Genomic DNA, 56,379 nt, shown 5'->3' with positions numbered 1-56,379 from the left:
TCTTGGTGCGTTTCAGGGCGTAGACGGGGATCGCGTGATGGCAGGCGGGATTACACGCCAGCGGCCCAACTAAAAAACCCCGCACAGTGGCGGGGCTTTTATCATGCTGTTCTGATCTGGATCAGACGATCCGCTCGACCATTTTTTCCTTGATATGCGCGATTGCCTTGGCTGGGTTCAGACCTTTCGGGCAAGTCTTTGCACAGTTCATAATCGTGTGGCAGCGGTACAGCTTGAACGGATCTTCCAGATCATCAAGACGCTCGCCCGTTGCCTCATCGCGGCTGTCGATGATCCAGCGGTAGGCGTGCAGCAACGCAGCTGGCCCAAGATACCGATCACCGTTCCACCAATAGGACGGGCAGGATGTTGAACAGCACGCGCACATCACGCACTCATACAGACCATCCAGCTTTTCGCGATCCTCGACAGACTGCTTCCACTCTTTCGTGGGCGTGTTCGTCTTGGTCTCAAGCCACGGCATGATGCTGGCGTGCTGCGCGTAGAAGTGGGTTAGGTCGGGGATCAGGTCCTTGACCACCGGCATGTGCGGCAGCGGGTAGATTTTGATGTCGCCCTGCACCTCTTCGACGCCGTAAATACAGGCCAGCGTGTTAATCCCGTCGATGTTCATCGCACATGACCCGCAAATACCTTCGCGGCAGGACCGGCGGAAGGTCAGCGTCGGATCAATCTCGTTCTTGATTTTGATCAGCGCGTCCAGAACCATCGGGCCGCAAGTGTCCATATCGACAAAATATGTGTCCAACGACGGGTTTTTGCCGTCATCAGGGTTCCAGCGATAGACCTGCACCTTGCGCAGGTTCGTCGCACCCTCGGGCTTGGGCCATGTTTTGCCCGTTGTCATACGAGAGTTCTTGGGGAGTGTTAGTTGGACCATGTTCTTTCCTTCTCAGGGTCTTGGCAGAACCAAGGGAATGGTTGGCAGTTCGCCCGTGCGGTTGAACCAGCAGCGGTCATAAACGGTTTCCGGGGCCAGTCCGCGAATGAAATCGCTTGAAATCCCGATCTCGGCGCGGCTGAACGGGCCAGAATTACTGTTGGCGCCTAGTGTCACGCTTCCTGTCGGACCAAGGGCTGCACGCGCCTGTTCAGCGCACTGGGTCGCTAGCAGTTGAGGGCTAACAGGGATGTCAGTGCATCCCGCCAGCGCGATCAACAAAACTACGCCACGCCGGATCATGCGGACACCTTGTCAAATGCGCAGAACCGCAGGTCAAAGGGGCTTGGCACGTTTTCGGCAAGGATCACCTGACGCCGCTGGGCATCGGAGCGTGCTGCCACAAGGGCCGCGATCCCTTCATCCGACATCCTCTCTTCCGCGCAAGCGGCGGTTGCGGCGCGTGTTTCAGGCGTATCGCTGGTGCCGTCGAGGTTGGCCAAGAGCAGGGCGCGGGCCTGCGCGCGTGCGTCGCCAGCAACCGGAACCGCACATGCGGCCAGAAGTGGCATTGCAAAAAGGCCCGCGCTTAGCCGCATTTAGTAGACCCGCTTTTTAGGTGCGATCTTCTTCATGTCGATCCCGCCCTCATCTTGCTTGGTCAAAGGATCAAGATGCACAGGGCGCGTGGTCAGCGTCGTTTTCGCACCATCAACAACAGCAAGCGAGTGAACGCGCCAGTTCTTGTCGTCACGATCAGGGTAATCCTCGTGCGCGTGGGCACCACGGCTTTCCTTGCGGGCTTCTGCTGCAACGATTGTGGCGAGCGCGTTGGGCATCAGGTTCGTCAGCTCAAGCGTTTCCATCAGGTCAGAGTTCCAGACCAGCGACCGGTCGGTCACTTTGATATCGTCCATCTTACCGGCGATACCTTCCATTTCCTTCACACCCTCGGCCAGCGTCTTGTCCGTGCGGAACACGGCGGCGTCTTTTTGCATCGCGCGCTGCATTTCCAGACGCAGCTCGGCGGTGCCGGTGCCACCATCGGCGTGGCGCAACCCGTCGAAACGGTCAAAGCACTGGTCAACAGAGGCTTGGTTCAGCGTGCCGTTCTTGGCTTCTGCATCCACAACTTCACCCGCTTTGATCGCGGCAGCGCGGCCGAAGACGACCAAGTCAATCAGCGAGTTCGAACCGAGACGGTTCGCACCATGCACAGAGGCACAGCCCGCCTCGCCAACAGCCATCAGGCCCGGCACGATCGCGTCAGGATTATCCGCAGTCGGGTTCAGCACCTCACCCCAATAGTTCGTCGGGATACCGCCCATGTTGTAATGAACGGTTGGCAGCACGGGGATCGGCTCTTTCGTTAGGTCCACGCCCGCAAAGATACGCGCGCTTTCCGAGATACCCGGCAAACGCAGATCAAGCGTTTCCTTAGGCAAGTGGTTGAGGTGTAGGTGAATGTGATCACCATCCGCGCCCACGCCGCGTCCTTCGCGGATTTCCATTGTCATGCAACGGGAAACCACGTCTCGCGACGCGAGGTCTTTATAGGTCGGTGCATAACGCTCCATAAATCGCTCGCCTTCGGAGTTGGTGAGATAACCACCCTCCCCGCGCGCGCCCTCGGTGATCAGGCAGCCAGCACCGTAGATACCGGTCGGGTGGAACTGCACGAATTCCATGTCCTGCAATGGCAGACCCTGACGCGCGACCATGCCGCCACCATCGCCAGTGCAGGTGTGAGCAGACGTGGCCGAGAAGTAGGCCCGACCATAACCGCCCGTCGCCAGAACAACGGTCTTGGCGTTGAAGACGTGCATCGTGCCGTCGTCCAGCTTCCACGCGATGACACCCTGACAGACGCCGTCCTCGGACATGATCAGATCAAGCGCGAAGTATTCGATGTAGAACTCGGCCTGCTGTTTCAGCGACTGACCATAAAGCGTGTGCAGGATCGCGTGACCGGTCCGGTCAGCGGCTGCACAAGTGCGCTGCACGGGCGGGCCTTCGCCGAACTCTGTGGTGTGACCGCCGAACGGGCGCTGGTAGATGTTACCCTCTTCGGTGCGCGAGAACGGCACGCCATAGTGCTCCAGCTCGTAAACCGCCTTGGGCGCTTCACGGGCGAGGTATTCCATCGCGTCGGTATCACCCAGCCAGTCGGACCCTTTCACGGTGTCATACATATGCCACTGCCAGCTATCCGGCCCCATGTTGCCCAACGATGCAGCAATGCCACCCTGTGCGGCAACTGTGTGCGAGCGTGTCGGGAACACCTTGGAAATACAGGCCGTTTTCAGACCCTGTTCAGCCAGACCCAGAGTCGCGCGCAGACCGGCACCACCGGCACCAACCACAATCGCGTCATAGACATGGGTTTCGTATTCGTAAGCAGCCATCAAAAATCTCCGATTAGGATGAGGGCAGAATTAAAAAGCGAGCCGCAGCACGGACAGCACGCCAAGGGCGGCAGCACCGTAGGACAGACAGATCATCGCGATGATCAGACCCTTGCGGGCGACACCGTGGACATAGTCCTCGATCAGGGTCTGCACACCTTTGCGGAAGTGGAAGAAGCCGACCATGAAGGTCAGCGCGGCAATCGCGGCAGGCATGGGGCGCTGGTAGTAGGCCAGCACCTCTTCATACGGGCTGCCAAGGATCGCGCCGAAGGTGAAAACAAAGCACGGAATCAGGATCAGCAGCGCAAAAGAGGTGACCATCATCATCCAGTGATGCTCGGTCCCCGATTTGGCGGAACCCATGCCAGCGGCGCGTTTGCGGTCGGTCAGAAAAGCCATATCTGCGATCCCTTATGTGACGATGATAGTGAAAATGGTCAGCAGGACAGAGGCGATGATCATGATGTAGCCCATCGTTTCGGCCTGATCGACCTCGAGGCCATAGCCCATGTCCCAGATCAGGTGCCGCACGCCACCCAGCGTGTGATACCAAAGCGACGCAACCGACCCGAACAGGATCAAATCGCCAAACCAGCTGGTGATGAAGCCGTTGGCGGTGGCGAATGCATCCGGCCCCGCAGCGGCGGCGACAAACCACCAGACGATTAGCAAGGCACCAACGATCAGCGCGTTGCCCGTGATCCGCACAAAGATCGACGTCATCGACGTCATCTGCGGGCGATAGATGGAAAGGTGCGGCGACAGCGGGCGATTGCCACGATTAACATCGGCCATGAGAGGTCCCTTTGTTGCGATGCCCCGACGGCGAAATCGGCGCGTTGCTAGCTTTATGTCTGATATAGAGAGCAGAGTCACGCAGACCAGCGTTGAAAAGACGTGAATATTTGTCGCGGGGCGTGGGGTTTTTTGCAGTTGTGATCACAGAGTTTTGTGGTGTGATCACACAGATGCACCAAGGTCTAATGCTACCCTCCCATCCGGGGCACGCAAAAATAACTGACTTGTCCTCCAATCCCGTCGACTCACGATGGCTGCTTTGCGGGACAAAGCCGACCTTCGCTCAAGCTGTCTCCACCTTCCTATGGTTCCTACAACTTTAAGGAATTTCAGGTATCGCCCCCTCCATCAAAACGACTGGAAATAACACCGCAACTCCCATTGGGATATCAATTAGGTCCAACTTCTTAAGGCCCATACGGGCGTAAAAACCTTCCGCGTTAAGGCTGGATAGCGCTTGAAAATTCACAGCGCCTTTCATCACAGCGCTCTTTGCGCATTCGGAAAATATCGCGCGGCCTACACCGCGTCTTCCGTGCTCAGGATCAACCGCAAAGTGACGGATGTGTGCTAAACCACTGGTTGTTACCCCTGATCCCGGTGCGTCCAAGCTCCAGCCGCCACATCCAATGATCGTTCCCGCATCCTCTACTGCAAAGAAATTTTCCGACGCGATTAGCGCAGGGTTTGCTCGTATCATGGCTGGCAGGGCTATTGCTAAAAGCTCGGAAGAATAGGCTTGAGCCATTAAAACCGAGTATGATCGATGAAACAGTGCTTCGATGTTCGAAACGTCATCAGTCTTAGCAACGCGAACTTGCATATCATGTTTTCCAAAGATTGCTTCGAGTTGATGATATTATAGGCAACGCGGAAGTTGTAGTGCGTCTGCTCTGGGCTCAAAGCGGCCATTGCCTTCAAACCGGCATCAAAGCCCAGTAATCCAGATCAAGCAGCACTTCCGGCAGATACTTCCCGTCGTCTCCGCGCAAAGCCCCTGCCTCGCCCTTCGTCGCCACCAGTCGCAGCCTGATCGCGCCAACACCGGGCGCAGCGACCTCGGCCACATCCAGCACCTCGGACCACGCGCGCACGGTATCACCTGCAAAACAGGGATTTGCATGCGCGCCACCGTTCAGCGCCACGATCATCTGCGCGTTGGCCAGTCCGTTAAACGACAGTGCGCGGGCCAGTGAAATCACGTGACCACCATAGATCAGCCGCTTCCCGTCGGGCCGGTTCGTCGCGTCAAAATGCACCTTGGCCGTGTTCTGCCACAGGCGCGTGGCCAGCATGTGTTCGGCCTCTTCCACCGTAACACCGTCCACATGGTCGATCACCTCGCCCACGGCGTAATCACCCAAGCGATGCGGTTCGCCAGCCAGTGCAAAATCGTAATCGGTGAAATCAAGTCCGCGCGGAATCACCAGATCACTCGCCGCGACAGCATCCGGCAGATCGGGGATCACCGTCTCAGGTGCTGCCCCTTCACCACGCTTGCGCACCATGACCCAGCGCACATATTCCAGCAGCACTTCGCCGTGCTGGTTGCGCCCCGTTGTGCGGACCCAGACAACGCCGCTTTTCCCATTGGAGTTCTGTTTGACCCCAATGACTTCGGACGTCGCGGTGATCGTATCACCCGGCCAAAGCGGCGTGATCCAGCGCCCCTGCGCATAGCCCAGATTGGCCACCGCATTCAGCGACACATCCGGCACAGTCTTGCCGAAGACAGTGTGGAACGTCACAAGATCATCAAGCGGCGAAAACGGCAGCCCGCAACTTTGCGCAAACATGTCCGACGAATGTAGCGCGTGACGCGCAGCGTAAAGTGCGTGGTAAAGCGCCCTTTCCCCCATCTTGATCGTGCGCGGCACAGCGTGTGTGATCACATCGCCAACGGCGTAATCTTCGAAAAACCGACCCGCGTTTGTCTTGCTCATTGCTGGCCCAGTTTCATGTCACTGGAATAGGGTTTGTCGATGTCCTTGGTCACCGCCTGCCCGCAGCGCATCACACCGTTGGCGTGGTCAAACGCGTAGGTCGGGGTGCCATAAAGCTCCCAACCTTTTGATAGCGCTTCGGACACTTTGTGGCAGAAGGCCGAGGTGTCATCTTCGGTAAGTAAACGATAGATTTTCATGTCTTATCCAAACAGGTTGTAGCCAAGCCAGCTGTGAATGACCGACACCACAGCAAACACCACGATCGTTGCCACAACAGCCGTCACTTCTTTCTTGATCGGCGGCGCATGATAGGCCCCGCGTGGCCCTTCGGCACGGTTGATCAAAACCATTTCGACCAGCGCCCACACCGCCAGCCCGCCAAACAGCACCACGGAGCGGCTATCTCCGTTCACAAGCAGATGCGCCACAGCCCAAAGGACCACGGCAGTCAGTTGCGGATGCCGGATATAGCGTGTGACGGCGACCTTCCCGCCGGATGCTGCAAACAGGTAGACCGCTAGCACCATCAGAAGGTTATTGATCCCCGTCAGGGCCGACGTCCGGCCCCAGTAGAATGCACCGTCCGCCATGCCGTAGCCGAAAACCATCAGCACGATGGCCACGACCGATCCCGCAGCGACAAGACCTTTACCCTTGTCGCCAAATTGTGTGCGATGCGCAGGCGCAAGCCGCTTCCAAAGATGCACGCCCGACCACAAGGCCAGACCGAGAATAAGTAATATCATGATGCCTCCAACGCCGCGATTGCCTTTGCTTTCGCCAGCGTGGCCCGCGCTGTCGCCACATGCAAGTTTTCGACGATCTTTCCGTCAACGACGGCAACGCCCTTCCCCTCGGATTGGGCCGCATCAAAGGCCGCGATCTGACGTTCCGCCAGCGCGATCTCCTCGGGGCTTGGCCCGAAAGTGGCGTTACAAATTGCGACCTGTGCGGGATGGATCAACGTTTTGCCGTCAAAGCCCATCGCGCGCCCTTCGTCACATTCGGTGCGCAGCCCCTCCTCGTCCTTGAACGCGTTGTACACGCCATCCAGCGCCACAATGCCGTGCGCCCGCGCCGCCAGCAGGCAAAGCTGTAGGGACGTCGTCATCGCGGCCCGTCCGTTTGATCCGATATCCATGGCCAGATCATTTGTACCCATGACAAATCCGGCCACCTTGGGATGCGCAGCAATGGCAGCGGCGTTCAGAATACCCAAGGGGGTCTCCATCATCGCCCAGATCGGCTTGTCCGGCACCAAGGCCGCCAAGGCATCCACATCCTCGGGTCCATTTACCTTTGGCAGAAGCACAGCGTCGCATGCCATGTCTGCCGCCGCTTTTGCATCATCTGCGCCCCATTGGGTGTCCAGCCCGTTGATCCGCACGATGGTCTGACGTGCACCGTAGCCACCTTCCGCGAGGCAGCCTGTCAGGGCTGATCGAGCATCCTCCTTGGCATCCGGTGTGACCGCGTCCTCGAGATCGAACAGGATAATATCAACCGGCAGACTGCGCGCCTTATCGAGCGCCCGCGCGGACGATCCGGGGATATAAAGCGCCGATCTGGCAGGGCGATCTGACATAGCGATATCCTTTGCGTAAGATTGTTGCGCGAAACATGGACCAGTCTTGCGAAAAACTTCAAGCCCAAATGCGCCGCAGCGCAGCAATTCGTGTAAAGCACTAGTACCCCTGTGCGGTCGATTAACCAATTTATCACCACGACCGCGACACCCTGATGATCTGCTCAGCTATACCTCAACACGGGATTTTTCAGATGAAACGTACTTTCTTTCTGCTCTCACTCGGCATCGGCGCGATGCTGCTGGCGACCCAATCCGCCTATGCCCAAGGCCGCAACTGCGCCGATCATGCAACCGTTGTCGCTCGCCTTGCCGAAGGCTACGGCGAAAGTCGACAGGCGATGGGTCTGACTAACGCCAATACGATTCTTGAGGTTTTTGCCTCGTCCGAGACCGGCTCGTGGACCATTACCATCACCGCACCGGGTGGCCCGACCTGTCTTGTTTCGGCCGGTCAAGGTTTTCAACTCCTTGATGAAAGCGGGTCAAATGATGAAGGCGCCTAGCGCTGTCACCCCATCCCAGATCAGCTTGAGCGACAGGCCCAAAAGCGCCCACAGGATTACTTGGAAGAACAGTTTTTCGGGGATGATGCGCACAAGATAAACGCCCGCTACCACACCAAAGCCCGCCGGGATCATCATGATCGCGGCGGTCTTCAGATTCTCCGTCCCAAGCTGGCCCAGCGCATAATAGGGGATCAGTTTGACCACGTTGATATAGGCAAATGCGACGGTCATCGTCCCTGCAAAAGTGATTTTATCCATCCGCAAGGGAAGCGTGAACACCTGATACGGGGTCGCGCCCGAATGGCTTACAAAGCTGGTGAATCCTGTGATCGTGCCCCAAAAAATGCCCTTGTTCCACCGTGGCGCCACCGCAGGTCCTTCAACCGGACGGCGGGTCAGCGTGACCACAGCAAAGCTCGCTCCGATCACCCCGATCAGCAACGTCACCGCGGCCTCCGGCACGTAGGCGGACGTGGCCCAGCCAATGAAAACGCCGATGGGCATCACCACCATCAGAATGCGCAGCACATCGCGGTTGAACGTTTTGCGATAGGCGTAAAGCCCACCAGCGTCTGCCGCCAAAAACACCGGCAAAAGCAACCCAGCCGCCAGAATCGGTGAGATCACCAGCGACATCAGCGGCACCGCCAGCGCCGTGATAACAGGCACACCGCCCTTGCCAAGACCGACACAAAATGCGGCAAAAACCGCCAATGCCCAGAATGTTAACCCGTCCACGTCCCACCTCTCTGATGCGCAGATTGCGGCGCACACTTGCACCACGCTTGGCAAAAGACTAGGCACAGGCGCAACTTCAAACCCTCAAAAGGATTGCTCTCATGGCTAGACCCAAGATTGCCCTTATCGGCGCCGGACAGATCGGCGGCACACTTGCCCACCTCGCAGCGGTCAAAGAATTGGGCGACGTCGTCCTGTTCGACATCGCCGAAGGCGCTCCACAGGGCAAAGCGCTTGATATCTCCGAATCCGGCCCCGCCGGCAAGTTCGACGGCAGCTTCAAGGGCTCCAACGATTACGCCGATATCGCTGGCGCGGATGTCTGCATCGTCACCGCCGGTGTCGCCCGCAAGCCGGGCATGTCCCGCGACGACCTGCTGGGTATCAACCTCAAGGTGATGAAATCCGTGGGCGAAGGCATTGCCGCCAATGCGCCGGACGCATTTGTCATATGTATCACCAACCCGCTTGACGCGATGGTCTGGGCGCTGCGCGAATTTTCCGGCCTGCCACACCACATGGTCTGCGGCATGGCGGGCGTGCTGGACTCGGCGCGCTTCCGTCACTTCCTTGCTGACGAATTCGACGTCTCCATGCGCGACGTGACAGCTTTCGTTCTGGGTGGCCACGGCGACACAATGGTTCCGCTGACACGCTATTCCACCGTTGCAGGCATCCCGTTGCCCGATCTGGTCGACATGGGCTGGACCACGCAGGAAAAGCTGGACGCGATCGTACAGCGCACCCGTGATGGTGGCGCCGAAATCGTTGGTTTGCTCAAGACAGGTTCCGCCTTCTACGCACCTGCCACATCCGGCATTGAGATGGCCGAGGCCTACCTCAAGGATCAAAAGCGTTTGCTGCCATGCGCGGCTTACGTTGACGGCGCATATGGCCTGAACGGCACCTACGTGGGCGTGCCCACCGTGATCGGTGCTGGCGGTATCGAACGTGTCGTCGAGATCAAGATGAACAAGGGCGAGCAGGCGATGTTCGACAAATCCGTCGACGCCGTCAAAGGCCTTGTGGATGCATGCAAAGGCATCGACGACAGCCTGAGCTAAACCGGATCTCAGTCCAGAAATATCAAAGGGCGTCCTTTCACAGGGCGCCCTTTTTGCTATCGTGGCCAGATGGATAACTGGTTTACGCGCCTTACCGGCCTGCCTGACGATCGGCCAAAGACTGCGCGCGACGGCATTGCCTGGGACGGCACCGATCTGATCTGCCCGAACGGGCGCGTGATGTCAGCCGGATCGCTGAGTATCCCGTCCCTTGCCGAGCTGCGTGAACTCGCGGCGCCGGTGCCTAGCAACGGGGCAACGACCGTGAGAGAGGTCGTGGCCGATGTGCAGGCTTTGCACCATGATCCAGCCAACGCGGGCGCGATGTTTCAGGTCGCGTCGCAATTCAATCTGCTTGAAATGATCGGACCCTCTGTCAGCCCTGATGACGGCATCGCCCGTTATAGCACCGACAAAACCCAAGGTCCTGCCTGCGCCATCGCTTGTGCGGCTGGCACAATCTATCGCAACTATTTTGTGCCAACCGATGGGCAGACCGGCCAGTCCGCCACCAAGCAAATCGACACATTGACCGACCTCGGCAAGGCGCTTGGCAATCACGACCATGCACTTTGGGACATGCGCAATGGCTATGCGCTGCCACGCGCGGACGGAATTGAAACGCTTAATCGCAAGATTGCCGGTGATGACCACGATCACCTGCGCGACCTGATCCGCATCGGCGTGCAAGCCGACACCGAGGTCACGCTTGACGATGCCGGACACCGCGTCACCCAAGTCTATTGCAGCGCGCTACCCATCGCCTATTCGGATCTCATGCCGTGGCACCTTGCGCCCTTCGGCAACCTGATCCTTGAAGCCGCGTATGAGGCCACTTTGCTGGCCGCACTTCAGCATGCAAAGCGCACCGGGAATAAGCGCGTTTATCTGACCCGCCTTGGCGGTGGCGCGTTCGGGAACGCCGCGGCTGATATTACGGCGGCCATAGCGCGCGCGGTAAATCTGTTTCCTGATGCAGGTCTGGATATCGTTATTGTCAGCTACGGGGCGGCGACACCTGCAAATGCGCCACTGCTAACCCACGGCAGCTAAAGCGAATCGCATCAAACGTCGCTCGCGGCGAATTTGTGATCACACCCGAAAAACGTGTGATCACAAATGTCGGGTTTTTGAAGAAACGGCGGCGTTCACTGTTCTTTTATGGATTCGGATGTGTTTGTGTAAAACAAATTCACCCAACCACAGGGACCGCACATGAACATCCATGAATATCAGGCCAAAGCCTTGCTCGCATCCTACGGTGCCCCCGTCAGTGACGGTCGCGCCGTTCTCAAAGCCGAGAACGCGAAAACTGCCGCCGGTGAAATGGACGGCCCGCTTTGGGTGGTGAAGGCCCAAATCCACGCCGGTGGCCGTGGCAAAGGCAAATTCAAAGAAGCCGATGCCGGTGATGCCGGCGGCGTGCGCCTGACCAAATCGGTTGAGGAAGCCGCGCAGGAAGCCAAGAAGATGCTGGGCCGCACACTGGTCACGCACCAGACCGGCCCGGCGGGCAAGCAAGTGAACCGCGTCTATATTGAGGACGGTTCGGGCATCGAGACAGAGATGTATCTGGCCCTTCTGGTGGATCGCCAGACATCCCGCATCGGTTTTGTCTGCTCCACCGAAGGCGGCATGGACATTGAAGAGGTCGCTGCCAGCACGCCCGAGAAAATTCTGAACTTCACCGTCGATCCCGCAACTGGCTATCAGGCCTACCATGGTCGCCGTGTCGCTTTTGCGCTGGGGCTCGAAGGCAATCAGGTCAAGCAGTGCGTGAAACTGATGGGCCAGCTTTACAAAGCATTCACCGAAAAAGACATGGAGATGCTTGAGATCAACCCGCTGATCGTCACCGACGGCGGTGATCTGAAAGTGCTGGACGCCAAGGTCAGCTTTGACGGCAACGCGGTTTACCGCCACGCCGACGTCGCCGCCCTACGCGACGAGACCGAAGAAGACCCCAAGGAACTTGCTGCGTCCAAATACGACCTGAACTACATCGCGTTGGACGGCGAGATCGGCTGCATGGTCAACGGTGCAGGTCTGGCGATGGCCACAATGGACATCATCAAGCTTTATGGCGCAGAGCCTGCCAACTTCCTTGATGTGGGCGGCGGTGCGACAAAAGAAAAAGTCACCGAAGCTTTCAAGATCATCACGTCCGATCCGCAGGTCAAAGGCATTCTGGTCAACATCTTTGGCGGCATCATGCGCTGCGATGTCATCGCAGAAGGCGTTGTCGCTGCTGTGAAAGAAGTTGGCTTGCAAGTGCCGCTGGTCGTGCGTCTTGAAGGCACAAACGTCGAGGCGGGCAAGAAGATCATCAACGAAAGCGATGTTGATGTGATTGCAGCTGATGACCTCAAAGACGGCGCACAGAAAATCGTAAAGGCCGTCAAAGGCTAGTGCAGAACATGCCGGCGCGCGCTGTTATGCTGCGCGCCGGACGAACGACGGGCAGAACAAGAACAGGTCAAAGACCGATCTTTTCAGTAACTCATTCCAAGGGGTAATCCTTATGTCTTCCAAGCTTCTCGTTCTTATTCCTGTCATCGCGTCGCTGTCTGCCTGTGCGGGCATCGGCTCAACCGGTAATGACACCAGCTTTGAACGGACCGGCGTGCAGTCCTGCACTACGGCCTCTGTCACGGCTGTCGGCACCGCAACCGACCCTGTGCGCTGCGGCCCGCAAGCACAACCGATCGTGCGTTAAATCAAGTTGTAAAAACACGCATTTGAGTGGAATTTTCAGTGCAACTCATCGTCAACACTTCAGGCGCAAGGTGCCCACAGATCGCAAGCATGACTGCTTGTGGCATGGACCCAGACGCATTTGAAAAGGACGATGATCCCATGATGAAACTGACACTTTCCGCCGCCGCCTTCGTATCCATGTCTGCCTGTATGGGCAGCATCGACGGGGGCGAGGTGTCTCGCAACTATACCGGCCCGTCACAGTGTTCGGGCATGACGGGCATCAGTGCGATGTACATCAACAACAACGCAGGCTTTGCAACACGTTGCGGGCCACAAACCCAATCGCCGTATACCTTCCGGTAGCGGCCAGATAATCCGCGCAGGCTGGCGCTCTCCGGCCTGTGCGGACTGAATTGAGAGGATCATGGCGCTGACACCCGACGGCATCGACGCACAGACTGCGTCACCTGCGTGCGCCATTGCTCCGTTGGAACGGGTCGTCGGCGGCTGTGCACAGCGTGCCGCATTATTGCCATGTCTGCCCCACAATCTGACCACGTCTTTACGCCATATTAACCGAGAACGTCCTGCGACCTTTGCCATGCTTCCGGCAGCGGTCAGCGGTCTGACACGTCGGTCAAAGGAGAAAGACGATGACAAAGTATATGATGATGATGGCTGCCACAGTATCCTTGTCGGCCTGCATGGGCGACAGCACCAAACTGTCCGCAACAGCGCCGATCAACGCGGCCGGCCCGATGGTATGCGGCGACAATCCGTACATGCAGGGCGCCCCAGGCATGCCCGTGCGCTGCGGTCCACAAGCAGAACTGTATTACACGATCGAGTAATTGCAGGCGGCAGCACCTCTGCCGCAGCAAACCCGGTCCACAACACGTCAAACCGTGCGCAGCTTTCGCTGCGGGCGGTTTTTGACGTTCTGACACCCGACTTCCAGACACTCACGCTCCAGAAGGACACATTATGACATCTCCGATCAAAGCTCTTGTCGCCATTGCGGCGGTCACTGCCCTTGCCAACTGCGGCGGCACCCGTGACCTGTCTGACCTGCCCGTCCGCGAAGGCCCACAGGCGATTTCGCCGGTGACGTTTGCCGCGCCGGATGCTGGCGTTGTTGTCGTAACAGAAAACTCCGATGTGGTGGCGATTGACGGCTAAGCCGCCGATCTGCCTCACACGTCGCAACCCAAGAAGATCAAGGACCAAAACACATGGCCATTCTCGTCGATGAAAACACCCGCGTAATCTGTCAGGGCCTCACCGGTTCGCAAGGTACGTTCCACTCTGAACAGGCGATTGCCTATGGCACCAAGATGGTCGGCGGTGTGACCCCCGGCAAAGGCGGCCAGACCCATCTGGACCTGCCAATCTTCAACTCCGTGCACGAAGCAAAGGCCAAGACCGAGGCCAACGCCTCTGTGATCTATGTGCCGCCGCCATTTGCCGCCGACTCAATCCTTGAGGCTATCGACGCCGAAATGGAGCTGATCATCTGCATCACCGAAGGCATCCCTGTGCTGGACATGATGCGTGTGAAGCGCGCCTTGGAAGGGTCCGCCTCCCGCCTGATCGGCCCGAACTGTCCCGGTATCATTACGCCTGACGCGTGCAAGATCGGCATCATGCCCGGTCACATTCACAAGCGCGGCAGCGTCGGCGTTGTATCCCGTTCCGGCACGCTTACTTATGAAGCTGTGAAGCAAACATCCGACAGTGGCCTTGGCCAATCCACAGCCGTCGGCATTGGCGGCGACCCCATCAAAGGGACCGAGCATATCGACGTGCTCGATATGTTCCTTGATGACGATGAAACACACTCCATGATCATGATCGGCGAAATCGGCGGCTCTGCCGAGGAAGAAGCCGCCGAATTCCTGACGGCCCAAAAGAAGAAGGGCCGTTGGAAGCCGACAGCAGGCTTTATCGCGGGCCGCACGGCGCCTCCGGGCCGTCGCATGGGCCACGCCGGTGCCATCGTGGCAGGCGGTAAAGGTGATGCGGAAAGTAAGATTGAGGCGATGAAATCCGCCGGTATCATCGTCGCAGACAGCCCCGCCACATTGGGCGAAGCCGTCTTGGAAGCAATCGACAAAGGGTAAACCTGCAAAGCGGCGGCGCATGTCAACGCTGCCGCCGCCTTGCACACTAAGGGACATTTGGTTTTGGCAAACCGCACACCAGTTTTGCTCGGCATCGGCGCGGCCCTTTTGGTCGGCGCAGGCGCTTGGATTGCGACCGATGTGCTGGCCGAACCGGACCCCATCATGGATGTGCTGTCGATCTGCGAAACAGTCCCCGACAAAGCCACTGCCGACACAAGCATGGCAAGTCTGGGGTGGGACCCGATGCCCGACGCGCTTTATGACGACATGAACAAATCAGCCGCGCTGTTTTTCGTCGCGTTGCGCCGCTCAAGCATGGACGATTTTGACTTCGACGCCGAGCAGTCGCTTTTCGACCAACGTCTGGCGGATAACGCGGCCAAGCTGGGCAATTACGAGGCTCAGGCCTATGTCGCTCCTGACGGGATCGGCTTTGCGCAAATCGAATGGATCGTCGATCTGCCCAACACAGTTGCATGCGACGTGATGCTACCAGCGCCTGCTAATACCGATGCCTTTGCCGACGTGATCCGCGACGGAGAGGCACAGGGCGATCGTCGCGCATGGTCGCAATCGCTTATGTCGATGGACCAGCGCCCGCGTCCGGGACTGTGGGTTGCATCATTGGTCGAAATTGACGGCGATCCTGACCTGACAACATTCTTTGGAGGCCCAGTCATCCGCACTGTCTTTGCGACGGCTGCCTACCGCGGGGAGATTTCGCAATGATGCGCAAGACAGCTCTCATGCTCGCCCTTGGCACCTTAGCCAGTCAGGGCCAAGCGCAAATTCTGGGTGATCTGGCCCCGTCCTTTAATGCTTGCGCGCAAACCCATGCGGACCGCGAACAGTATATCGCCACAATGCTGGCCGATGGCTGGACCGTCACCGAGGACCGCGACCGCGCTATTGCCAGAATTTCCGACACGTTCCTGCCGGTGATCGGGCCATCCGGACTGCCATGGGATGACATGATGACGGCCCGCGCAGAGGCTGGCAATCAGCCCGGCGTTGAGCTGGTCGGTGATCGCGATCTGTACGAGCAGGACAGACATATCATGATGATCGGCGGCTACGAGATGGACGACGGGCAGTTCCGCGTTGATTGCTGGCTCGCCCTGCCCGATGCAACGCTGGTGGACGCCGTGTTTGAAAGCATCGACGACCAGACCATCTTACCGCAGATCAACATGGCCGCCTTTGCCGGCCCCGAACACAGCGACGGATCAATGACCCGCATGATGGTCGTGCAGCTTGATCCCGAAACCGAACCCACGCCGCGCCTTGCCGGGCGCAATGGTCTTTACATCCAGACCGTCATCCCGCCGCAAGCCGCCGATGGTGACGACGACAGCACCGACTAGTCCAGATAGCCAAAACCGTTTCCCAGACCAACGAGGTCCACACGATGAACGATCAATCCCCCAACGACGCCTTTCACGAAAGCTCTTTCCTGCAGGGGCACAACGCCGAATATATTGAACAGCTTTATGCCCGCTATGCCGAGAACCCCGGCGCGGTGGATGAAAGCTGGCAGGCTTACTTCAACGCGTTGGGCGACACGGGCGCCGAGGCCAAGGCAGAAGCCGCAGGTCCGTCATGGGCGCGCGCCGACTGGCCGCCGATGCCCAATGATGATCTGACAGCTGCGCTTGACGGCCAGTGGCCGGTGGAACCCAAAGCTGCTGGCGACAAGATCAAAGGCAAGGCCGCCGAAAAAGGTGTGGGTCTGAGCGAGGAACAGGTGCGTGCCGCCGTGCTCGACAGTTTGCGCGCGCTGATGATCATTCGCGCCTATCGCATCCGTGGCCATCTGGTGGCCGATCTTGATCCACTGGGCATGCGTGACAACGATCAGCACCCAGAACTGGACCCTGCCAACTACGGTTTTACCGCCGCAGACATGGACCGTCCGATCTTTATCGACAATGTGCTTGGCCTCGAGATTGCAACCATGGCCGAGATTTTGGCCATCGTGAAGCGCACCTATTGTGGCACGTTTGCATTGCAATACATGCACATCTCCAACCCCGAAGAGGCGGGTTGGCTGAAAGAGCGGATCGAAGGTTATGGCAAGGAAATCGCCTTCACCAAAGAAGGGCGCAAGGCGATCCTGAACAGCCTTGTGCAGGCCGAAGGCTTCGAGAAATTTCTGCACGTAAAATACATGGGCACCAAGCGTTTCGGCCTTGATGGCGGCGAAAGCCTGATCCCTGCGATGGAACAGATCATCAAGCGTGGCGGACAGCTGGGGCTTGAGGATATCGTCATCGGCATGCCGCACCGTGGCCGTCTTTCGGTGCTCGCCAACGTGATGCAGAAACCCTACCGCGCGATTTTCAACGAATTTCAGGGCGGATCGTTCAAGCCAGAAGACGTCGACGGATCGGGCGACGTGAAATACCACCTTGGCGCGTCCTCGGATCGCCAGTTTGACGATAACTCCGTCCACCTGTCGCTGACCGCCAACCCGTCCCACCTTGAGGCGGTGAACCCCGTCGTGCTGGGCAAGGTGCGCGCCAAGCAGGACCAGAAGAACGACGAGGATCGCACCCGCGTGATGGGCATCCTGTTGCACGGCGATGCAGCCTTTGCAGGCCAAGGCGTTGTGGCCGAAGGCTTTGGTCTGTCCGGTCTTAAGGGCCACAAGACCGGCGGCACGATGCATATCGTGGTGAACAACCAGATCGGTTTTACCACAGCACCGCACTTCAGCCGCTCCAGCCCCTATCCCACCGACATTGCGCTGATGGTTGAGGCACCGATCTTCCACGTCAACGGTGACGATCCTGAGGCCGTGGTCCATGCCGCGCGCGTGGCCACCGAGTTCCGCCAGAAGTTCCACAAGGACGTTGTGCTGGATATCATCTGCTACCGCCGCTTTGGTCACAACGAAGGCGACGAGCCGATGTTCACCAACCCGGTGATGTACAAAAAGATCAAAAAGCAGAAAACCACACTCACGCTTTATACGGAACGTCTGGTCAAGGACGGCCTGATCCCCGAAGGCGAGATTGAGGACATGAAAGCGTCGTTCCAGTCGCACCTCAATGAAGAGTTCGAGACCGGCAAAACCTATAAGCCCAACAAGGCCGACTGGCTGGATGGCCGTTGGAGCCATCTGGACCGGCGTGACGGTGACAACTACCAGCGCGGCGAAACCGCGATCAAACCCGAGACAATGGATCAGATCGGACGTGCGCTTGTGACCGCGCCGACCGGCTTCCCGACGCACAAAACCATCGACCGCCTGATGAAGGCCAAGTCTGAAATGTTTGAAAGCGGCGAAGGTTTTGATTGGGCAACAGGCGAGGCGCTGGCCTTTGGGTCACTGTTGACCGAAGGCTTCCCCGTACGCTTGTCAGGACAGGACGCGACACGCGGCACGTTCAGCCACCGTCACTCGGCCCTGATCAATCAGGAAAACGAAGAACGGTATTACCCGCTCAACAACATCCGCGACGGGCAGTCCCAGTATGAAGTGATCGACAGCATGCTGTCGGAATATGCGGTGCTGGGTTTTGAATACGGCTATTCGCTGGCCGAACCCAATGCGCTGACGCTGTGGGAAGCCCAATTCGGCGATTTCGCCAACGGTGCGCAGATCATGTTCGACCAGTTCATTTCGTCTGGCGAAAGCAAATGGCTGCGTATGTCGGGCCTCGTCTGCCTGTTGCCACACGGCTACGAAGGGCAAGGGCCGGAACACTCGTCGGCACGTCTGGAGCGGTTCCTGACGATGTGCGGCGGGGACAACTGGATCGTCGCCAACTGCACGACGCCCGCCAACTATTTCCACATCCTGCGCCGCCAGATCCACCGCGACTTCCGCAAGCCGCTGATCCTGATGACGCCAAAATCGCTGCTGCGTCATAAGCTGGCCGTGTCAAAGGCCGAGGAATTCCAAACCGGATCATCCTTCCACCGCGTTCTGTGGGACGATGCCCAGCACGGCAATTCGGACACCGAGCTGGTTGCAGACGACAAGATCAAGCGCGTCGTCATGTGTTCCGGCAAGGTCTACTTCGACCTGCTGGAAGAGCGTGACAAGCGTGGCATCACCGACATCTACATCCTGCGCTACGAACAGTACTATCCGTTCCCCGCGCAATCGTCGGTCAAAGAGCTTCAACGCTTCAAAAACGCCGAGATGGTCTGGTGTCAGGAAGAACCCAAAAACCAAGGCGCTTGGGCGTTTATGGAGCCCAACATCGAATGGGTGCTGACCCGCATCGGTGCCACGAACACACGGCCCGTCTACGCAGGCCGCGCCGCTGCCGCATCGCCCGCCACGGGCCTTGCCAGCCAGCACAAAGCACAACAAGAGGCGCTCGTGAATGACGCTCTCACACTTGAAGGATCGAAATAATGAGCACTGAAGTCCGCGTTCCAACCCTTGGTGAAAGCGTCACTGAAGCCACCGTCGCCACATGGTTCAAGCAACCCGGTGACAGCGTCGCCGTTGATGAAATGCTGTGCGAGCTTGAGACAGACAAGGTGACAGTCGAAGTGCCTTCGCCTGTGGCCGGCACCCTGTCCGAGATTGTCGCCGCCGAAGGCGATACCGTCGGCGTTGATGCGCTTTTGGCGCAAATCTCTGAAGGCGACGCCAAGCCCGCTGCCGAAAAGTCGGAAGCCCCCAAAGAGGATAAGCCGACCGAGACAGAAGAGGCATCAGCGCCCCCTGCTGCCGCCAAAGAAGGCAACAAAGACACCGAAGATGCGCCATCCGCGAAAAAGCTGATGGCAGAAAACAACCTGTCCGCAGGCGATGTTGATGGCACCGGCAAAGATGGTCGTGTGATGAAAGAAGACGTTCAAAAGGCGATTGCCGCCGGTTCGTCTAAGCCTGCGACCGCATCGGCTCCGGCCCAAGACAATGGCCCCCGCGAAGAGCGCGTGAAGATGACGCGCCTGCGCCAGACCATCGCCAAGCGCCTGAAAGACAGCCAGAACACTGCAGCCATGCTCACCACCTATAACGAGGTCGACATGACCGAGGTGATGGCCCTGCGCAACGAATACAAAGACCTGTTCCTCAAGAAACACGGCGTGAAACTGGGCTTTATGTCCTTCTTCACCAAGGCCTGCATCCACGCGCTGAACGAAGTGCCGGAAGTGAACGCCGAGATCGACGGCACCGACGTGGTTTACAAGAACTATGTCAACATGGGCATCGCCGCAGGCACGCCAACGGGCCTTGTGGTGCCTGTGATCAACGACGCCGACCAGATGTCATTCGCTGCAATTGAAAAAGCGATTGCCGAAAAGGGCGCCAAAGCCCGCGACGGCAAACTGTCGATGGCCGAAATGCAGGGCGGCACGTTCACAATCTCGAACGGCGGCGTCTACGGCTCACTCATGTCCTCGCCCATCCTGAACCCGCCGCAGTCCGGTATCCTTGGCATGCACAAAATCCAGGACCGCCCCATGGCGATCAACGGTGAGGTTGTGATCCGCCCGATGATGTATCTGGCCCTGTCCTACGATCACCGCATCGTGGATGGCAAAGGTGCTGTGACCTTCCTCGTCCGCGTAAAAGAGGCGCTTGAAGATCCGCGCCGTCTGCTGATGGATCTGTGATCAAGTGCGGCGGGGTGCAGCCCCGCCGTCACCACACCGACCACGACTGAAAACCGACCCTTCAAAGGACACTCGCTATGACCCCAGAACTGACGTACCTCACCTATTCCGTCATTCTTCTGCTCGTGCACGTCATCGTGCAGGCCACGTTCTCGGACCTGTCCAAGGGTCTTGGTTGGGCGCTTGGTCCGCAGGACGAAAAGCGGGATCAGAACGAAATCGCTGGCCGGATCGAGCGGGCTTTGCACAATTACCTGCAAACCTACCCCGCCTTCATCGCGCTGGCGCTGATGTTGAACCTCACAGGGAGTGCGGACGTGACCACTGCCTTGGGGGCCGCGATCTGGTTCTGGGCGCGGGTGGCTTATATCCCCGCCTACGCCTCCGGTATTCCGCTGGTGCGCAGCGTGGCGTGGTTTGCGTCAATCGGTGGTCTTGTGATGATGCTTTTGCCGCTGATCTGATGGCCTACCGCGATCCTAAAACATACCTTTGCCCGTCATGCGGCACGCGCGAGGATGTGCATTGGATCGTGGGCGTCAATTTGAGTCCAGATCGCAACGGTGATGACTGGCGTAAGCAATTCGATCCCAAATCCACCGATCTGTTCACGGTTGAGACAACGCAATCCCGCGATACATGGCAGGGGACGATTACCTGCAACACCTGCCAGACCGTCATCAAGGACACGCGCGCATGACCCCTGAATTGACCGTTCTTGCCCTCGCAGGTTTGCTGCAAGGCTTGCAGTTCGTTCTGATGGCCGTGCCTGCCAATATCGAACTGGGCACCGGCAAAACCGCGTCCCCCCGCGATCCCGAACGGTTGGGCGGGAAGACGATGCTGGAACAGCTGAGCACCAAGACAGGCCGCCTTGCCCGCGCCATGAACAACCATTTCGAGGCGTTGATCCTGTTCACCATCGCCGTTTTGGTCGTGGTGCTTGGCGATAAAGCGACCGCGTTTTCTGCCTATTGCGCGTGGGCCTATCTGGCCGCCCGCGTCCTTTACATACCTGCCTACTATTTCGGCTGGGCACCTTGGCGGTCGCTCATCTGGTTCATAGGTTTTATGGCAACGATGCTGATGTTGCTTTCCGCCCTTTTATTCTGACACACTTGGCCAAAATCAAACTTAGGCCGATACCCCTCTGAAGGAGACACCCATGTCCAGCTATGACGTCATCATGATCGGAAGCGGCCCCGGCGGCTATGTCGGTGCGATCCGCTGTGCGCAGCTTGGCCTGAAGACAGCCATCGTCGAAGGGCGTGACACATTGGGAGGCACCTGCCTGAACATCGGCTGCATCCCGTCCAAGGCGCTGCTGCACGCCACCGAGATGCTGCACGAGGCGGAACATAACTTTGCCGCCATGGGCCTCAAGGGGAAGGCTCCGTCGGTCGATTGGAAGCAGATGCTGGACTACAAGGATACCGTCATCGGCCAGAACACTGGTGGTGTCGAATTCCTGATGAAAAAGAACAAGATCGACTGGCTCAAAGGCTGGGCCACGATCCCCGAGGCGGGCAAGGTCAAAGTCGGTGACGAGGTGCACGAGGCCAAGCACATCGTGGTCGCAACCGGGTCAGAGCCGTCGTCCCTGCCAGGGATTGAGGTGGACGAAAAGACAGTTGTGACATCCGAAGGCGCGCTGAAACTGGGCAAAATCCCAAAGACGATGGTCGTGATCGGCGCAGGCGTCATCGGGCTTGAGCTGGGGTCGGTTTACGCGCGTCTGGGGTCCGAAGTGACCGTGATCGAATACCTTGACGGCATCACACCGGGCATGGACGCGGAAGTGTCCCGCACATTCCAGAAGTTGCTGACCAAGCAAGGCCTCAGCTTCAAACTGGGTGCGGCCGTGCAGGGGGTTGAGGTCAAGAACAACAAGGCCAAGGTCACCTTCAAAATGCGCAAGGATGACAGCGAGGACACGATCACCGCTGATACCGTGCTGGTGGCCACAGGCCGCAAACCTTACACCACAGGACTTGGCCTTGAGGAGTTGGGCGTCGAAATGTCCGAGCGCGGCCAGATCAAAACCGACGATCACTACAAAACCAACATCGACGGCATTTACGCCATCGGTGACGCCATTGATGGACCGATGCTGGCGCATAAGGCCGAGGATGAAGGCATGGCGGTAGCCGAAGGGCTGGCCGGTCAACATCCGCACGTCAACTACGGTGTAATCCCCGGCGTGATCTACACCCACCCCGAGGTCGCCAATGTCGGCAAAACCGAAGAGCAGCTGAAAGACGAGGGCCGCGCCTATAAGGTCGGAAAATTCAGCTTTATGGGCAATGGCCGTGCGAAGGCCAATTTTGCCGCCGACGGGTTTGTCAAAATCATCGCGGACAAGGAAACTGACCGTATCTTGGGCGCGCATATCATCGGCCCGATGGCTGGCGACCTGATCCACGAGGTTTGCGTGGCGATGGAATTTGGTGCCGCCGCCGAGGATCTGGCCCGCACCTGCCACGCCCACCCGACCTATTCCGAAGCGGTGCGCGAGGCGGCACTGGCCTGCGGCGACGGCGCGATCCACATGTAAGGCGCGCCCATGTCGCCGGAACTGACGATCCTGATCATCAACGGCGTCCTGATGGCCTTTGGCTATCTGGTCGCCTACCCCGCATTGTCCGAAAAAACGATGCCCGCCATCATGTGGCGGGATGCGGTGATCAGCGGGGCGGCGCTGTTTTTGGCGGGGTTGCTGTATTGGGGATCGGACATTGCGTTCAGCCTGATCGTGTTTGACACAAACTGGTTCTTCTTTTCAGTGCTGACCCTGATGGTGATCGAAACGCCGCTTTTTATCTGGTTCGCGGCCAAGCACGACATCAAGTTCTAGTTCTTCAACATCCGCAAACCCTGCGTCGCATCCGACCGCACAGCAAGCCGCAAGCTGGGATCATCACCGGCCTTCAGGGCCGCAATAATCAACTTGTGGTTATGCGGCGGCTCTGTCCGGTTCAGACGCCCGTAAAGCGCGCGCATGGTGGGGCCAAGTTGCAGCCACACTGTCTCTGTCATCGCCAGCATCGCAGGCGCTTGGGCGCGCAGATAGAGCGTGCGGTGGAATTCAAGGTTCACGCGGATATAGCCAATCGCATCATGCCGCGCGATCATCTGACTGACGCTGTTATTGATTGTCTCCAGCCTCTCGATGAGCGCGAAATGCGCACGCGGCAGGGCGCGGCTGGCCAGTTCAGGCTCTAGCATGGCACGCAGGCTGGCCAGTTCCTCAATCCGTTCGTTTGATAGCGCCGGTGCCGTCACGCGACCTGAGGATGAAAGCGACAGCGCGCCTTCAGCGACCAAACGGCGCACAGCCTCGCGGGCTGGGGTCATGGACACATCAAACTGCTTACCGATGCCGCGCAGCGTCAGCGCCTCACCGGGGGTGACGACGCCGTGCATGATCTGCGTGCGCAGGGCGCGATAGACCCGTTCGTGGGCGGATGTCGTGTCGGTGGGGCGAAGCGGTAGCATGCGCCATTTGTGATCACACAGCCCGCAGGCGTCAATCGAATTGCACGCGGTGCAACAGGTCACCGTTGTCTTTCAACCATTTCCGGTGCGGCTGGTGATCTGGGAACAATCGCTCAACCACGGCCCAGAATGCAGGCGAATGGTTCATCTCGGCCAAATGGGCAACTTCATGGGCGGTAACGTAATCTAGCACGGCGGGCGGTGCCATGATTAAGCGCCACGAATACATCAGCACGCCCTTGGACGAACACGAGCCCCAGCGCGAACGGGTGTCGCGGATCGACAGGCGGCTATAGGAGCGGCCCAACGCCGCCGCATAGCGGTCTGACGCCTCCGCCAAGGCATCACGGGCGGCGAGCTTCAGGAACGCCTGCACACGCGGCCCCGCCGCACCGTCATGCGGCACCACAAGATACCCGTCTGACAGGCGCGCGCGTTTCACGTCACCGCCCACGATCGGCACAGATTCGCCGCGCAGCAAGACGCTGCCGCCAATACCAACCACATTGACCGGCTGCACCTGTGACAGATGCCCCCGCAACCAACCCTCGCGGTCGCGCAAAAAAGCTACAGCCTCGCGCTCTGGCGTGCGTTGCGGCAGTGTCAGCGCTACACGCCCGTCCAGTCGCGACACACGCAACGACAGCCGCTTGGCGCGCTTGTTACGCCGCAGTGTCACCGTGATCGGGGGGTTGCCATCAAGGACATGAACGCCCATATCCGCATTTCCGTCTTCAGAGCCGTGCCAAAGCCTTTGACACCATGTAACGCTTATGGCAGTTGGCGACGATCCACCGCAAGTGTCTGCCCGACAGACACGCCCAGATTCGATGGGCCAAGATTTGAAGGAAAAGACAATGCCTAAGGAAGAGTGGGGCACCAAGCGCCTTTGCCCCGAAACCGGCAAGCGTTTTTATGACCTGAACGCCAACCCGATCATCAGCCCCTACACCGGCAACGAGGTTGCAGTCGACACATCCAAGACCCGCACGATGGTCGCCGATGCAGAAGACGCGCAGTCCAAGAAAGCCAAAGACGCCGAAGCCGAGGACGATCTGGTGCTGGACGATGACGACAGCGACGACGACGTCGATCTGGGCGATGACGTTCTGGACGATGATGACGACGACGATACCGTCAGCCTTGACGAAATCGCCGACGTCACGACCAACGACGACGACTGATTATTTCGGGACACGGGCGGGATTTTTCACTTGATCTCGCCCTGTCCGCTGCATAGAACGCAGCACGCAGCGCAAGCTGCAATCCCGGCGGTCAGACACCGCCACTGATGGGGCCTTAGCTCAGCTGGGAGAGCGCCTGCATGGCATGCAGGAGGTCAGCGGTTCGATCCCGCTAGGCTCCACCAAAATTTTCCAGGTATTCCATGATAATCGCGATCCTGCGGAACTTGGTTTCGCTGTGGGCATTAATTCGGTAGTGCTTGGGAAACCCATGGCCGTAAGATAATGCTGCCGCGCGAAAAGGAGCGTGACGTTCAATGACTGCTGTATTCCTGTTCCTGTTCTGGCTTGTCGCGGCATTTGTGCTGTTCACCACGCTCGCCCCGCTGACCGATAGCGTCCAGTGGTGGATCAGGGGTTGGGATTTTCCACGCATCCATATCGCGATTGTGGCTGCTGTCACGATCCTGATCGGGTTTGGCGTGATGCGCCCTAGCGTGGCCATCACCTGCGTTCTTTTGTTGGGGTGCCTAGTTTACCAGCTATATCGCATATACCCTTACACATCGCTTGCCACGCAAGAGATCGCACTGGCGGAAAATGTTCCGGCAGAAGATCAGGTCAAACTTCTGTCGTCGAATGTGCTGATGGAAAACGACGACCCGACGCGGCTTCAAGCATTGATTGAACGCGAAGAACCCGATGTTCTGTTCCTGATGGAGACCGATCAGAAATGGATCGACTGGCTTGAGCCGCAGCTTGCGCGGTATGACACGGTGATCCGTCACCCGCTTGATAATTACTACGGCGCTGTCTTTGCAACGAATCTCGAGACTGTCACCGCGCAGACTGTCTTTTTGTCCGAAGATGAAACGCCCAGTGTGCTGGCCGAACTGAAAGCCCCGACGGGCAGCTTTTATTTCGTCGGCCTGCATCCGCGCCCGCCTGTTCCTGGACAGAACACTGACGAACGTGACGCGCAAATTCGGCGTGCCGCCATTATGGCCGACCGCTCCATCCTGCCGGTTGTGGCAATGGGCGACTTCAACGATGTGGCCTGGTCGCGCACGTCAGAAAAGTTCAAGGAATACGGCGAGTTTCTGGACCCGCGGATCGGGCGCGGCATGCTGCCAAGCTTTGACGCGCAGTCGTGGTGGATGCGCTTTCCCATCGACCAGCTTTACGTGACCCAAGGGCTTGATCTGATCACGTATGACCGGCTTGAGGACGTGGGATCGGACCACTTCCCAATGATCGCCGTGATCAGCGTAAAGGCCGACTAGCCCTTTACCGCACCATCGCTCAGACCTGACACGAGGTATTTCTGGGCGATCAGAAAGACCACTGTGATCGGCAGACCCGACAGGATCGCGGCAGCGGCGAAATCACCCCAGAGATACTTGAACTCGTTCAGGTACAGACGGCTGCCCACGGCAAGCGTCATTTGATCCTCTGACCGGATAAGGACAGAGGCGATGGGGTAATCGTTAATGAAGCCGATAAACGACAGAACGAACACAACCGACATGATCGGCACGGCCAGTGGCAGGAAGATAAACCGGAATGCTTGCCAAGGTGTTGCGCCATCAATCGCTGCTGCTTTGTCCAGCGCGGTGTCGATGCTGTCAAAGTAGCCTTTGATCGTCCAGATGTGCAGCGTGACACCCGCTAGATAGATCAGGACAAGGGCCACGTGACTGTTGAGGCCAAGGATAGGTGTCACCTCTCCCAGCGCGTCGAAAATGGCGTAGATCGCGACGAGGGCCAGTGTGGTGGGGAACATCTGGATCAGGAACAAGCCGTCCAGCATCGCGCCCTTGCCTTTGATCCGAATTCTGCTGAAGGCATAAGCACTTATGGTCGCGATGGCGAGAACGCCGATGCCCGCGATCAGGCCGATTTTGATCGAGTTCCACATCCACAACAGCACCGGATAGGGCGGTTCAACCACCGTCCCGTCGGCGCGCGTGTAATCAAAACCGAAGGCCAGCCACCAGTGTTCCAGCGTGGGGTTTTCGGGGATGATGGAGCCGACAGAGAAGTTGCCCTCGCGAAACGAGATTGACAGCACCATAGCGAAGGGGAACAGGATCAGCAGCAAGAAAAAGATCATGAATCCGTGGGCGAGTATCTTTTTCACGAGTAGGTCGCGTGGGCGTTCTACGATCATGTTTGACCCCCGAAACGGCTGTGTGATTTGCGTGCACTGGGCGTGCACCGTGCGTGCACCGATAAAACACTCATGCCCGCCCCGATCTTTTGTCAGCCGCCCGCCGCATCGCGACGAAGTTGGCGTAGGAAATGGCAGCGACCACCACAAAGATCAGCAACGTGATCGCCCCCGCAAGGCCGAATTGCTGGCCCGCGTTGTCGAACGCAAGGCGGTAGGTGAAGGACGCAAGGATATCGGTTTCGCCCGCAGGGATCACCGTGCCGGGGATATCCGGCAGGCCACGTGTGAGCAGGAAGATCAGCACGAGGTTGTTGAAGTTGAACGCAAAGGCCGCGATCAGCAGCGGCAGGAACGGCGGAATAATCTGCGGCAAGGTGATCGTAAAGAACACGCGCAGGGCGCTGGCGCCTTCGAGTGCTGCGGCTTTCTTGTGATCTTCCGGCACCGATTGCAGGAAGCCCATGGCGAGCAGCATCATGTAAGGATAACCCAGCCAAGTGTTCACGATCAGCACCATCGCGCGGGCCAGATTGCCGTCGGTGAACCAGTTGGGACGGATGCCGAACAAGGCCTCAAGGATCAGGTTTATTTCACCAAAGTTCTGATTGAACAGGCCACGAAACACGAGGATCGAAATGAACCCTGGCACGGCGTAAGGCAGGATCAGCAGGATACGGTAGAGCGTTTTGAACCGCAGGTGCTCCCATTGCAGGATCACGGCCAGCAGCAGGCCGACCGAAAACGTCAGCACGACGGACAGTGTTGCGAACACAAAGGTCCAGATGAAAATCGAGACCATCGGCTCGCGGATACCTTCGGACTGGAACACGCGGGTGAAGTTGTCCCAACCGATGTTAACGCGCCAGCCCGGGGGGACAGCCTCGCCCGCCTCGTCCTCGAAGAAACCCGTGTCGTGGTTCGCGGTCAGGATCGTGCCGTCAGCGGCGGTGAGCGTATCTGGGCCGGTTTGCACGTAGTCCGGCACCACAGAGGCAAAGGTGCGCAGGCCCGCGTTCTGGATCGTGTTGCCGTCGGGCGTGACAAGGGTGAGCGTTTGCAGCCCGCTGCGCAGCTGGATCGCGGCGCGGCGTTCCAGCAGATCGGCGGGTTCGGATGCGGGCGCGATGGTTGCGGTGGCTTCCTCGGTCAGCGTGACGGGCTCTGACAGTAGGCCGCTGTCGGGCAGCCAGATGCGGTAGGCGTCACCTTCGGCGGCGACGGCAAAGGGTTGCTCGGTCGCGGGATCAATCGTGCCGCGGGACGTGAGAACCTCGACCGTGCGTTCATAGGTCAGCAGGTTGAAGGACGAGTAGTTCGTGAAGCCGATGTAGATCGTATAAAGCACCGGAAAGGCGATGAAGATCAGGACGGCCGCTATGCCCGGAAAGATAAAACGCGCGCCATAAAAGCGTGACGTGCCAAAGACGATCGCCACACCAACGGCCAGCGCCAGCAGGATTGCGCCAAAGACAGGCTGCGCCAACACGTAAAGGTAAAACGCACCGGCAAGCAGCACGACACAGACAGCGCCCGTGCCCAGCAAGCGGGGCAGCGGCGACGGTGTGTCGTGGTGATCAGCGGTGAGGGTCATGGGAAATGCGGGCGGCAGCGCGTGCCGCCCGCCGATCTCTTACTGTTCGCCAAGGATGCGGGCAGCCGCATCGTTCAGCGCATCTTCGGGGCTGGACGTGCCCGATGTGATGTTGGTCAGCGCAGGGCCCATGGCGGCCCAGAACGCGCCCATTTCAGGGTTCGACGGCATTGGCACACCGTTGGCGGCCACGGCCAGCATGTCTGTGACCAGCGCGTTGTCTTGGGCCACGGCGGCAGAGCTGTCGGCCAATGCGCCCAGCGCGTTGTTCGCGTTCCACACGGCCAGACCTTCGTCGGTGGCCAGATAGTTCTCGATCAGCTCAACCGCGAGGTCTGCATTCGGGGATGCGGCATTGATGCCCAGCGCCTGCACGCCAAGGAAAGGTGGGGAAACCTCACCATTCACAGTGGGGATTGGGGCCACGCCTACGTTGATCCCGGACTCGGCAAATGCACCCCACGCCCATGGGCCGTTCAGCACCATCGCAACTTCGCCGTTGTTCATCGCACCGTCCATGACGCCGTAATCAACGCCTTGGGGCATGACGCCATCGTCAAACAGCGACTTGAGCACGGTTGCACCCGCAATCGCGCCATCGGTATTAACGCCGGTGGTCGTGCCGTCATAGGTGCCGTCAACTTTCTGGAACGCGTAACCGCCGCCCGCCATCAGCATTGGCATGGTGAAATAGGTGTTGTTGTAATCCCAGAGGATCTTCTGGCCTTCGATATCGGCTTCGGCGATTTCTTCAAACGATGCGGGGGGCGTGGCGACAAGGTCTTTGTTGTAGATCAGGGTCACGGCCTCAACAGACATGGGGTAACCCCATGTGTTGCCGCCGAATTGCACCGCGTCCATCGCTGTTGGCAGAACACCATCGGTCCAGGCGGCAGAGGGCGAAACCGGCTGGATCAGGCCACCATTGGCCCATTCGCCAAAGCGGTCATGCGCCCAAAGCACGATATCGGGACCATCGCCGGTGGCTGCGGCCTGCTGGAATTTCTGCGGCAGATCGGGATCCACAACTTCGACAACCACTTCGATGCCAAGGTCCTCGGTAAAGCCAGCGGTGGCCTCAAGCAGCGCGTCTTTGTCGCGGTTGGCACCTGTCCAGATGGTCAGCACGCCGTCTTCGAACGCGGCGGCGGGCATGGCTGTGCCAAGCAGCAAGGCCGTCAGTGTCAGTGTCTTTTTCATAGTCTTTCCTCCCTAGGATCGTCGTCTATTTGGTTTTGATCTTGAGCGTGCCGTCATGCGCGAGATAAGCAAAGCCGTTACCCGGCAGCGTCAGCGTTTTCCCGTCAAGCGTGGCGTTGTGACGGCCAGTCAGCGTGGCATCCCCTTGCAGCGTCAGGTTGTGTTCATCCTTGGACAGGTTGAACACGCAGGCAAGCACCTCGTCATCCGCGCGGCGGTGAAACGCCAAGAGCGGCTCTGGCAGGTCGATGAACTTGGTGGTGCCGTGGCGCAACGCGGGGGTCGCTTTGCGGAATGCGATGGTGTCGCGGTAGAAGTGCAGGATGCTGCTGTCGTCGCCTGTTTGTAGGTCAACGCTGTTGGCAATCTGAGGCTCTTTCACGGGCAGCCATGGCTTGCCCGTGGAGAAGCCGGCGTTGGGCTGGTCATGTTCCCAGACCATCGGCGTGCGGCAACCGTCGCGGCCTTTGACCTTGGGCCAGAACCGGATCGCTGGTGGGTCTGTCAGTTCGTCAAATTCCATCTCGGTCTCAAGCTGGCCAAGCTCTTCACCCTGATAGATGCCGATGGTGCCTTCAAACGACATGATCATCGCGCAGGCAAAGCGGGCCATGCTGTCATCATCCACCGCATGTTCACCCCAGCGCGTCACATGGCGGGGCACATCGTGGTTGCTGAACGACCATTTCGGGTGACCTTCGGGCGCGCCTTGCTGGAAGCCCTCGATGCAGGACCGGAAGTGATCGGCGCTGAAGTCGGGGCCAAGCATGGCAAAGCTGTAGGCCATGTGCAGACGGTCTGTGCCTTGGGTGTATTGGCCCATCAGCTTGATCGCGCGGCTGCCCATGTCGCCCACTTCGCCCACCATCATGATGTCGTCGTACTGATCGGTCAGCGTGCGAAGCTGTTCAAGAAACGCCAGATTTTCCGGCTGGTTCTTGTTGTAGATATTGTCCTGCATCCCATAAAGATCGGTCGCCATGACCTGTGGTGCGGCCTGCGCGGCAGGGTTGGACCGCAGTTTCTTGTCGTGGAAATAGTAGTTCACGGTATCAAGGCGGAACCCGTCCAGACCACGCTCAAGCCAGAACTTGCAGGTGTCCAAAGCCGCCTCGACCACAAGCGGGTTGTGGAAGTTCAGGTCGGGCTGGGAGGTAAGGAAGTTGTGCTGGTAATACTGGCCGCGGGACGGATCAAATTCCCAGGCGGGGCCGCCGAAGTGGCTGTGCCAGTTGGTCGGCGGGCTACCATCGGGCAGCGGATCGGCCCAGACGTACCAATCGGCCTTGTCGTTGTCGCGGGACTGGCGGCTTTCCTTGAACCACGGATGCTGATCGGACGTGTGCGACAACACCTGATCGACGATCACCTTCAATCCCAGCTCATGCGCACGGGCAATCAGCGCGTCAAAATCCTCAAGCGTGCCGAACAGCGGATCAACCGCTTTATAGTCGGACACGTCATAGCCCATGTCCTTTTGCGGCGAGGCAAAGATCGGCGAGAGCCAGATGCAATCGGCGCCAAGGTCAGCGACATGCGGCAGGCGCCGCGTGATTCCCGCCAGATCGCCAACACCATTGCCGCTGTCATCCTGAAATGAGCGCGGATAAATCTGATAGATTACCGCATCCCGCCACCATTCACGCATCAAGCTTCCCCCCTTTGATTCGCCGCGACATTAGCAAAGCGTTTTAAAAGTTCAAAACGTTTTAGATTATTGAAAGTTGATTTTTGAAAGGGGCTATGCAACCGATATAGCAATTCGATTGAAACGATTTGGAAGCAAAACCGTGGCAACGCTCAAGGATATCAGCGCAGAACTTGGCCTGTCGGTGGCCACGGTCAGCCGTGCTTTGAACGGGTTTCCAGAGGTGAACGTCAGAACCCGCAACCGCGTTCAGGCCGTGGCAGACAGGTTGGGATATCGCCCGAATCGCATCGCACAAAGGCTGGTCACCGGCAGGTCCGGCATGGTGGGCATGATCGTCAAAATCAAAGCGGACATGAGCGCGGACGAAACCTTTTTCGAAATTCTGACCGGACTGACCGCCGCGCTGGCGGATCACGATACCGACCTTGTTCTGGCGGTCGATCAGGAAAACGACCCAACCGCCGCTTATGCAAAACTGCTGGAGCGCGACATTCTGGATGGTTTTATCCTGAACGCGCCGGAGCGCAATGATCCGCGCGTCAATTACCTGCTGGGGCGCGGCATACCGTTTGTCATGCATGGTCAGGACAGGGATCAGCCCACCTATCCAACTTACGGGATTGATAACAAAGCGGTATCTGCGCAGGCGGTGAAGCTGCTGGTCAATCTGGGGCATCGCCGGATTGCCTTGATCAACGGTGAAATGGGCAGCGCCTTTGCCGCCGACCGCATGTCCGGGTTTCAGGATGCCATGAAGGCACGCGGTCTGGTTGCAGATCTGATCCGCAACGATGCAGCCTTGCAAAGCCATGCCTATTCCCATGCGCTTGATCTGCTGGCAACCGCTGGGCCAACGGCCTTTGTTTGTGCCTCCACCGTAATTGCCGCTGGCGTGATGCAGGCGGTGAAGGATCGTGGTTTAAGCGTGCCGCGCGATGTGTCCGTTGTGGCACATGACGATGCGCCGCCGCTAACCCGCGCCCGTAATTTCGAACCGGCGCTAACCGTGACGCGCGCCCCCCTGCGCGACGCCTGTGAACCGCTGGCCAACATGATGATTGCCCATCTGAAAGGCACGCCAGCCAAGGATTTGCAGGTCTGGCAAAACGCCGAAATGATTTTGCGCGGATCAACCGGTCCCGCGCCCGCTGAAAGGAACTGACATGGCCTTTGACACAACGCCCCAGCCCGCATTGCAGGCGGATAATCTGAACAAGTCCTACGGGGCCGTCGATGTCCTTCACGACATCACCCTGACGATGGCAGAAGGCGAATTTCTGGTGCTGGTCGGCCCGTCGGGCTGCGGCAAATCCACGTTGCTGAACTGTATCGCGGGGCTGGAGGAGATCACCAAAGGCACGTTGCACATTGGCGGGCGCGACGTGACGCAAGAGCCGCCCAAGGACCGCGATATCGCAATGGTGTTCCAGTCATACGCGCTTTATCCGACGATGACGGTGGGCGAAAATATCGGCTTTGGCATGAAAATCCGCAAGGTGCCCAAGGCGGAAATGGATGCCAAGATCATGGACGTGGCGACCTTGCTGCAGATCGAACATCTTCTGGACCGGCAACCGTCGCAGCTGTCTGGTGGTCAGCGTCAGCGCGTGGCGATGGGGCGCGCTTTGGTGCGCGACCCCAAGCTGTTTTTGTTCGACGAACCGTTGTCCAACCTTGACGCCAAGCTGCGGGTTGAAATGCGGGCCGAGATCAAGCGCCTGCACCAGCGGATCAATGCCAGCATCGTCTATGTGACCCACGACCAGATCGAGGCGATGACGCTGGCCAGCCGGATTGTCGTGCTGAAAGACGGTTATGTGCAGCAGATTGGCACCCCCGCCGAGATTTATGCGCGGCCTGCCAATACGTTTGTGGCGGAATTCATGGGCTCGCCGCCGATGAACATCGTGCCCGCCGAAACCACGGCTGACGGCTATCTGGCTGATGGCACATTGGTGCCTGCTGATACGACCGAAAAGCCTGCCAAGGTGTTGATCGGGTGCCGCCCGGAGCATTTCAGCGTGCAGACTGGCGATGTGGCGCTTCAGGTCGCGCCGACATTGATCGAAAACACGGGCGCGGATGCCTACGTCAACTTTGTCTGGAACGGCAATCCCGTCACGGCCCGCCTGCCCGCGGCCAGCGTGGAAATGGATCAGCCGTCGATCGACTTGCGTCTTGATGGACAGGCACTTTGCGTTTTTGATGCGGACACGGGCGCGCTGATCAGCTGATCCGCGTCAGTCGTTGTCCGCAAGTCCGGCCCCTGCCCCCAACCTGCGCGACTCTTCCGTAGCCGGGGCGTAGGTGCGCTGCGCAAACGTATTGAGCCTTGCCCATCCGTCCGCTGCAACCCGCCCGCGCTGACGGGGTGGATCGTAGCTATGCGGGGTGTCTGTAAACGTGATTTTTACATGGCCCTCGTACACGTCGCGTCGCCCGTTTTCGTCCATGATCGCCAGGCCAACGCCGTCGGTGACAAGCCGGACCGTGTCATAGGCCACCTTAATCGCGTGCTGTCGATGACGGGCAACCATGGCGGCGAAGGGGACGATCAAAATCGGGTGCTGAACGCCTGCCAGATCGTAGCCGCGTTCCGGCGGGAAAGCATCCGCAAGATCGGCCATCGCGGCACCGGCAGCCAGCGGGCACATTTGGCCGCTTTGAGATGTCCAAGCGCCAGTGGTCACAATCGGTGCAGTGTCGGCAGTAGGGCGACCATCGTTGGTCTGCAACACATCAGCAAGCGCTGTGATCCCGTCAAGATCGTGCGCGGCAAGCCAGCGCACTGCACGCCCTGCTTCCTCAGCCATACCCCACGACAGCCCCGCGCCACGCGCCGCGCGTTTGGCCAGCGCGTCAATCTCGTTGAGGGAATGTGTCATTGCTCAGCGCGGTCAAGCGGCGGATAGGGCCAGTCATCCGTGCCATGCGTCTGTAGTTCATCAGGGTAAGGCGCATTGCCAAACAGGCAAATCCGCACCCACCGATCCGAGCGGGGATCAAAATGTGTGGCCCCGAAGAACGACAGCTTGCAGCGCAGCATGTCGATTGGCATGAGGTCCGATCCGATTGTATTGTCCCGAATTTCGGCAAACGGTTTGCGGTCAGCGATCTGGACGCGCCGCACGGTGTGACGATGTTCGGGCGCGCGCATCAGGAACGCGGCAATCATCTCATCCGCCGGGGCACCAGCCAGAGCGGCATGAAGTGCGGCGGCATCACGACCGGGCGCAAGGGGCTGTTCATAGTCCGCGATAGGCTCGTCAAACCGTTCACCCAGCCGCGGCTCCAGCTTTTCGGCTGAGACGTACCAAGCGCGGGCGCAGCTGTCTTGCGCGGCCCAATTAATCTTCAACGCCCAGTCGTAGTCGCGCTGCAAAATGGCGTTGATCTGGCCGACTGTCATCGCACCATCAATACGAAATCCGGCGCTGTCATCGTCCGACATGGTATCGGCAAGATCATCGACCAGATGGCCATAGGGTTCCAACATCAGTGACGCGAGACACTCCTGAGCGTCTGCGCCAAGCGCACCTTCCGCCCATTGGAAAAGCCTGTCCCACGGATGATTTTCCAAGAGATCGGCCTGCCCCACATGATCGGACAAGGCAGCCAGATCGGCGCGTAAGGTCGCAAGCTTCGCGACCTGAATCTCGTGATCAGACGACCACAGGTCGGCAGACACAACAGACCTGTTCAGCAGATTACGGAAGGTCTCCACTTCATCCGGCGTTGCCGTGGCAAGGCCACGCACGCGCGCAATCGCGGATTCACGTGCGGCGATCCAATTATGCAGCAGGCCGGGGTGGTTCAGCAGGAACGGCGCCATGCCAAGGCCCGTGGAATTGCCGATGCCGATGCTGCGAGCGATGGCGGGGTCCAGCGTTGCGGTGGCGTCACCACCACGGGCACGGGCCATGTGCTGGACAAGGTCGCGGACATAGGCGCGGATCAGGAAGACGTTTAGCATCTCGATCTGGAACGGGGCCGCACATTCGGGACGTGCAGCAATCATTTCGCGGTCAGCGGCCCCCAGCTTGCCCGATCCGTAAACGGCCGTGGTGCGCATCAGGTAGCCGACATCGGCCATCATCTGCGGGTCAGGCTGCTGGCCAGCGGCGAGGCGTGACACGGTGTGTTCCCACAGACGGACGGAGCGGTTGGCGCGGGATACGGAAAGTTCGGTTTCGGTCACACGTCCCGCTTCCTGCAACGGGATGTTGTCGCGCAAGCGGTTTATGTCGGCATCTGTCGGGATGCCGTCAAACAGCGTGAACGTGCTGTCCCAAGCCTCTGCAATAACGCGGTCGGATCGTTTTTCAGCGGGCAGATCGTGGGCGAAAGCGATCAGCGAATAGGTGCGGTCGGGCGTGTGGGCGCAGTAGACGGCATGGCCCACGCCATTTGCGTCGATGTCGAAAACAGGACGCGAGAAGGTCCAGTTTTCGCGCACCATTCGGCGGGTGAGGATACGCATGAAGGACAGACGGGATTGGTGGAACGACCCAAGACGGGCAAGGCGCATGACGGTTTCGGGTGACCGCAAAGGCGCTTGCGACACTACTTTGGTCTGCGTCTGTTCCATCAGTTATCCTCCCTTGGGTGTGAAATTCTCTGCGTAGAAACGGTGCCAGTTGTCGCCCATAATACCCGCGACTTCCGCATCGTTCATGCCTGTCTGGCGCAAACCGGTTTCGATTGTGTCAAAGTGACGATTATCTTGAAACCAGCCGGGCATATCGGGAAAACCGGGTGCGGCGGCTGAGCCTTCGCCGTAGTCGATCTCCTTGCTCCAACGGCCCACGCGCATCCATTCGACAATGCTGTCGGGCTGGTCCTGACAAAGGTCGGTGCCGATGCCGAGGTGCTCGGTCCCGAATTTGTCGGCTGTCCGCGCGATCATTTCGCAGAAGTCTTGCAGAGTGCAATCGGTGCCGCCCTTCAGGTGATGGGGGTAGACGGAAAAGCCCAGCATGCCGCCGTTGGACGTGACTGCGCGGATCACATCGTCGGATTTGTTGCGGCGCGCGGGGTGCCAATCGGCAGGGTTCGCGTGGGTGATTGCGATAGGGCGCTGGGACAGGTCAGCGGCTTCAATCGTGGAGCGGTCGGCAGAGTGGCTCATGTCGACCACCAGCCCCACGCGGTTCATTTCCTTGATCACTTGGCGGCCCATGCGGGTGATGCCTGTGTCGTCATCTTCGTAACAGCCCGTCGCCAGAAGCGACTGGTTGTTATAGGTCAGCTGCATGAAACGCGCGCCAAGGGTGTGAACGATCTCGACAAGGCCGATGTCGTCTTCGATCGGGCTGGGGTTCTGGAAACCGAAGAAGATCGCGGTTTTGCCTTCGGCCTTTGCGCGATCCACGTCGCTGGCCCACAGGCCCTTCATTATCAGGTCGGGATAGAGTTCGAACCAGCGGTTCCAAGCCTCGAAATTCAGCACGGTCTCGCGGAAATTTTCGTGATACGCGATGGTGACGTGAACAGCGTCCACGCCCCCCTCGCGCATCTGGCGAAAGATTTTCTCCGACCAATTCGCATACTGAAGATTGTCGATCCGCATCAGAACGGGCTGCCCGATGCGATGTAGGCGGTTTTGACGATGGTGTAGAATTCTGCCGCCGTGCGCCCCTGTTCGCGTGGCCCGTAAGAGCTGTCACCGCGTCCGCCAAACGGTACGTGGTAATCGGTGCCAGCGGTGGGCAGGTTCACCATGACGCAACCAGTTTGTGCGTTGCGGCGGAAGTGTGTGGCCCGCGCAAGGCTTTGAGTGACGATGCCGGATGTCAGGCCGAAGTTGGTATCGTTGACCGTGTGCAGCGCCTCTTCATAGCTGTCCACGGGGATGACGCAGGCCAATGGCGCGAACATTTCCTCGCGGTTGATACGCATATCATTCGTGGTGCCGACGAACACGCCGGGGGACATGTAGTAGCCGTCGTGCGGCATTTCGAGGCGCTGGCCACCGCAAAGCAATTCGGCACCTTCCTGTGCGGCCAGATCAACGTAGGCGAGGTTCTCGTTCAGCTGCTGTTCGGACACAACGGGGCCGATCTGTGTGCCAGCCTCAAGCGCGTGGCCAACCTTCATCGCCTTTGCACCGGCCACCAGTTTTTCGACAAAAGCATCGTGGACAGCGCGGTGCACGATCAGGCGCGACGATGCGGTGCATTTCTGACCAGAGCCGCCAAATGCACCACCCAGTGCCAGCGACACCGCCAGATTAAGATCGGCGTCATCCATCACGGCCAGCGCGTTCTTGGACCCCATTTCCATCTGCACGCGCGTCAGGTTCTGGATTGCGCTTGCGGCGATGCCTTTGCCAACGGGAACCGAGCCTGTGAAGCTGATCGCGCCGACCTGCGGGCTTTCGACAAGGCGCTGACCAATCTCGCCCCCCGCGCCCATCACGAGAGATACGAGACCCTTGGGGATGTCCTGCTTTGCAATGATCTCGACCAGTGCGACAGCGGAGGCCGGGGTGATGTTTGCGGGCTTCCAGACCACGGCGTTACCGTAGCAAAGCGCCGGTGCGATTTTCCAGGACGCTGTGGCGGTTGGGAAATTCCAAGGGCTGATGACAGCGACCACGCCAACAGGTTCGCGGCGCACGTCAATCTCGATCCCGTCGCGCACAGAATCGGCGGTCTCGCCCATCTGGCGCAAGGTTTCAGCGGCGTAGTAGGTAAAGAACTGACCGGCGCGGTACACCTCGCCTTTGCCTTCCGCCAATGGCTTACCCTCTTCACGCGACAAAAGCGTGCCCAGTTCTTCGGCGCGGGACATCATTTCGGTCCCGATGGCCATAAGGACGTTGTACTTCCGCTCAATCCCGTAGGCGGCCCATTCAGCTTGGGCGATTTTGGCCTGCACCAGCGTGGCATCCAGCTGGTCAGCAGAGGCCTGCGCAAACATGCCCACAAGGTCGGTCAGATCGGACGGGTTGCGGTTTTCCACCTCGCTGGTGCCAGCGACCCATTCGCCTGCGATATAGTTCAATTGCGTGTTTGCCATGATGCACATCCCTTGTCTGCGCGCGACTTTTGCAGCGCTTTGGCATTCCGATATCACAGTCGTGAACTTCAATCATTTAGAAAGGATTGAAGTTTTGTTCAGCCAGCTTGAATTTATGCGGGCAATGACAGCGCGTCGGACGCAATCAGGTCATGTACGATCCCGCAGAACGCCGCCGCAGCAGGAAGCTGTGACGGGGGCGATTGGGCGATCATGTAAACCGATCGCCGCGCCGTCACATCAAGCAGCGGCAAAAAGGCAAATTCATGCAGCGCATGCCGAACGGCAAGGCGTGGCAGCACCGTGATCCCGATGCCTTCGCGAACCAGCCCCAGCAAGGACGCCGAGTTGGGCACCATAAGACGTGACCGCGCCAGAAGCGGCGCAAAATCGGGGTCGGTGATCTGGTCGCATAAGCCGTTGGCGATCAGCGTATGGTTCTGCATATCGGCCCATGTCAGCTGGTCCCAGTTTTCGGCCAAAGGGTGATCCTTCCGGCACACCACGCCAAATGCGTCGCTGAACAGTTCTGTCCGGTCCATCCCGGCCATTTGCGGCAAAGACCCGATCCCGATGTCGGCCTGATCGTGTGACAGAGTTTGTGCAATGGTTGCGGAGTCCATGTCGCGGATATCCACCTGAATATCGGGATATGTTCTGGCGAATGTCAGAATGATCGCTGGCAAGATCGCGTTCGCAACCGATGGCGTGACCGCGAGCCGCAGATAGCCCGCCTGCGCGCGCGACAGGCCCTCGATCATCTCGATCGTGTTTTCAAAGTGTGTCACCTCGCGCTGTGCTTCTTTGAATATCAAATCGCCAAGCGGGGTCAGATGGGATTTGCGGGAGGTTTCAAAAAGCGGGGCGCCCACATGGTCTTCGAATTGTTTGAGCATCATTGAAACGGCCGACGGGGTCCGGCCCAGCGCTGCGGCGGCTTCGGACAGGCTGCCGTGCCGCGCGACAAGGGCAAAGCACTTCAGCATCTCGATTTTGATCGCCATATTCAGCCCGCCTGAAGTTTCCCCTTTGGAGTCAAGCGTTGCTGATTTTGCCAGCGCTGTCCAGATCACGCAGACCGGTCTGGGCCATCGCGATGCTAAGCTCGTCTGACAGAACCTCCCACAGCTTGTGCAATCCGGCCTCACCGCCTGCGGCCATGGCGAATTGCAGGATGCGGCCAAAGAAGACAAAGTTTGCGCCCGCATCGAGTGCTTTCAACGCGTCCTCGCCTGAACGTAGTCCGCTGTCGAACAGGATCGGGTAATCAGGGCCAAGGGCCGCGCGCATTGCGGGCAGTGTGGCAAAGGGCGACGGGGCACTTTCCAACTGGCGGGCGCCATGGCTGGAAACCTGAATTGCGTCGACGCCAGCAGCCTTGAGCGCAACAGCGTCTTCCACGTCCAGCACGCCTTTGACCACCAGATTGCCGGACCAGAGGTCGCGCAGTTGGGCCAATGTGTCCCATGTGGCCCGCGCGCGGCTTTCGGTGCGGTCAAAATCGTAGCCGTCCATCTCAAAATTCGCCATTTGCGGCTTGCCAGCGGCCAGCGATGTGAGTGACCAGCGCGGGTGTAAGGCGAAGTCGACGAACTGCTTGGGGCCGATTTTGAAGGGCATTTTGAAGCCATGGCGGAGTTCGCGCGGGCGGCGTCCTACTTCCGGCACGTCGACGGTCACGACAAGGGTTTGGTAGCCTGCCGCCTTCGCCCGCGCGACCAGTTTAAAAGAGCCGGAGTTGTCGCCGCTGAAATAAAGCTGAAACCACGCATGGCCCTGTGCCACCTCGATAATCCTTTCCATCGGGGTTGAGGCAACGGTCGAAACGCCGTGGGGGATTTGGTATTTTGCCGCCAATCGCGCCAGCATCAGATCGGCATGGGGTGCAGAGAGGTTGCACATGCCCATCGGGGCAATCCCGAACGGGCGCTGCGTCGCTTCGCCGAACAAGGTGCTGGCAAGGGAGCGATTGCTCACATCACGCAGGATACGCGGGCGGAGTGTGTAGGCATCAAGGGCGGTACGATTGCGCGCCGCCCCTGTTTCGTTTCCGGCAGAGCCGTCGATATAATCGAACACCATCCACGGTAGCCGCCGCTTTGCCAATCGACGGGCATCAGCGGCGGAGTGGATGGCGGTGGCCGACATTTACGCCTCGCGCCTCGCGGCGCGGATCATTTGGCGACTGCTTCCATAAAGCGGTGACGGATCACGACCGGATCAAGCGTGATGACAGGCAGCTTAATATTGCCGCTGTCGCACTTGCACACGATGATCGTCATCTCGTCGCTGTCGATGGCGTCTTGCAGCACAGGGCCAAGGTCTTTGTCCTGCACCTCGATCACGTTGTCACAACCACACGCGCGGGCCACGTTTGTCAGGTTGGTCTTTTTGCCTGCGTAGGTCGGCTGGTCACCGGTGGACCCGTAAGAGCCGTTGTCGATGATCAGCAGCGTGTAGTTGCCCGTCGCATTGTTGGCGATGGTGGGCAACGTGCCAAGGTTGGTCAGGACCGACCCGTCACCGTCGATGGAAATGACAGGTTTGTCCTGCGCAAGCGCCAGACCAAAGCCAATGGAGGATGCAAGACCCATTGTGCCGAGCATGTAAAAATTACGCTCGTTGTCGTCGATCATGTGCAGCTCTTGGCTGGGCAGACCGATATTACACACCACAAGATGCGGATTCAGGATCGGGGCGATTTCTTTGAGAATTTCGGAACGGATCATTGGTCGCCATAGCCTCCCCAGAAGTTGGCGTCGGTCAGGATCGCCACGGGTTTGTTGCACATGAAGGTGTATTTGAGGATGTTGTCGAACTCCTCCACGTCTTTTTGCCAGTGGAAGTGGTAGGTCGGGATGTTCATCTGCGCCAAAAGCGCCTTGGTGTGCACGGCCATTTCCACCTGACAGGCGACAGGTTCGCGCAACTCGCCACGATACGAGATAATCATCGGCAGCGGCATCCGGTAAAACTGCGTCAGCGTGGCCAGCGTGTTGATCGTGACGCCAATCGCTGTGTTCTGCATGATGATCGCAGGGCGTTTGCCGCCCATAAAGGCACCGGCGCACAGGCCCATCCCTTCATCCTCTTTGTTAGAGGGGATGTGGAAAATCTCGTCGCGGTTCTCAACCTCGTCGATCACACCGGCCAGCTGCTTGCAGGGGACGGTGGTCACAAACGAGACATCGTTGGCGACAAGATCATCAACGATCTTCTTGTCGATGTTCATCGGATGGTAGCCTTTCTAAATGGTGCGCTGTCGCGCTTTGGATGTCGAAATCAGGAGCTGCGGTGCACGTGGACCGCGCAAGGCGCGTGCCGCACAACGCGTGATGCGGTGGTGCCAAGAAAGTATTCGCTTAGACCCGGCTTGTGAGAGCCGATGACAATGCAATCAACGGCGTTATCTGTGGCGTAGTCGATAATGGCGCGGGCGGAATGGCCGGACACGACAACCGGTGTGATCCCGTCGATACCCGCCACTTTTTCGTTCAGCGTCTCGCGGGCGCGTTCAAATGCAACCTCGACCACGCCGTCATCCAGATAGGCCAGCACGGCCCCTTGCGGCGCTTCGTAGACATGCAGCGCGATCAGCTCAGCGTCATCAGTCTTCAGGGCATTTGCGATGGCGAGCGTTTGGGCTGACACGCCATGATCCAGCGCCATGGGAACAAGAATTTTGCGATACATCTGTCTCTCTCCTTTGGTGTGGTTCAGGACCAGGGTTCTAGCACAATCTTGGGCGATGCGACCTGCCCTGCTCGTAATTGCGCAAAAGCAGCCGCACCATCCGCCAGGGGACGCAGGTCAATCCAGTCCAGCGCGCCAAGCCTGCCGTCAAACAATGCCTGCGCGGTGTCGCGGAAATCCTGCATCGTGTAGGTATAGGTTCCGATAAAGGTAATTTCCTGCAAAGTCATGCGGCGGATATCCAGCCCGCCGGTATCCTCACCCAGTCCCACATGCGCAATCACACCACCGGGGGCTGCAAGGGCCGATGCCGTGGCGCGTGTCGCGGCGTATCCGACGGCATCAATGACAAGCGCATAGCTGTCGCTGGCCTCTGCAACGGCGGTTTGGCTACAAGTATCGGCCAGCACAGCACGGCGCGCGGCATTGGGTTCAACGACGGTTACATCGCTGAGCCCCATCGCACGCAACGCCAGCGCAGCCGCCAGACCAATCGCACCCCCACCGATAACAAGCGCATTGGCATCCGCGGCTTGCGGCAAGGCCTCAAGCGCCAAACGGGCCGCGTGCCAACTGACTGCAAGAGGCTCTGCCAAGGCGGCTTTGGTCAACGGCACCGCATCAGGCACCGCAACAAGGTTCTCCTTGGGCATAGCCACGTATTGCGCAAACGCCCCCTCGCGTGGCTGCATCGAGATGATCTGCCTGTCGGGGCAAAGGTTGTCGCGCCCGACCGCGCAAGCAGAACAGGTGCCGCATGTGACAAGCGGATTGATCGTCACACGTTCCCCGTCGCGCGGGCCACCTGTGATGACACCAGCCGCCTCGTGCCCAAGGATCAGCGGTGCCGGACGGCGGGCATCGTGGCCCAGATAGGCGTGCATGTCAGACCCGCAGATCCCGACTGCCATGATCTTGATCAGATGCTCGCCAGCTTGCGGAACGGCATCGGGCACATCACGAAAGCCAAGCGTTTCGACACCATCATAAACAAGAGCTTTCATTTTGCTGTGAACCCCCCGTCGACCATCAGAACCTGCCCCGTCACATAAGCCGACGCATCCGAGCAAAGAAACAAGAGCGGTCCGTCCATGTCGCGCATTTGCCCGTTACGACCAATGCAGGTTTGCGCCGCGTTACGGGCCGCACGGTCCGCGTCGTCAAACACCGCTGCTGTCAGTTCTGTCGGAAAGAACCCCGGCCCGATTGCGTTGGCGGTGATGCCGTGTGGTGACCAGTCCTGCGCCATTGCGCGGGTCAGTTGGCCGATGGCCCCTTTGGTCGCGCCGTAAGCGATGCCACCGGGAAAGGCGCGTGTGGTTTGCAGTGAAGCAAAGTTCACGATCCTGCCCCAGCCTTTGGCTTTCATCGCGGGAACAAGCGCCTGCGACAGAAAAAACGGCGCTGACAAATTCACCGCCAGTGTCGCGTTCCAGCCCTCGTCCGTAACATCGTCTGCGGCTTCCCGTGTGTTCAGACCAGCGGCGTGAATGACGATATCCGGCGCGCCAAAGGGGGCAGCAACCGCCTGCGCGATGTCCTTGATGGCGTCACGATCCGCGATATCAGCAGTGACAGCTGACGCCCCTGCGCCGATCTGCTCGCGCATCTTATCCAGTGCATCGGGCCGTCTTGCGACACCCACGACCTGTGCCCCCGCCGCCGCCAGCACAAATGCCGCATGACGACCAAGGCCAGAACTGGCACCGGTGATGCAAGCCACCTTTCCGGTCAGGTCAAACAGGGCGCGGGGATCGGACACTGCCTCGGGCATTAGCCTTCTGCCGACAGATCGAAGTTTTCGCCGGGGAAGTATTTGGCAAGTCGCACGTCAGCCGCGCGGGCGTGACCCTCCATGCCTTCCAGCCGCGAAATACGTGCCGTGGCCTCGGCAACCCGCTTGGAGGCAGCCTGCGTGGACCGCTGCCATGTGACGATCTTCATATACTTGTGGACCGACAGACCGCCGGTGTAGCCAGCCGCACCCGATGTGGGCAGCACGTGGTTTGTGCCAGACGCCTTGTCGCCGTAAGACACCGTCGTTTCCTCGCCCAGAAACAGTGAGCCATAGCAGGTCAGGCGATCCAGCCACCATTCCAGATCATCGGCTTGCACGGTCAGATGCTCTGGCGCGTATTCGTCGGAACAGGCGGCCATATCCTCGCGATTGGCACATAGGATCACCTCGGCATAATCGCGCCACGCGGCAAAGGCGTTATCGCGGTTTAGTTCGGGCAAATCCGCGATCAGATCCGGCACCATACCCATCACCTTTTCCGCCAGAACCCGATCATCCGTGACCAGCCAAACCGGAGAGTTGTAGCCATGCTCGGCCTGCGAAACCAAATCGGTCGCAACGATATGCGGGTCGGCATGGCCATCAGCCAGGATCAGGCTGTCCGTCGGACCTGCGATCATGTCGATACCCACGCGCCCGAAAAGGATACGTTTGGCTTCGGCAACAAACTGGTTGCCGGGACCCACAAGAATGTTGGCCTTGGGCAGGCCGAACAGACCGAATGTCATCGCAGCAACGCCCTGCACGCCACCCATCGCCATGATCTTGTCAGCGCCACAGATATGCGCGGCATAGACAATCGCAGGTGCGACACCCACATCTGGGCGCGGCGGGGAACAGGCGGTGATATGTTTGCAGCCCGCAACCTTGGCCGTGGTCACTGTCATGATCGCGCTGGCGATGTGGCTATAGCGCCCGCCCGGCACATAGCAGCCAGCCGCATCTACGGGGATCGCCTTTTGGCCCGCGATAAAGCCCGGCTCGATCTCCATCTCGACATCGGCCACGGTGCTTTTCTGAAGTTCCGCAAAGCGTTTCACGTTGTCGTGGGCAAACTGGATATCCGCCTTGAGCTTTTCCGGCACCAGCGCAATCGCCGCCTCGATCTCATCAGCGGTCAGCAGGACGTTGCCGGAATAGCGGTCAAACTTTGCTGCGTATTCCATCGCCTTGGCGTCGCCGCCCGCCTCGATATCGTTGAGGATCCTAACCACGGTGTCGTGCACTTCGGACGACCCGGATTGCGCGGTCAAGGTTGCCTTTTTGAGATATTCGCGTGTCATAAACAGGTGCTTTCTACTTAAAGATATCAGGCAGCAGTGTCGTGGCAGCAGCCGCGTTTGCGGCACACATCAGCACAACCGATAATGGAATGGTCGGGTGGGATATTTAGAGAGGACTCGCGTACGTCACCCGCGAAGCCTGCGATCGAAACTGTCAGAAACACAGGCCCGCACCCTCCCTGAAGTGATTCAATGTCAGGCGCAGTGTAAGCGCTTACATCATTTTTGCAAGCGCTTTCATTTTCGCGGCGATGGGGTATAGAATGACCTGCAAAACAATGAAGTGCGCCACAGGACACCCATGACCGATATGAAACCACCTCCGACGCTGGATGATGTTGCCCGTATGGCCGGCGTGTCCACGGCGACGGTTTCACGCTGCATCAACGATCCGCAGATGGTGTCGGACAAAACCCGCGTGCGCGTGCAGGACACGATCAAGAGCCTTGGCTACACCCCCAATTTCGCCGCGCGGTCCATGGCTGCCAAACGGACGTTTACCATCGGGGCCATCATCCCCACGATGGAAAACGCGATTTTCGCGCGCGGGCTTCAGGCGTTTCAGGAAAGCCTTCATAGCCGCGGTTACACATTGTTGGTTTCAAGTTCGGCCTATCAGGCAGATGCCGAGGAAGAGCAGATCAGGACGCTAGTCGCACGCGGGGCTGATGGCCTGCTTTTGATCGGCCATGACCGTGATCCGGCGATCTATGATTATCTAGCGCGGCAACGGGTCCCTGTTCTGGTCGCGTGGTCGTACGACAAGGATGTGGCAACCCCGTCGATCGGGTTTGATAACAGGTCCGCCATGCGGGCATTGGCCGATCAGGTCATCGCCCTGAACCACCGGCACATCGGTATGATTTCGGGTGTAAGCCGCGCCAACGACCGTGCGCGTATGCGTATCGCAGGCGTTAAGGATGCCATGACGGCGGGCGGGCTTGATGCAGATGATCTGACCCTGATCGAGGTCCCCTATAGCTTTCGCCATGGCACAGAGGCTTTCACCCAGATGATGCAACAAGAACCCCGTCCCAGCGTCGTATTTTGCGGCAATGACGTGCTGGCTGTCGGGGCGTTACGCGGCGCGAAACAAATGGGTCTGCGCGTCCCAGAGGACGTTTCAATCACTGGTTTTGACGACATCGAACTGGCTGAAGTTGCGCAACCCGAATTGACCACGGTACGCGTCCCGCACCGCAAAATGGGCACCCGCGCCGCCGAGGAACTGATCGCGATGATCGAGGAAAAGCGCACTGGCGTCTCTGAGGATCTTGGTGCCCAGATTGTCACGCGGCAGTCGGTTGGGCCGCCAAAAGCACCCTAGGCCCGCGCGCTAAAGATCGACCTCGATTGTGCCACCGTCTTGTGTAGCGCGGCTTTGGCACAGGATGATACTGTCGCGGCGCTGCGCCTTGGACAGAACAAAATCGCGATGCTCCACATCGCCCGACAGCAAGCCGCATTTGCAAACGCCGCAGATACCATCAGCGCATTTCACATCCACCGTGATCCCGTTGTCCTGCAAGACATCGGTGGCGGATTTATCGGCAGGAATGTCAAAGGTCTTGCCCGATCTGGCCAGTGTCAGCTTGAACGGATGGTTCACATAGTCGGGCTGATCCGGCACCGAGAAATACTCAAGGTGCTGGGCATCTTCGGGAAATCCGGCGGCATTTGCTGCGGCGATGACGGTCTTCATGTAGGCCTCTGCCCCGCAGGTATAAACGTGCCAGCCGTCCTGATACCCCGAAAGAATAGCGCCAATATCAGCGCGCGTGCCTTCATCACTGATGTGCAGATGCACGCGGTCAGCCCATGCAAAGCCTGCGATATCTGCCAGTAACCCCATCGTGGCCCGCGACCGACCCGAATAATGCAGGGCAAAGTCCCGACCAGCCGCATGAAGCGCATGCCCCATCGCAATCAGCGGCGTCACACCGATACCGCCGCCCATCAGGATGGTTTTGGTGGCTGTCGGATCAAGCGGGAAATGGTTGATCGGCTTGGAGATAAACAGTCTGCGCCCGATATCAAAAATGCGATGCATCAAGAGCGATCCGCCACGACCAGCGTGTTCCTTCAGGACAGCGATTTGATATTTGCTGCGGTCGGCGGGATCACCTGACATGGAATACTGGCGCAAAAATTCGGGCGCGACGACGATATCAAGATGTGCGCCAGCGTCCCATCGTGGCAGGTCACCGCCATCGACGGGGGCGAACTCATAAACCATGACATCTTTGGCACTTTGCTCGGCGCGGGTGATGACCACCTGAATAACGGGGCTTTCGCCATCGGCTGTGTAGATGTGCACCTTGCTGTTGTCGCCGCGGTCCAGACGCGCCTTATATTCCTCGGCTGTGATCATCGCCTGATACGCTTCGATGCCCGCCTCGCGGTCCATCGGGAACGGATAGGGATAGGGATGCGGGGCAAGCGGGGCGGGATAAACCGCCAGAGTCTGATCCGCGTACTTCAGATCGAGATCGGTCTGCAGGGACCGTGCGTTGACAGGTTTGTCAGTCGGCCGGTAGCCGCGGTCTTCGTTGATCTCAAGGTCCCACCACCATTTCTTGACGGGGTTCAGTCCGCCGTTGCCCAGCTTGTCATCCAGACGCGCCAAAGCGGGGGCGGCTTGGGGCAAAGTCATCGCCGCCCAGCGGAACGGTTTTTCTTTGAAGATGCCTTCAAGGTTCCACGGGCAGGTTTTCATGCAGCGCCCGCACATAGCGCCGCCTTCGGTCGTGACACGGTAGGTCGCGCATTTCTGACTGTCGGACTTCCAAATTTCATAGCCGTTGAACATCAGTTTCGGACCTGCAGTGATCGCACCGCTTGGACATTCGCGCGCGCATTTGTTGCAGCTTTCGCAAAACCGTTGCAGCCCGAAATCAATCGGCTTGTCATGGGCCATCGGCAGGTCGGTGGTGATTGTTCCCGATTTCAGGCGCGGGCCAAGAAACGGATTCAGGATCACCTCGCCGATGCGGCTGACCTCGCCCAGCCCCGACAGCAGCAGCAACGGTGGCTGCAACACTTCGCCGTCCATCACGGTATGCGCCTTTGCGCTATATCCCAGATTGCGGATCTGGCGGGCGATGACACCGCCCAAGAGCGAGAACCGCAAATAGGCCCGCATGGATTGCGCTACGGCGATCCAGTCATCACCGCTTGAGCCTTCCATCGTTTCATAGCCTTGGTCGATGATCATGTTGATCGCCTGATCGTGCGGCGGAATGATCGGCTCACCGCGCGCGTCGTGGCTATACCACGCCCATTCAGGGCAACGCGAAATACCCACGGCATCAGCGCCCAGATAATAGCTTGTCGCCTTGACCAGCGCCGCCGCCTCTTGCGGGTCGATCTTGGTCTTTGCTTGCGTCACCTCGCCATCCTGCAAAAGGACAAAAGCCCCCAACGCGCGGCGTTGCGCCATGGACGGGGCCGCTTTGCGCACATAATGCCCGCCCTTGGATGCGCCCTGCATCTTTGGTCCCATATCGCCAAACTGCGCACGGGCGAACATGTCGGTGCGTTTGGGCACGCGGGCCACGTTCGGCTCGTCAATATAGGTGGTCGGTTCGTTAACACGGGTCAGCGTCTCGAACGGGTGCGCCCCGTCGACGAAACGCCGTTTGGCAAAAGGCACAGCATTGGACGCCGTTTTTGCGCTGCCGGTGCCAAAGCGCCAAGCCGCACCAAAGGCCGAATTGGGTTGATTGGCCAAAGGCATCAGCGGTTTATCGGTCGCGATTTGAAACGTGGTTGTCACTGCCGCAAGCCCGAACCGCGTGCCGATGTAAGGGTGTGTCAGCGCGTCGTTTTCCAGCGTGACCAAGCCCGCCGCCACAGCAAGCCGCCCCAAATCCACGTCAGAACTGGTGACCGTATGACCGCGTGCATCATGCCCCAGCAGGCGCAGGTAATTGGCGATCACTACGGCTGTCTCCGCCGCCAGAAGACCCGCACGATGGGCCTGTGCATCCTTGATCCAGTCGCAGCCCGGCTCCTCAACCTCAGGATCGCGGGGGTTTTCATAAAGAAAAACAAGGGCGTGGGTATGATGATCAATCGGCGTCGGCTCTGCGTTCACGCTGTCGCGCAAATCCGCCATGATCATGTCGATGCCGGAGGCCAGCGTTTTGGTTTGCCGCGTCTTGAGGTCCTGCGCGAGCCGCTCGACATCTGCGTTCTCGTAAGCATCGCGCAAAGCGTCTTGAGGAAGACGACATGCGCCAACGTCAGCTGCATCCGCAAAAAAGCCGAACGCCTTGAGATGATTGGCCCGCTTCGCAGGGTCGGTCGGGGCGGCAGCGACTGTGCCATTCACCAGCCCGTCGCGGATCGTATCCAGCATCGCCTGATGTTCGCGCATGGCATTGACGATGGATCGTGGATCGTCAGGTCTGTCAAAGGATAGCGGTTGCGTCAAAAGGATCGCCGCAAGATCAGGCAAGTTATCCGACCGCGCCAACCGTTCCACCGGATAAGGACCCATATGAACGGGACGGTCTTTGGTCGAAAACAGGCGCATGGCGGAAACTTTCAGTCAGTGATCAGGCGCTTGCGCCGCATCCGTGGCCACCGTGCCGTGATTTGCACCGGATTGCAAAACCCAAGCGTGCTGTCCGGTTGCTTGCGCATCGCATTTTGGTCTGCGTAACCTGCGCGCATGACATCCGCCATGCAATCCTCTGTCCCGCGACCCGGCTGGACCCGCCCCCGTGCGTGGTTTGCTGTTGTGATTATCGGGGCCGCGCTGGTGATTTGCTATGTGATTTATCTCGCGCTGACCGCCCAATTCCTGCGCAACGAAGAACGGATGGCACCGCAGCGCGCGCAGTTTTTTGCGGATGCGATGGACGCGGCCCTGACACGCCTTGAACATCTGCCTCATGTCCTTGCACTTGATACTGGCGTACAACAGGCGTTGCAGAAAGATGACGCAACGCAGCTTAATCCGGTTCTGGCCGATATCGCGCAGCGTGCGGATGCCGAGTTTATCTTTGTGCTGGACCGCGACGGGCGCACGGTTGCGTCGTCCAACTTTGCCGATGCCGAAAGCCTTGTGGGCCGCAGCTATCGGTTCCGCCCGTATTTCCGCGATGCTATCGCAGGCGGCGAAGGGCGGTTTTATGCGGTTGGTGTGACCACGGGCAGGCCGGGGTATTTCATCGCAGAGCCTGTGCGCGATCTTCAAGGCGCGATCAGCGGCGTGGTCGTTGTGAAGATTGCCTTCAACGACCTTAGCCAGACCCTGACACAAAGCGGCCAGCTGGTGTTTGTCACGAACGCGCAAAACGTCGTGCTGGCCAGTTCAGGCCCCGATCTGACATATGGCCTGCTCGCACCGCTTACGCCTGATCAAGAGGCCCGCTTGGCCGAGCAGCGACAGTTTGGCGATCAAGCGCTGTTTCCGTTGGACTGGTCCGCCTCTGCACCGGCAAGGGCGCGTTTGAATGGCACCGATTATGTTTGGACGACAGCGCAGTTGCGGCAGGAAGACTGGACATTGCACCTGATATCCCCGCTGCGCACACTGCAACGTCAGGCGATGGCCTATATCGCGTTTGGCCTGATGGCGGTTTTCGCGCTGGGTGTCGCGGCGGCTGTTTATCGCGCCTCTCAACTGCGACAGGCCCTTGCGATATCAAACGCAGACAGGCGCAGGCTGGCCACCGAGATCGAGGATCGCAAAGCGGCAGAGGTCAGGCTTGAGGCCGCGCGCAAGGCGCTGGCGCGTCAAAACCAGCTTGCGGCACTTGGTCAGTTGTCGGCATCAATCACGCATGAGTTGGGACAACCCATTTCGGCCATGCGCAACTATCTGGTGGCCGAGGAGATTGCGACTGGGGCGACCCCCGGATCGGTCCTGCCTGAAATGACAGGTCTGGTAGAGCGGATGCAACGCATCCTGGGTCAGTTGCGGCTGTTCGGGCGTCCGCCCAGCGACCTGACCACAGCATTTGATGTGAACGAGACGCTGACCGCCGCTGTGAAACTTGTCAGCCACACGGCCAAGGCTGCGGGTGTGGGGCTTGATGTGCAAATGCATCCCACAGCCCTGCGGCTACACGGTCAACCCGAACGATTTGAGCAGGTGATCGTGAACCTGCTCCGCAATGCCATTGATGCCGCCACGGGACAGCCCGACGCGGCTGTAAAGCTGACCATGCACGCAGATGACGATCAGATACGGATCGAGGTGGCAGACAATGGCACCGGACTGGGTGACATGGACATAACCGACCTGACAGAGCCGTTCTTTAGCACCAAACCATCCGGTCAGGGCATGGGGCTGGGTCTTGCCATATCCGGCCAGATTGTGAGCGAGATGCGTGGCACTCTCGCCGCGCGCAACGCGACGGGGCAAGGCGCAATTTTTGTGATCACCCTTCCGCAGAAAGGACCGCGCGATGGCTGAAGGTTTTTGCATCACCGTGATTGATGATGACGCGCAGATGCGCGGGTCGTTGCGGACCTTGCTCGAGCGGTCTGGCTGGACCGTGCACAGCTATGCCAGCGCGCAAATCGCATTACAGGATTTGCCGCGCAACGCGCCCGATGTGGTCGTGTCAGATGTGCGGATGCCGGGCCTGACCGGACTGGATGTGCTGGATGCGCTGCGCGACGGCCAAGGACCGCCACTTGTGCTGATTTCTGCACATGGGGATATTCCGATGGCAGTCGATGCCATCCAGAAAGGTGCCTATTCGTTTCTGGAAAAGCCATTTGAACCGCGCCGCCTGCTGACCGTTCTGAAACACGCCGCCGAACAGCACCGCCTGACCGATATGGCAAAGCGGATGCGCGAACAGCTGATGTCGATGTCAGGGCTGGACCGTGTTTTGCTGGGCAATGACCCGCGTGTCACTGATCTGAGGTCAGAGGCTGTTGATCTTGCGGTGACCAATAGCCCCGTTCTGATCCTTGGCGATACAGGCACAGGAAAGGAATTGCTGGCACGCGCGCTGCACCGGCTTGGGCCGCGACGCGATCATGCATTTGTTGCGATCAATTGCGCGAACCTCGCACCAGAGCGGCTGGAAGAACAGGTGTTCGGCAATACCGGCGACCTGCGCGGCTCTTTTCGTAGCGCCGATGGTGGCACCCTGTTTCTGGATGAGGTCGGCGCTTGCCCCGTTGATGTGCAGGTCAAACTGCTGCGTGCCATTGAGACCGGCCAAATCCAGCCCGTTGGCAGCGATGACATTGTGCAAACCGATGTCCGCATAATCGCCGCCACGAATGAAGATTTGCCTGCCATGGTCGCCGCGGGGCGCTTTCGTGAGGATTTTCTGTTCCGCCTCAACGCCTTTGAATTGCGTCTGCCGCCATTGGCCGAGCGTGGGGACGATATTGTCCTTTTGTTTGAACACTTTGCCACGCAACTGGCCGAAACCTACGAGATCGAACCGATTGCGTTGACCGCCGAGGATACCGTGGCGCTGCTTGCCTATCCGTGGCCCGGGAACGTGCGCGAGTTGCGGCATGTTGCGGAACGGCGGGTGCTTGCAGCGCGGCGTGGCGGCGGGTCTGTGGCAGAGGCTTTGCGGCTGGATGACAGCGTCGATGATGTGCCCGCCACGCTAAGGGAAGCGGTTGCACGGTTTGAAAGCACCCTGATCGCGCAGGCCATTTCGACCCATGCCGGACGCATGGATGCCGTCGCCGAGGCGCTTGGCATCGGGCGGCGCACACTCAACGAAAAGATTGTGAAACTAGGGCTTGAGAAAGACAAGTTACTGGATTGATCGGCCCGCCTGCGGATTTCCGCAGGGCGTTTTGTGTCGGTCTGCGGATTGACTCATATTGCCATGTTCGCGTTTGCTTTACCCACTTCACTACAGCCCCGCCTTGCGGGTCATTTTCTGGGAGGAAACCATGAAGCACTTCAAGACAGCGGCACTTGCCGCGACGATCGCAATCAGCGGCGTCAGCGCACAGGCGCAGGATGAGGCCAACTATGTGTTGGCCACTGCATCGACTGGCGGCACGTATTATCCGGTTGGTGTGGCGCTGGCCACGCTTGTGAAGGTCAAGCTGCAGCCGGGCGAAAAGATCGGCATGTCTGCCATCAGCTCTGCCGGTTCGGGCGAAAACGTGCGCCTGATCCGCGAAGGCGAGGCACAGTTCGGGATCATGCAGGGCCTTTACGGCTTTTACGCCGCATCCGGCACCGGCCCGTTGGAAGAGGTCGGCCCACAGGAAAACCTGCGCTCGGTGACGATGCTGTGGCAGAACGTGGAGCACTTCCTTGTGGCGTCGGACGCCGCAACGACTGGCACCATGGAAGATATGGTCGCCCTGAAGGGCGAAGGCGCTGCAATGGGCCGCCAGAACTCTGGCACAATCGGATCAAACGCGACGATCCTGTCAGGCTTTGGCATTGATATCGAAAGCGACTACGAACTGATGTTCGGCGGCTATGGCCCATCGGCTGAAGCACTGCAAAACGGTCAGGTGAAATCCGCCGGTATCCCCGCAGGTGTGCCGGTTGGCGCAATCAGCCAGCTGATGGCCTCCGCAGGTGACAGCGTGACGCTTTTGAACTTCACCGACGAACAGATGGCGCAGGCCGATGGTGACCGTGGTCTTTGGACACCCTACACCATTTCTGCGGGCACCTACCCCGGTCAGGATGCGGATGTGCAAACCATCGCACAGCCAAACTTCCTGGCGACAAGCGCGGATGTGTCCGAAGAGCATGTCTATCTGCTGACCAAGACCGTCTATGAAAACCTGCCATTCTTGCAGGCAATCCACCCCGCGACCAAAGTGATGGCCATTGAAAACGCTATCGCTGGTCTGCCACTGCCGCTGCACCCCGGTGCTGCACGCTACTACGCCGAGGTCGGGATCGACATTCCCGAGCGGCTGATCGCGCAGTAAGCAACCAAAGCCAAGCGGCCCGCACCCTGATCGGTGCGGGCCTTTCTTTTTCAGGCAGGCGGACGTCCCAATGGCACAGTCAGACGAAATCGAAACCACAAGCGCCCTGCGCAGTTTTACAGGGCTGCCGGATGCCATCTTATCGGTGATTTGCTGTTTGATTGCGGTTGGGCACATCTATGTGGCGTTTGATCCGGTCCTGTCAGAGCTTCAGCGTAATGCATTCCACTTTGCAGGTTTTGCCGCTCTGGCCGCAGTGCTTTATCCGATGTGGCGCGGGCCAGACGGCAAAGCCTTTCCCGTCGCGATTGACCTGATCTTTGGGCTTGCCGTTGCCGCCTCTGCCGTCTGGTTGTCGATAGCAGAGGACGCGATCTATGACCGTGGCGTTAAATTTGCACTGCCAGACTGGATCGCTGCAATCATCTGTATCCTTGGCGCGATTGAACTGACGCGCCGTGTTGCGGGCCTGATCATTCCGGTGTTGATCATTTTGTCGCTGACCTACGTGGCCTATTGGGGCCAGTTTGTCGGCGGGGTGTTCTCTTTCCCCGGCCTCTCGGTTGAGACTGTCGCTTTCCGCTCGATCTACGGCGACGACGCGATGTTCGGATCAATCGCCCGCATTTCATCGACCTATGTCTTTCTGTTCATCATCTTTGGCGCGTTTCTGCTGCGCTCGGGCGCGGGTGAATTTGTGATCAACATGGCACGCGCAATCGCGGGGCGCATGGTAGGAGGACCCGGAATCGTTGCGATTATCGCATCCGGCCTGACCGGAACCATCTCTGGCTCCGCTGTCGCCAATACCGCATCCACCGGCGTCATTACGATTCCCCTGATGAAACGTGCGGGTTTCGCGCCGAAATTCGCTGGCGGGGTCGAGGCTGCGGCCTCAACCGGTGGGCAGTTGATGCCACCAATCATGGGCGCTGGCGCTTTCGTCATGGCCAGCTTTACGCAAATTCCTTACGAAACCATCGTTGCCGTCGCGGCCCTGCCCGCATTGCTATACTTTCTGTCAGTCGCGTTCTTTGTGCGGATCGAGGCACGGCGACACAACCTGCCGCCCATGCCGTCAGAAGGTCAGACACTGGGAAGTGCATTTCGCGAAGGCGGCGCAAGCTTTTTCATCCCGATCTGCACCCTGATCGGCCTTCTTGTAGCGGGCTTCACGCCGACATACGCAGCTGTTTTCGGTATTATCGCTGTCGTTGCCGCAAGCTGGCTGACCCGCAACCGCATGGGTCCGCGCGCCGTGTTCGAGGCGTTTGTTTTGGGCACCAAAGGCATGGTGCTGACAGCGGTTCTCTTGTGTTCCGTGGGTTTGATCGTGAACGTGATTGCGACGGCAGGTATCGGTAATACGTTCAGCCTGATGATCACAAGCTGGGCTGGCGGGAATATCCTGATTGCAATCATCCTGATCGCTTTGGCCAGCTTGATCCTTGGCATGGGTTTGCCCGTAACGGCTGCGTATATCGTGCTTGCCACACTCTCTGCCCCTGCCCTCTCAGGGATGATCAGCGACCAGTTTGTCATTGCGGAACTTGCAGCCGGCGCGCTGCCCGATGCCGCAAACGCCGTGTTGCTTTTTGGTGTGCCTGAACAGGCTGCATTGCTCGCCGGTCCACTGACGTATGATGAGGCTGCGGGCATTGTGCGCGGTCTCCCGTTGGAAATCGCAGCCCCCCTGCGTGATCTGGTCGTGCCGCAATCGGTGGCAATGACAGCGCTGCTATCGGCGCACATGATCATCTTCTGGCTCAGCCAGGATAGCAACGTAACGCCGCCAGTGGCGCTCGCCGCTTTCACTGCAGCCGCGATTGCCAAAGCGCCCGCAATGGCCACCGGAGTGGCAAGCTGGAAGCTGGCGAAGGGGCTTTATATTGTACCTGTTCTTTTTGCCTATACCCCATTTCTATCAGGCGATTGGCCGTTGATGCTGCGCGTATTTGTGTTTGCGGTTGTTGGAATTTACGCGCTTTCTGCGGCTTTGCAGGGGTGTATGGAGCGTCCTTTTGGGCTGTTTTTCCGTGTT

General features: G+C 59.0%; 59 protein-coding genes and 1 tRNA gene (1 of these 60 only partly in view). 29 read left to right on the top strand and 31 right to left on the bottom strand.

The features are described from left to right. Positions 1-73, top strand: partial view of a hypothetical protein gene (locus V8J84_RS13910; RefSeq protein ID WP_339932196.1) — the 3' portion only. Its footprint begins 545 nt before the window's first position; only the last 73 of its 618 coding nucleotides appear in the window; its start codon lies beyond the left edge, outside the window; its stop codon occupies positions 71-73. 48 nt (positions 74-121) lie between these two features. On the opposite strand, the gene V8J84_RS13905 is transcribed toward V8J84_RS13910, so the two are convergent. The 11 genes from V8J84_RS13905 to V8J84_RS13855 all read right to left on the bottom strand — a co-directional run bounded on the left by V8J84_RS13905 (position 122) and on the right by V8J84_RS13855 (position 7,638). Further along, positions 122-901, bottom strand: coding sequence for a succinate dehydrogenase iron-sulfur subunit (locus V8J84_RS13905; protein ID WP_339932194.1), 780 nt, complete (start codon positions 899-901; stop codon positions 122-124). 12 nt (positions 902-913) lie between these two features. Then, entirely contained in the window at positions 914-1,204 is a 291-nt protein-coding gene (locus V8J84_RS13900) for a hypothetical protein (protein WP_339932192.1), read from the bottom strand. After that, positions 1,201-1,473: a hypothetical protein gene (locus V8J84_RS13895; RefSeq protein ID WP_339932190.1), complete on the bottom strand. Its 273-nt coding sequence runs from the start codon at positions 1,471-1,473 to the stop codon at positions 1,201-1,203. Before V8J84_RS13895 ends, V8J84_RS13900 begins: the two co-directional genes overlap by 4 nt. Positions 1,474-1,500: 27 nt before the next feature. Further along, the gene (sdhA, locus tag V8J84_RS13890) at positions 1,501-3,306 is read right to left on the bottom strand and encodes a succinate dehydrogenase flavoprotein subunit (RefSeq protein ID WP_339932188.1); all 1,806 of its coding nucleotides are present in this window, start codon (positions 3,304-3,306) and stop codon (positions 1,501-1,503) included. A gap of 30 nt (positions 3,307-3,336) precedes the next feature. Further along, complete coding sequence (gene sdhD / locus V8J84_RS13885; RefSeq protein ID WP_339932186.1) at positions 3,337-3,708, bottom strand: succinate dehydrogenase, hydrophobic membrane anchor protein; 372 nt, start codon at positions 3,706-3,708, stop codon at positions 3,337-3,339. A 12-nt stretch (positions 3,709-3,720) separates the two neighbouring features. After that, on the bottom strand, positions 3,721-4,104 hold the full coding sequence (gene sdhC / locus V8J84_RS13880) for a succinate dehydrogenase, cytochrome b556 subunit (RefSeq protein ID WP_339932184.1): 384 nt from the start codon (positions 4,102-4,104) through the stop codon (positions 3,721-3,723). Between the two features lie 322 nt (positions 4,105-4,426). Next, positions 4,427-4,930 (bottom strand): GNAT family N-acetyltransferase, encoded by a 504-nt coding sequence (locus V8J84_RS13875; RefSeq protein ID WP_339932182.1) that lies wholly within the window; start codon positions 4,928-4,930, stop codon positions 4,427-4,429. Positions 4,931-5,024: 94 nt separating this feature from the next. Further along, on the bottom strand, positions 5,025-6,050 hold the full coding sequence (locus V8J84_RS13870) for a MaoC family dehydratase (protein ID WP_339932180.1): 1,026 nt from the start codon (positions 6,048-6,050) through the stop codon (positions 5,025-5,027). Then, entirely contained in the window at positions 6,047-6,250 is a 204-nt protein-coding gene (locus V8J84_RS13865) for a DUF1737 domain-containing protein (protein WP_339932178.1), read from the bottom strand. Before V8J84_RS13865 ends, V8J84_RS13870 begins: the two co-directional genes overlap by 4 nt. 3 nt (positions 6,251-6,253) lie before the next feature. After that, on the bottom strand, positions 6,254-6,799 hold the full coding sequence (locus V8J84_RS13860; RefSeq protein ID WP_339932176.1) for an NnrU family protein: 546 nt from the start codon (positions 6,797-6,799) through the stop codon (positions 6,254-6,256). Further along, positions 6,796-7,638, bottom strand: a complete 843-nt coding sequence (locus tag V8J84_RS13855; RefSeq protein WP_339932174.1) for an HpcH/HpaI aldolase/citrate lyase family protein — start codon at positions 7,636-7,638, stop codon at positions 6,796-6,798. The genes V8J84_RS13860 and V8J84_RS13855 overlap by 4 nt, the downstream gene beginning before the upstream one ends. A gap of 194 nt (positions 7,639-7,832) precedes the next feature. On the opposite strand from V8J84_RS13855, the gene V8J84_RS13850 reads away from it, so the two are divergent. Beyond that, the gene (locus tag V8J84_RS13850) at positions 7,833-8,144 is read left to right on the top strand and encodes a hypothetical protein (RefSeq protein WP_339932172.1); all 312 of its coding nucleotides are present in this window, start codon (positions 7,833-7,835) and stop codon (positions 8,142-8,144) included. Here the strand turns inward: V8J84_RS13850 and V8J84_RS13845 are convergent. Continuing rightward, the gene (locus tag V8J84_RS13845) at positions 8,124-8,885 is read right to left on the bottom strand and encodes a sulfite exporter TauE/SafE family protein (RefSeq protein ID WP_339932170.1); all 762 of its coding nucleotides are present in this window, start codon (positions 8,883-8,885) and stop codon (positions 8,124-8,126) included. The two genes, V8J84_RS13850 and V8J84_RS13845, sit on opposite strands and share 21 nt — an antisense overlap. Before the next feature lie 101 nt (positions 8,886-8,986). Between V8J84_RS13845 and mdh the strand changes: the two genes are divergently transcribed. The 17 genes from mdh to V8J84_RS13760 all read left to right on the top strand — a co-directional run bounded on the left by mdh (position 8,987) and on the right by V8J84_RS13760 (position 23,209). Beyond that, on the top strand, positions 8,987-9,949 hold the full coding sequence (gene mdh / locus V8J84_RS13840; protein ID WP_339932168.1) for a malate dehydrogenase: 963 nt from the start codon (positions 8,987-8,989) through the stop codon (positions 9,947-9,949). A gap of 69 nt (positions 9,950-10,018) precedes the next feature. Further along, the gene (locus V8J84_RS13835; protein WP_339932166.1) at positions 10,019-11,002 is read left to right on the top strand and encodes a hypothetical protein; all 984 of its coding nucleotides are present in this window, start codon (positions 10,019-10,021) and stop codon (positions 11,000-11,002) included. Positions 11,003-11,164: 162 nt separating this feature from the next. Then, entirely contained in the window at positions 11,165-12,358 is a 1,194-nt protein-coding gene (gene sucC / locus V8J84_RS13830; protein WP_339932164.1) for an ADP-forming succinate--CoA ligase subunit beta, read from the top strand. 112 nt (positions 12,359-12,470) lie between these two features. Further along, entirely contained in the window at positions 12,471-12,665 is a 195-nt protein-coding gene (locus tag V8J84_RS13825; RefSeq protein ID WP_339932162.1) for a hypothetical protein, read from the top strand. Between the two features lie 104 nt (positions 12,666-12,769). Continuing rightward, positions 12,770-13,012 carry a hypothetical protein gene (locus V8J84_RS13820; protein ID WP_339932160.1) on the top strand — a complete coding sequence of 81 codons (243 nt, stop codon included), beginning with the start codon at positions 12,770-12,772 and terminating at the stop codon, positions 13,010-13,012. A gap of 290 nt (positions 13,013-13,302) precedes the next feature. Next, positions 13,303-13,500 (top strand): hypothetical protein, encoded by a 198-nt coding sequence (locus V8J84_RS13815; protein ID WP_339932158.1) that lies wholly within the window; start codon positions 13,303-13,305, stop codon positions 13,498-13,500. A gap of 133 nt (positions 13,501-13,633) precedes the next feature. Then, a complete protein-coding gene (locus V8J84_RS13810) occupies positions 13,634-13,828 on the top strand; it encodes a hypothetical protein (protein WP_339932156.1) in 195 nt (64 codons plus the stop codon). A gap of 53 nt (positions 13,829-13,881) precedes the next feature. Further along, complete coding sequence (sucD, locus tag V8J84_RS13805) at positions 13,882-14,769, top strand: succinate--CoA ligase subunit alpha (RefSeq protein WP_339932154.1); 888 nt, start codon at positions 13,882-13,884, stop codon at positions 14,767-14,769. A 63-nt stretch (positions 14,770-14,832) separates the two neighbouring features. Beyond that, positions 14,833-15,501, top strand: coding sequence for a hypothetical protein (locus tag V8J84_RS13800; protein WP_339932152.1), 669 nt, complete (start codon positions 14,833-14,835; stop codon positions 15,499-15,501). Next, complete coding sequence (locus V8J84_RS13795; RefSeq protein ID WP_339932150.1) at positions 15,498-16,136, top strand: hypothetical protein; 639 nt, start codon at positions 15,498-15,500, stop codon at positions 16,134-16,136. Before V8J84_RS13800 ends, V8J84_RS13795 begins: the two co-directional genes overlap by 4 nt. A 44-nt stretch (positions 16,137-16,180) precedes the next feature. Then, positions 16,181-19,141, top strand: a complete 2,961-nt coding sequence (locus V8J84_RS13790; RefSeq protein ID WP_339932148.1) for a 2-oxoglutarate dehydrogenase E1 component — start codon at positions 16,181-16,183, stop codon at positions 19,139-19,141. Continuing rightward, a complete protein-coding gene (gene odhB, locus V8J84_RS13785) occupies positions 19,141-20,355 on the top strand; it encodes a 2-oxoglutarate dehydrogenase complex dihydrolipoyllysine-residue succinyltransferase (RefSeq protein WP_339932146.1) in 1,215 nt (404 codons plus the stop codon). Before V8J84_RS13790 ends, odhB begins: the two co-directional genes overlap by 1 nt. Positions 20,356-20,432: 77 nt before the next feature. Continuing rightward, positions 20,433-20,819 (top strand): MAPEG family protein, encoded by a 387-nt coding sequence (locus tag V8J84_RS13780; protein ID WP_339932144.1) that lies wholly within the window; start codon positions 20,433-20,435, stop codon positions 20,817-20,819. Further along, entirely contained in the window at positions 20,819-21,055 is a 237-nt protein-coding gene (locus tag V8J84_RS13775) for a hypothetical protein (protein ID WP_339932142.1), read from the top strand. Before V8J84_RS13780 ends, V8J84_RS13775 begins: the two co-directional genes overlap by 1 nt. Continuing rightward, positions 21,052-21,468 carry an MAPEG family protein gene (locus V8J84_RS13770; protein WP_339932140.1) on the top strand — a complete coding sequence of 139 codons (417 nt, stop codon included), beginning with the start codon at positions 21,052-21,054 and terminating at the stop codon, positions 21,466-21,468. The genes V8J84_RS13775 and V8J84_RS13770 overlap by 4 nt, the downstream gene beginning before the upstream one ends. A gap of 52 nt (positions 21,469-21,520) precedes the next feature. After that, entirely contained in the window at positions 21,521-22,909 is a 1,389-nt protein-coding gene (lpdA, locus tag V8J84_RS13765; protein WP_339932138.1) for a dihydrolipoyl dehydrogenase, read from the top strand. A 9-nt stretch (positions 22,910-22,918) separates the two neighbouring features. Further along, positions 22,919-23,209, top strand: coding sequence for a hypothetical protein (locus V8J84_RS13760; protein ID WP_339932136.1), 291 nt, complete (start codon positions 22,919-22,921; stop codon positions 23,207-23,209). Here V8J84_RS13760 and V8J84_RS13755 read toward each other — a convergent pair. Beyond that, entirely contained in the window at positions 23,206-23,850 is a 645-nt protein-coding gene (locus V8J84_RS13755) for a GntR family transcriptional regulator (RefSeq protein WP_339932134.1), read from the bottom strand. The genes V8J84_RS13760 and V8J84_RS13755 overlap by 4 nt on opposite strands. A gap of 31 nt (positions 23,851-23,881) precedes the next feature. Next, positions 23,882-24,568, bottom strand: coding sequence for a M48 family metallopeptidase (locus tag V8J84_RS13750; RefSeq protein WP_339932132.1), 687 nt, complete (start codon positions 24,566-24,568; stop codon positions 23,882-23,884). 139 nt (positions 24,569-24,707) lie between these two features. Between V8J84_RS13750 and V8J84_RS13745 the strand changes: the two genes are divergently transcribed. From V8J84_RS13745 to V8J84_RS13735, 3 genes are all read left to right on the top strand, one after another. Continuing rightward, positions 24,708-25,034, top strand: coding sequence for a TIGR02300 family protein (locus V8J84_RS13745; RefSeq protein ID WP_339932130.1), 327 nt, complete (start codon positions 24,708-24,710; stop codon positions 25,032-25,034). 109 nt (positions 25,035-25,143) lie between these two features. Beyond that, positions 25,144-25,219, top strand: a tRNA-Ala gene (locus tag V8J84_RS13740). 132 nt (positions 25,220-25,351) lie between these two features. Continuing rightward, on the top strand, positions 25,352-26,317 hold the full coding sequence (locus V8J84_RS13735) for an endonuclease/exonuclease/phosphatase family protein (protein WP_339932128.1): 966 nt from the start codon (positions 25,352-25,354) through the stop codon (positions 26,315-26,317). On the opposite strand, the gene malG is transcribed toward V8J84_RS13735, so the two are convergent. From malG to V8J84_RS13715, 4 genes are all read right to left on the bottom strand, one after another. After that, positions 26,314-27,204 carry a maltose ABC transporter permease MalG gene (malG, locus tag V8J84_RS13730; RefSeq protein ID WP_339932127.1) on the bottom strand — a complete coding sequence of 297 codons (891 nt, stop codon included), beginning with the start codon at positions 27,202-27,204 and terminating at the stop codon, positions 26,314-26,316. The two genes, V8J84_RS13735 and malG, sit on opposite strands and share 4 nt — an antisense overlap. Before the next feature lie 70 nt (positions 27,205-27,274). After that, a complete protein-coding gene (gene malF / locus V8J84_RS13725) occupies positions 27,275-28,798 on the bottom strand; it encodes a maltose ABC transporter permease MalF (protein WP_339932125.1) in 1,524 nt (507 codons plus the stop codon). A gap of 39 nt (positions 28,799-28,837) precedes the next feature. Further along, the gene (malE, locus tag V8J84_RS13720; RefSeq protein WP_339932123.1) at positions 28,838-29,998 is read right to left on the bottom strand and encodes a maltose/maltodextrin ABC transporter substrate-binding protein MalE; all 1,161 of its coding nucleotides are present in this window, start codon (positions 29,996-29,998) and stop codon (positions 28,838-28,840) included. 25 nt (positions 29,999-30,023) lie between these two features. Beyond that, on the bottom strand, positions 30,024-31,646 hold the full coding sequence (locus V8J84_RS13715; RefSeq protein ID WP_339932121.1) for an alpha-glucosidase: 1,623 nt from the start codon (positions 31,644-31,646) through the stop codon (positions 30,024-30,026). Between the two features lie 118 nt (positions 31,647-31,764). On the opposite strand from V8J84_RS13715, the gene V8J84_RS13710 reads away from it, so the two are divergent. Then, positions 31,765-32,811 (top strand): LacI family DNA-binding transcriptional regulator, encoded by a 1,047-nt coding sequence (locus V8J84_RS13710; protein ID WP_339932119.1) that lies wholly within the window; start codon positions 31,765-31,767, stop codon positions 32,809-32,811. Position 32,812: 1 nt separating this feature from the next. Continuing rightward, the gene (locus V8J84_RS13705) at positions 32,813-33,883 is read left to right on the top strand and encodes an ABC transporter ATP-binding protein (protein ID WP_339932117.1); all 1,071 of its coding nucleotides are present in this window, start codon (positions 32,813-32,815) and stop codon (positions 33,881-33,883) included. A gap of 6 nt (positions 33,884-33,889) precedes the next feature. Here V8J84_RS13705 and V8J84_RS13700 read toward each other — a convergent pair whose 3' ends face one another. The 12 genes from V8J84_RS13700 to hisD form a co-directional block, all read right to left on the bottom strand. Beyond that, complete coding sequence (locus V8J84_RS13700) at positions 33,890-34,534, bottom strand: DUF3726 domain-containing protein (RefSeq protein WP_339932115.1); 645 nt, start codon at positions 34,532-34,534, stop codon at positions 33,890-33,892. Continuing rightward, positions 34,531-36,237, bottom strand: coding sequence for a hypothetical protein (locus V8J84_RS13695; protein WP_339932113.1), 1,707 nt, complete (start codon positions 36,235-36,237; stop codon positions 34,531-34,533). The genes V8J84_RS13700 and V8J84_RS13695 overlap by 4 nt, the downstream gene beginning before the upstream one ends. A 3-nt stretch (positions 36,238-36,240) precedes the next feature. Beyond that, positions 36,241-37,218 carry a membrane dipeptidase gene (locus tag V8J84_RS13690; RefSeq protein ID WP_339932111.1) on the bottom strand — a complete coding sequence of 326 codons (978 nt, stop codon included), beginning with the start codon at positions 37,216-37,218 and terminating at the stop codon, positions 36,241-36,243. Continuing rightward, positions 37,218-38,669 carry an aldehyde dehydrogenase family protein gene (locus tag V8J84_RS13685; protein WP_339932109.1) on the bottom strand — a complete coding sequence of 484 codons (1,452 nt, stop codon included), beginning with the start codon at positions 38,667-38,669 and terminating at the stop codon, positions 37,218-37,220. Before V8J84_RS13685 ends, V8J84_RS13690 begins: the two co-directional genes overlap by 1 nt. A gap of 113 nt (positions 38,670-38,782) precedes the next feature. Next, the gene (locus tag V8J84_RS13680; RefSeq protein ID WP_339932107.1) at positions 38,783-39,673 is read right to left on the bottom strand and encodes a LysR family transcriptional regulator; all 891 of its coding nucleotides are present in this window, start codon (positions 39,671-39,673) and stop codon (positions 38,783-38,785) included. A 31-nt stretch (positions 39,674-39,704) separates the two neighbouring features. After that, a complete protein-coding gene (locus tag V8J84_RS13675) occupies positions 39,705-40,817 on the bottom strand; it encodes an alpha-hydroxy acid oxidase (RefSeq protein ID WP_339932105.1) in 1,113 nt (370 codons plus the stop codon). Positions 40,818-40,843: 26 nt separating this feature from the next. Next, positions 40,844-41,398 carry a sulfopyruvate decarboxylase subunit beta gene (gene comE / locus V8J84_RS13670; protein WP_339932103.1) on the bottom strand — a complete coding sequence of 185 codons (555 nt, stop codon included), beginning with the start codon at positions 41,396-41,398 and terminating at the stop codon, positions 40,844-40,846. Beyond that, complete coding sequence (gene comD / locus V8J84_RS13665; protein WP_339932101.1) at positions 41,395-41,901, bottom strand: sulfopyruvate decarboxylase subunit alpha; 507 nt, start codon at positions 41,899-41,901, stop codon at positions 41,395-41,397. Before comD ends, comE begins: the two co-directional genes overlap by 4 nt. A gap of 50 nt (positions 41,902-41,951) precedes the next feature. Continuing rightward, positions 41,952-42,362 carry a universal stress protein gene (locus V8J84_RS13660; RefSeq protein WP_339932099.1) on the bottom strand — a complete coding sequence of 137 codons (411 nt, stop codon included), beginning with the start codon at positions 42,360-42,362 and terminating at the stop codon, positions 41,952-41,954. 23 nt (positions 42,363-42,385) lie between these two features. Further along, positions 42,386-43,366 carry an alcohol dehydrogenase catalytic domain-containing protein gene (locus V8J84_RS13655; RefSeq protein ID WP_339932097.1) on the bottom strand — a complete coding sequence of 327 codons (981 nt, stop codon included), beginning with the start codon at positions 43,364-43,366 and terminating at the stop codon, positions 42,386-42,388. After that, the gene (locus V8J84_RS13650) at positions 43,363-44,124 is read right to left on the bottom strand and encodes an SDR family NAD(P)-dependent oxidoreductase (protein ID WP_339932095.1); all 762 of its coding nucleotides are present in this window, start codon (positions 44,122-44,124) and stop codon (positions 43,363-43,365) included. Before V8J84_RS13650 ends, V8J84_RS13655 begins: the two co-directional genes overlap by 4 nt. Positions 44,125-44,135: 11 nt before the next feature. Beyond that, complete coding sequence (gene hisD / locus V8J84_RS13645; RefSeq protein WP_339932093.1) at positions 44,136-45,443, bottom strand: histidinol dehydrogenase; 1,308 nt, start codon at positions 45,441-45,443, stop codon at positions 44,136-44,138. 301 nt (positions 45,444-45,744) lie between these two features. Here hisD and V8J84_RS13640 point away from each other — a divergent pair, with 301 nt between their 5' ends. Beyond that, complete coding sequence (locus V8J84_RS13640; protein ID WP_339932091.1) at positions 45,745-46,770, top strand: LacI family DNA-binding transcriptional regulator; 1,026 nt, start codon at positions 45,745-45,747, stop codon at positions 46,768-46,770. A gap of 9 nt (positions 46,771-46,779) precedes the next feature. On the opposite strand, the gene V8J84_RS13635 is transcribed toward V8J84_RS13640, so the two are convergent. Beyond that, positions 46,780-49,980, bottom strand: coding sequence for a reductive dehalogenase (locus V8J84_RS13635; RefSeq protein ID WP_339932089.1), 3,201 nt, complete (start codon positions 49,978-49,980; stop codon positions 46,780-46,782). 138 nt (positions 49,981-50,118) lie between these two features. Here V8J84_RS13635 and V8J84_RS13630 point away from each other — a divergent pair, with 138 nt between their 5' ends. The 4 genes from V8J84_RS13630 to V8J84_RS13615 form a co-directional block, all read left to right on the top strand. Then, on the top strand, positions 50,119-51,870 hold the full coding sequence (locus tag V8J84_RS13630; protein WP_339932087.1) for a sensor histidine kinase: 1,752 nt from the start codon (positions 50,119-50,121) through the stop codon (positions 51,868-51,870). After that, positions 51,863-53,200 carry a sigma-54-dependent transcriptional regulator gene (locus tag V8J84_RS13625; RefSeq protein ID WP_339932085.1) on the top strand — a complete coding sequence of 446 codons (1,338 nt, stop codon included), beginning with the start codon at positions 51,863-51,865 and terminating at the stop codon, positions 53,198-53,200. The genes V8J84_RS13630 and V8J84_RS13625 overlap by 8 nt, the downstream gene beginning before the upstream one ends. Before the next feature lie 130 nt (positions 53,201-53,330). After that, a complete protein-coding gene (locus V8J84_RS13620) occupies positions 53,331-54,338 on the top strand; it encodes a TAXI family TRAP transporter solute-binding subunit (RefSeq protein ID WP_339932083.1) in 1,008 nt (335 codons plus the stop codon). 70 nt (positions 54,339-54,408) lie between these two features. After that, positions 54,409-56,379, top strand: a 1,971-nt coding sequence (locus V8J84_RS13615) for a TRAP transporter permease (protein WP_339932081.1), incomplete at its 3' end; no start/stop codon positions are given.

It is taken from the genome of Yoonia sp. 208BN28-4 (assembly GCF_037543925.1).
Taxonomy (GTDB): domain Bacteria; phylum Pseudomonadota; class Alphaproteobacteria; order Rhodobacterales; family Rhodobacteraceae; genus Yoonia.
Note: the sequence above shows the minus strand (reverse complement) of the source record. Positions and strands in the feature narration are given on the sequence as shown.

Excerpts from the sequence above, each read along its gene's own strand:
- V8J84_RS13905 (WP_339932194.1), bottom strand. The coding sequence starts at position 901 with ATGGTCCAACTAACACTCCCCAAGAACTCTCGTATGACAACGGGCAAA.
- V8J84_RS13900 (WP_339932192.1), bottom strand. The coding sequence starts at position 1,204 with ATGATCCGGCGTGGCGTAGTTTTGTTGATCGCGCTGGCGGGATGCACT.
- V8J84_RS13895 (WP_339932190.1), bottom strand. The coding sequence starts at position 1,473 with ATGCCACTTCTGGCCGCATGTGCGGTTCCGGTTGCTGGCGACGCACGC.
- sdhA (WP_339932188.1), bottom strand. The coding sequence starts at position 3,306 with ATGGCTGCTTACGAATACGAAACCCATGTCTATGACGCGATTGTGGTT.
- sdhD (WP_339932186.1), bottom strand. The coding sequence starts at position 3,708 with ATGGCTTTTCTGACCGACCGCAAACGCGCCGCTGGCATGGGTTCCGCC.
- sdhC (WP_339932184.1), bottom strand. The coding sequence starts at position 4,104 with ATGGCCGATGTTAATCGTGGCAATCGCCCGCTGTCGCCGCACCTTTCC.
- V8J84_RS13875 (WP_339932182.1), bottom strand. The coding sequence starts at position 4,930 with ATGCAAGTTCGCGTTGCTAAGACTGATGACGTTTCGAACATCGAAGCA.
- V8J84_RS13870 (WP_339932180.1), bottom strand. The coding sequence starts at position 6,050 with ATGAGCAAGACAAACGCGGGTCGGTTTTTCGAAGATTACGCCGTTGGC.
- V8J84_RS13865 (WP_339932178.1), bottom strand. The coding sequence starts at position 6,250 with ATGAAAATCTATCGTTTACTTACCGAAGATGACACCTCGGCCTTCTGC.
- V8J84_RS13860 (WP_339932176.1), bottom strand. The coding sequence starts at position 6,799 with ATGATATTACTTATTCTCGGTCTGGCCTTGTGGTCGGGCGTGCATCTT.
- V8J84_RS13855 (WP_339932174.1), bottom strand. The coding sequence starts at position 7,638 with ATGTCAGATCGCCCTGCCAGATCGGCGCTTTATATCCCCGGATCGTCC.
- V8J84_RS13850 (WP_339932172.1), top strand. The coding sequence starts at position 7,833 with ATGAAACGTACTTTCTTTCTGCTCTCACTCGGCATCGGCGCGATGCTG.
- mdh (WP_339932168.1), top strand. The coding sequence starts at position 8,987 with ATGGCTAGACCCAAGATTGCCCTTATCGGCGCCGGACAGATCGGCGGC.
- V8J84_RS13835 (WP_339932166.1), top strand. The coding sequence starts at position 10,019 with ATGGATAACTGGTTTACGCGCCTTACCGGCCTGCCTGACGATCGGCCA.
- sucC (WP_339932164.1), top strand. The coding sequence starts at position 11,165 with ATGAACATCCATGAATATCAGGCCAAAGCCTTGCTCGCATCCTACGGT.
- V8J84_RS13825 (WP_339932162.1), top strand. The coding sequence starts at position 12,471 with ATGTCTTCCAAGCTTCTCGTTCTTATTCCTGTCATCGCGTCGCTGTCT.
- V8J84_RS13820 (WP_339932160.1), top strand. The coding sequence starts at position 12,770 with ATGGACCCAGACGCATTTGAAAAGGACGATGATCCCATGATGAAACTG.
- V8J84_RS13815 (WP_339932158.1), top strand. The coding sequence starts at position 13,303 with ATGACAAAGTATATGATGATGATGGCTGCCACAGTATCCTTGTCGGCC.
- V8J84_RS13810 (WP_339932156.1), top strand. The coding sequence starts at position 13,634 with ATGACATCTCCGATCAAAGCTCTTGTCGCCATTGCGGCGGTCACTGCC.
- sucD (WP_339932154.1), top strand. The coding sequence starts at position 13,882 with ATGGCCATTCTCGTCGATGAAAACACCCGCGTAATCTGTCAGGGCCTC.
- V8J84_RS13795 (WP_339932150.1), top strand. The coding sequence starts at position 15,498 with ATGATGCGCAAGACAGCTCTCATGCTCGCCCTTGGCACCTTAGCCAGT.
- V8J84_RS13790 (WP_339932148.1), top strand. The coding sequence starts at position 16,181 with ATGAACGATCAATCCCCCAACGACGCCTTTCACGAAAGCTCTTTCCTG.
- odhB (WP_339932146.1), top strand. The coding sequence starts at position 19,141 with ATGAGCACTGAAGTCCGCGTTCCAACCCTTGGTGAAAGCGTCACTGAA.
- V8J84_RS13780 (WP_339932144.1), top strand. The coding sequence starts at position 20,433 with ATGACCCCAGAACTGACGTACCTCACCTATTCCGTCATTCTTCTGCTC.
- V8J84_RS13775 (WP_339932142.1), top strand. The coding sequence starts at position 20,819 with ATGGCCTACCGCGATCCTAAAACATACCTTTGCCCGTCATGCGGCACG.
- V8J84_RS13770 (WP_339932140.1), top strand. The coding sequence starts at position 21,052 with ATGACCCCTGAATTGACCGTTCTTGCCCTCGCAGGTTTGCTGCAAGGC.
- lpdA (WP_339932138.1), top strand. The coding sequence starts at position 21,521 with ATGTCCAGCTATGACGTCATCATGATCGGAAGCGGCCCCGGCGGCTAT.
- V8J84_RS13760 (WP_339932136.1), top strand. The coding sequence starts at position 22,919 with ATGTCGCCGGAACTGACGATCCTGATCATCAACGGCGTCCTGATGGCC.
- V8J84_RS13755 (WP_339932134.1), bottom strand. The coding sequence starts at position 23,850 with ATGCTACCGCTTCGCCCCACCGACACGACATCCGCCCACGAACGGGTC.
- V8J84_RS13750 (WP_339932132.1), bottom strand. The coding sequence starts at position 24,568 with ATGGGCGTTCATGTCCTTGATGGCAACCCCCCGATCACGGTGACACTG.
- V8J84_RS13745 (WP_339932130.1), top strand. The coding sequence starts at position 24,708 with ATGCCTAAGGAAGAGTGGGGCACCAAGCGCCTTTGCCCCGAAACCGGC.
- V8J84_RS13735 (WP_339932128.1), top strand. The coding sequence starts at position 25,352 with ATGACTGCTGTATTCCTGTTCCTGTTCTGGCTTGTCGCGGCATTTGTG.
- malG (WP_339932127.1), bottom strand. The coding sequence starts at position 27,204 with ATGATCGTAGAACGCCCACGCGACCTACTCGTGAAAAAGATACTCGCC.
- malF (WP_339932125.1), bottom strand. The coding sequence starts at position 28,798 with ATGACCCTCACCGCTGATCACCACGACACACCGTCGCCGCTGCCCCGC.
- malE (WP_339932123.1), bottom strand. The coding sequence starts at position 29,998 with ATGAAAAAGACACTGACACTGACGGCCTTGCTGCTTGGCACAGCCATG.
- V8J84_RS13715 (WP_339932121.1), bottom strand. The coding sequence starts at position 31,646 with ATGCGTGAATGGTGGCGGGATGCGGTAATCTATCAGATTTATCCGCGC.
- V8J84_RS13705 (WP_339932117.1), top strand. The coding sequence starts at position 32,813 with ATGGCCTTTGACACAACGCCCCAGCCCGCATTGCAGGCGGATAATCTG.
- V8J84_RS13700 (WP_339932115.1), bottom strand. The coding sequence starts at position 34,534 with ATGACACATTCCCTCAACGAGATTGACGCGCTGGCCAAACGCGCGGCG.
- V8J84_RS13695 (WP_339932113.1), bottom strand. The coding sequence starts at position 36,237 with ATGGAACAGACGCAGACCAAAGTAGTGTCGCAAGCGCCTTTGCGGTCA.
- V8J84_RS13690 (WP_339932111.1), bottom strand. The coding sequence starts at position 37,218 with ATGCGGATCGACAATCTTCAGTATGCGAATTGGTCGGAGAAAATCTTT.
- V8J84_RS13685 (WP_339932109.1), bottom strand. The coding sequence starts at position 38,669 with ATGGCAAACACGCAATTGAACTATATCGCAGGCGAATGGGTCGCTGGC.
- V8J84_RS13680 (WP_339932107.1), bottom strand. The coding sequence starts at position 39,673 with ATGGCGATCAAAATCGAGATGCTGAAGTGCTTTGCCCTTGTCGCGCGG.
- V8J84_RS13675 (WP_339932105.1), bottom strand. The coding sequence starts at position 40,817 with ATGTCGGCCACCGCCATCCACTCCGCCGCTGATGCCCGTCGATTGGCA.
- comE (WP_339932103.1), bottom strand. The coding sequence starts at position 41,398 with ATGATCCGTTCCGAAATTCTCAAAGAAATCGCCCCGATCCTGAATCCG.
- comD (WP_339932101.1), bottom strand. The coding sequence starts at position 41,901 with ATGAACATCGACAAGAAGATCGTTGATGATCTTGTCGCCAACGATGTC.
- V8J84_RS13660 (WP_339932099.1), bottom strand. The coding sequence starts at position 42,362 with ATGTATCGCAAAATTCTTGTTCCCATGGCGCTGGATCATGGCGTGTCA.
- V8J84_RS13655 (WP_339932097.1), bottom strand. The coding sequence starts at position 43,366 with ATGAAAGCTCTTGTTTATGATGGTGTCGAAACGCTTGGCTTTCGTGAT.
- hisD (WP_339932093.1), bottom strand. The coding sequence starts at position 45,443 with ATGACACGCGAATATCTCAAAAAGGCAACCTTGACCGCGCAATCCGGG.
- V8J84_RS13640 (WP_339932091.1), top strand. The coding sequence starts at position 45,745 with ATGACCGATATGAAACCACCTCCGACGCTGGATGATGTTGCCCGTATG.
- V8J84_RS13635 (WP_339932089.1), bottom strand. The coding sequence starts at position 49,980 with ATGCGCCTGTTTTCGACCAAAGACCGTCCCGTTCATATGGGTCCTTAT.
- V8J84_RS13630 (WP_339932087.1), top strand. The coding sequence starts at position 50,119 with ATGACATCCGCCATGCAATCCTCTGTCCCGCGACCCGGCTGGACCCGC.
- V8J84_RS13625 (WP_339932085.1), top strand. The coding sequence starts at position 51,863 with ATGGCTGAAGGTTTTTGCATCACCGTGATTGATGATGACGCGCAGATG.
- V8J84_RS13620 (WP_339932083.1), top strand. The coding sequence starts at position 53,331 with ATGAAGCACTTCAAGACAGCGGCACTTGCCGCGACGATCGCAATCAGC.